The sequence below is a fragment of the Brevibacterium renqingii genome, assembly GCF_017808105.1.
In the GTDB taxonomy this organism is placed as follows: Bacteria; Actinomycetota; Actinomycetes; order Actinomycetales; family Brevibacteriaceae; genus Brevibacterium; species Brevibacterium renqingii.
Genome location: NZ_JADBHF010000006.1, coordinates 113,249 through 169,770, shown reverse-complemented (window position 1 = coordinate 169,770; position 56,522 = coordinate 113,249). Strand labels below are relative to the sequence as shown.

The window sequence follows — 56,522 nt, the reverse complement described above, 5'->3', positions numbered from 1 at the left end:
CGGAGTCTTGCCCCAGGACGGAGCGGCCTTGTGTGCGGCGTCGAGGGCGAGTTCGATGTCGGCGGAGGTGCTGGCAGGAACCTCGGTGAAGGCCTGTCCGGTGACCGGGGTGGGGTTCGCGAAATAGTTTCCGTCGACCGGCGGCACCCACTGCCCTCCGATGAAGTTCTCGTAGCGGGACTTGAAGGTGACGAGCGACCCGTCCTGACCTGGCTGTGCGTAGACAGTCATTGCAACTCCTTTGATGCGTCTGCTTCCACCGGATGTTCTCCGTGTGGTCACGACCCTACCGAGGGCAACGTTGCAAGTGGGTTGCATCACACCGGATCGTGAGCTCCCCGGGATCTCAGCACCCGAGGGCCTCCAGACGCACAACAGCCGCATGGCGCTCGACGGCCTCGGGAGGTGCCAAGCGCAGGACTGTCATGAGGACCTCGACATCGTCGCGGAAGCCGGGCAGATCGGCATAGCGCCACAGCTGCTGCCAGGTTCCTTCCTGGAGCAGCGTCTCCCGTATGAGCGCATCGAACTCTGCACTGATCTCGCGCACACCCGGAGCGTCCGAATCCGGCAGCACGAGCCCACGGTACTGTCCCAGCGCCGTATCCACGTCCCCCTGGGACAGCGCCTCACGGGCGCGTTCGAGATCGGAGCTGAGCTCACCGCGCAGCCGATAGGGACGGGCCTCGATCCGCAGATCGCCGAGACCCTCGATGGCTCTGCGCAGCCGGTTGATCTCGGCACGCACGGTGACCTCGCTGCCGCCGACCGGCCACAGCAGATCGACGAGACCGGATCCGCTGACACCATCGGGAAAACGGTGCAGCAGGAGCAGGATCTCAGCATGCCGCCTGGTCAGCGGCACAGTCGTGCCGTCGGGAGCCTGCAGAGCGGGGCTGGGACCGAAGACGGCGAGCTCGCTCCCGGCCGCCTCGGTGTCCGCACACAGCGCCCGCTGCGGGGTGTAGAGCTGGGACAGCCGTGCACCTGCGGCCTTCGCCGTCGAGGCGAGCAGCGGCAGCACGATCGACGACACCGCATCGTCGCCGCCGGTGACGTCGATGATGCCGATGACACGACCGGTCAGCGGATGGGTCACGGGAACGGCGCTGCAGCTCCAGGAGTGGACGTCGGGGGCGAAGTGCTCGGCCCGACTGATCTGCACCGCCTTCTTGGACTGCAGAGCCAAGCCCGGCGCCGAGGTGCCCATGACCTCTTCGGACCAGTCCGTGCCCGGAAGGAACCCCATGGCCTCGGCGCGGTCCCGCACCGTGCGCTCCCCCTCGACCCACAGCAGCCGTCCCTGCTCGTCACCGAGCGCCGCCAACAGCCCCGCATCCTTGGCAGGTTCGATGAGGTGCGAACGCAGCAGCGGCATGATCGAGTGGAAGGGGTGACGTCTCCGCACTTCGGCGAGACGGTCGGCCTCATAGGCCACGCGCACCCGGGCTCCGGCAGGATCGCGCAGTCGGTCGAGGGAGCGCCCCCACGATTCCAGCACCGAGGCGCGCACCCCGTCGGAGTGCCCGTCCGGATTCCGCTCGGGCTCGCCGAGCATCGACGACGGTGTCTGCAGGCGATCATGTGCTCGCCGCACGGTTCGCTGATAGGCGTCTTCGAGCAGAAGCGTCGAATGCATGACGGACGGTCCACCTCCATCGGCGGGTGTCGGAAGAGAGCCTCGATTGCTCATAATCTAATCGCGAAGCCTTCCCCGGGCAAGGGCGGCAACGACAGAGGGCGGGAAGCGAATTGCTCGCTTCCCGCCCTCTGTCAGGCTGCGCCGACGCGCTGATCAGTCGATCAAACGCGCAGGCCCGAGTGGTCGACCGGAACGGCGGGGCCGTTCGAGGTCGTGATCGTCGCCTTGCTGATGTAGCGGCCCTTCGAGGAGGACGGCTTCAGACGCAGGATCTCGTCGATGGCGGCCTCGAAGTTCGCCTGCAGCGCATCCTCGGAGAAGGAGACCTTTCCGATGATGAAGTGCAGGTTCGAGTGCTTGTCGACGCGGAATTCGATCTTTCCGCCCTTGATGTCGGTCACGGCCTTGGCGACGTCCATGGTCACGGTGCCGGTCTTCGGGTTCGGCATCAGGCCACGGGGGCCGAGCACCTTGCCGAGCCGGCCGACCTTGCCCATCATGTCGGGGGTCGCGACGGCGGCATCGAAGTCGGTGAACCCTCCGGCCACCTTCTCCAGCAGGTCATCGGAGCCGACGAAGTCAGCACCTGCTTCACGGGCAGCTTCTGCACGGTCGCCGGCGGCGAACACCAGGACCCGGGCGGTCTTGCCGGTACCATGCGGAAGGTTGACGGTGCCGCGCACCATCTGATCCGCCTTGCGGGGGTCAACACCCAGGCGGAGGGCGACCTCGACGGTGGCGTCGTACTTCGCCACGCTGGTCTCTTTGGCCAGGGCGATCGCCTGGGCCGGTTCGTAGTTCACATCTGCGGCGATCTTCTCAGCCGCGGCCTGGTAGGCCTTCGAACGCTTTGCCATCTGCTTTGCTCCTTGCAGTCGTGGTGTGGGCTGCGTGGGCCCTGCCACTGTGTGAGGTGAGGTCTCAGACCTCGATGTCGGTGGTGATGCCCATGGAACGTGCGGTTCCGGCGACGATGCGGTCGGCCTGCTCCGGGGTGTTGGCGTTGAGGTCGGGCATCTTCGTGTTGGCGATCTCACGCACCTGGTCGGCGCTCAGGTGGGCGACCTTGACGGTATGCGGCGTGGCCGAACCCGACTTCACTCCGGCAGCCTTCTTGATCAGCTCAGCCGCCGGCGGGGTCTTGAGAACGAAGGTGAACGAACGGTCTTCGTACACAGTGATCTCGACGGGAACGATGTTTCCGCGCTGGGATTCTGTAGCGGCATTGTAGGCCTTGCAGAATTCCATGATGTTGACGCCGTGCTGGGCAAGCGCCGGACCGATCGGAGGCGCCGGGTTGGCGGCACCTGCCTGAATCTGGAGCTTGACGAGGCCGGCTACCTTTTTCTTGGGAGGCATGTACGGTCCTTAATCTTGAAGTTTCGATGTGCCAGACGAATACAGCACATCGTTCGACGACGGCCTCCGATGAGGGCCGCAATCAAACCACACCAGTATTCCATGCGCGCCTGCCCGTGAGCAAATGCTCGTGAGCCGGATCACGCCGCCGCCCGGCGCCGATCGAGCCGGGGCAGGGAGAACGACGAAGGGGCCCGGAATCCTCCGGGCCCCTTCGCTGCCGACCGCCTTGGCGATCAGCTCTCAGTTCTCACAGCTTCGAGACCTGGTCGAAGCCGAGTTCGACGGGGACATCGCGTTCGAAGATCGACAGAAGCACGGTGAGCTTCTGCGATTCGGGGCGGATCTCCTGAATGGTGGCCGGATGACCCTCGAAGGAGCCCTCCTTGACGAGGACGGATTCGCCGACCTCGAACTCCACCTCGGTGATGGGAGCCGACTTGGCGGCGGCCTCGGCGGCCGGTCCCTCGGCAGCGGCGGCCTCGGCCTGGCGCTCTTCGAAGATCGGGGCGAGCATCGAGAAGACCTCGTCGATCGACAGCGGGGTCGGATCATAGGCATTGCCGACGAACCCGGTCACACCCGGGGTGTGGCGCACGGCGCCCCAGGACTCATCAGTCAGTTCCATGCGGACGAGCACGTAGCCGGGGATGCGCACGCGGCGCACCTGCTTGCGCTGGCCGTTCTTGATCTCGACGACGTCTTCCATCGGCACCTGGGACTCGAAGATGTACTCTTCGAGGTTGAGGCTGATGGTGCGGTTCTCGAGATTCTGCTTGACGCGGTTCTCGTAGCCCGCGTAGGAGTGGATGACATACCAGTCACCCTCCTGCATGCGCAGCTCGGCCTTGAACTCCTCGGCCGGGTCCTCCTCGGCAGCGGTCTCGGCAGCATCGCCCTCAGCGGCGGATTCGGAATCTGCCGACTCCACGTCCGCTGCCTCGGTCTCGCTCGCCTCGGCGTCGACGGCCGGAGCTTCGGATTCGGTTTCGGGCACCACTGCGGCACCCGATTCCTCGGGAGTGACGTCCTGGGTCTCAGGGGTCTCCTGCTCAGGTGAACTGGTATCCGACACCGATCAATTCCTCGCTTCGCGTGTTGTGATTCCCGGATGGGAGTGAAGATTCAGCATAAAGTGTGTCACTGCGGAGGGCGTGTCACCATAGGGGCCACAGCGGCGTTCCGCCGAAGACGAATCCGACGAGCTTGCCGAACACCAGGTCCAGGACCGTGACGAGAAGCATCATGAACAGAATGAAGCCCAGAACCACCAGAGTGTAATTGACCAGCTGCTTGCGCGTCGGCGTGACGACCTTCTTGAGCTCCGCCACAACCTCGCGGAAGAACTGCAGGATTCGTCCGAAGAATCCGAGCTTCTTGGGACCGGAGGCACTGCTGGGTGCGCTGCCAGTCTTCTTTGCCGGTGTGTCGCTCACACATCCTCACTCGGTCGGTTTCGTTTGGGGCTTCACAATTGTTCGTGCCAGTCGAGGACGGCGCCTAGCCGATGGGACTTCGGCAGAGTCAACTGCGCAGGGGTGACAGGACTCGAACCTGCAACCTACGGTTTTGGAGACCGTTGCGCTACCAATTGCGCCACACCCCTTCGATCGAACGGCTCGGACCCTGCGGATCCGGATGCTGTCCAACCACGAGAAACGAGCATACCGTGCCCGACCGCCGTTCGTCGAACCGGTGGCCCCGGCGGACACGGAAGCGTGTCGCCGCTCACTCATTCGGCCGGCTCTTCCTCCGGTGGCTGCGACACCAGCGGCAGCGGCTCAGGGAAGCGCACCCACGGTTCGATGCGCACTTCCTGGTCGGGGGTGACGGTGACGATCTGCACATCGATCGGCCGCTTCGTAGCATTGTCGACGCGGATGATGCTCAGCTCCGCGTTCATCTTCAGCGGGCCGGGCGTCAGCGCATTCGCGAGCGCTCCGCCTGTCGTCGAGCTGAGGTAGCGGACTCCGCTGCCGAAGGTCTCGGGGCCGACTCTGCGATGCCAGTGTCCGCTCAGAGCGTAGTCGGCGCATCCGGCGCGCAGCGTCGGAGCAGCCACGGCGGCATCGTGGATGAGCATGATGTCGAAGTCCGTCTCGCAGGCTTCGTCGCGCAGGCGCTGCGCGTACTGATCGGCGGTGAGGTCGGTCTCGAGCTGCGGACCGGAGCCGAAGACGGTGCGGCGGGGGTCCGGGGAGCCGAAGAAGGTCACCCCGGCCATCTCGGCCGTCGAATCCTCGAGCACCTCCCATCCGCGGCTCCTGGCGTGCCGTGTCGTCTCCTGCGAATCGTGGTTGCCCTTGACGATCATGCGCGGCAGCTTCTCGGGCAGCTCATCGTCGAGGACGTCGAGGCAGTAGTTCTCGGCGGAGGTACCGGTCATCGTGATGTCGCCGCCGTCGATGTAGGCGTCGGCACCGCTCAGTTCGGAGACCGCACCGACGACTCGTGCCATACCGATATTGCAGTGGATGTCGGAGCCGAAGACGAAGGTCGTCACTGCCTCGTCCGAGTCTCCCGAGCCCTTCGCACTCCCCTGTCTGCCGGTCTCGGCGGGCGGGACCATTCCACGATCGCTCCAGTTGCCCGTGATCGGGCGGTCGTTCCACTGGGTCCGCAGAGTGGTGAGGACCTGGTCGTAGAACGCATCGTTGTCGTCGGCGAAGTCCCGCACCGCGGTGAACGCGGTGTCGATGATACCGCCGAGGCGGCCGGTGACCTGGGAGCCGGCCAAAGGGGTTCCTTCGAAGGCGGGATCGGCCACGATCGGGTGCGGACGCTTGAGCACGACAGTGCCGAGGCCGGCCAGCACGAGCACGATGACGAGGGCGATGCCGATGAGCTCCTTGCCGGCGAAGGCCCGCATAAGGCCGTCGAGGCGCTGCGGGCCGAGCACGATTCCGACCCCGACGAGTCCTCCGGTGATCAGACACACGGCCAGAGCCCAACGAATGAGGATCTCCCGGGTGAGCCCCTCGACGACCTGATCGATCTGCGCCTGCGGGGACGAGAACAGGGCTGCGTACGAGGCGATGTCACCGCCGAGGGCATCGACGGCTCCCCCGCCGGGGTCCTTCACCTTCGCAGGGTCGGCAGCGGGCCGCTCCTCATCCCGATCGTCGCCGGACACGGGGATCTCCCCGATGTCGACGTGCAGTCCGAGACCGAGAGGGATCGAGTCGTCGGCCGGCACGAGCAGCCGGCCCAAGGGGCCGAAGTCCACGGTCAGCCGGGAGTCCGCGGTGATTCGGTACTGCGCCTCGTGCGGACCGAAGGTGAGGTCGGCTCGGGAGGTGAAGACCGCCCACGGCAGGGTCATCAGAGCGATGACCGCCAGGGCGATGAGAAGAGTGAAGGTTCTGCGACGAGGTGACACGTCCAAGGAAGTCCTCAGCCGTCCAAGGCACAGCCGATGAAGGTCGGCTCGGGTTCGAGCGTGATTCCGAAGGCGTCTTCGACGCCGGTGACGACGGTGCGGGCCAGATCGATCACATCCGAGGTGCTCGCGTGTCCCCGATTCGTCAGCGCCAGGGTGTGCTTGTCGGACAGCGCAGCGCGACCGGCTCCGATGCTGAAGCCCTTGGAGAATCCGGCGTGCTCGATCAGCCAAGCCGCTGAGGTCTTCGTCTTCCCCGCGATCTTCGCCCCGCTGAGCGGATCATTCACCGGGTAGCGGGGAGCTTCGGCCGGCAAGGCGTCGGCGTCGTCGACGATGGGATTGGTGAAGAAGGAGCCCGCAGACCAGGAGTCATGGTCATCGGGGTCGAGCACCATTCCCTTCGAACGGCGCAGAGCGATGACGTGCTCACGCACGAGCATCGCCGATACGCGTGTGCCGATCTCGACGTCCAGGGCGGAGGCGAGTTGGGCATAGCGGACGGGCAGGGACTGCTCGCTGCGCTTGAGGTCGAAGGTCACGGACAGGACCACGAACTGCGGGGTCCCGGCCGCGATCTGCGCGCGCTTGAGCGCAGAGGTGCGGTAGCCGAACTCGAGTTCGACGGCGCTGAGGTGCCGCACCTGACCGGCGACGCGATCGAAGACCTCGACCGAGGTGATGAGCTCACCGACCTCTGTGCCGTAAGCCCCGACGTTCTGGATCGGCGTGGCCCCGACGGACCCGGGGATGCCGGACAGCGCCTCGAGGCCGGAGAGCCCGAGCTCGAGCGTGTGGGCGACGAAATCGTCCCAGTCCTCCCCCGCCTCGGCGGTCACCCGGGTGTCGGTGGTCGTGATCTCGGTCGTCGTCACACCGGTGGTCCGTACGACGCACACCGCACCGTCGAAGCCGTCATCGGAGACCAGCAGGTTCGATCCGCCTCCGATGAAGAGGACACCGGCCGGCTCCTCACCGGTCAGGCCCAGCTGATGGGCGCAGCAGAATCCGATCAGCTCATCGCGCGTCTCGGCGACGGTCACATCCGTTGCCGGGCCGCCGAGGCGGAAAGTGGTGAATGTCGACAGAACCTCACTCACGGCTTCGGTCACCGGCTGATCCGAACCTGCGTGCGGCTGAGCACATCGGTGTCACCGGACTTCACGGTGATGTCGATGCGGGCCGTGCCCACAGCGGCATCGACGGCGCCGACCGTGGCGGTCAGCTTCAGCGAAGTCGTCGGTGTCGTGGGGGCTCCGGTGTCTGCGTCGGGGACGAGGACCGGTGCGGAGAACCGTGTCCGATAGTCGACGACCGCGCCCGGATCGCCGAGCCATTCGACGACCGGGGCGATGACCGCGCCCATTGAGAGCATGCCGTGGGCGATGACGCCGTCGAGGCCGACTTCGCGGGCGAAGCGTTCGTTCCAGTGGATCGGGTTGTGATCGCCCGAGGCGGCGGCGTAGTCGATCAGCGAGGCCCGGGAGAGAGGAATCTCCGTCTCGACGACGGTGTCTCCGATGGTCAGCTGGGAGAAGTCGATGGGATTCATTCTCCAACTCCTCTCACGACGAGGGTCGAGGTCACGGTGACGACCGGCTGCTCGGCGGCATCGGTGAGCTCGGTGCGGGTGGTGATCATGGCGTTGTCGCCCGCGGCGCGGATGCCGTCGACGTGGGTGACGGCCGAGAGGAGGTCACCGGCGACGATGGGACGAGTGAAGGAGAACTGCTCGGAGCCGTGGACGACCTTCGAGAAATCGATGCCCGAGTCCGGGTCGGAGACATAGGCGGCCTCCGACTTCTGCGCGATGATCACGGGGAACGTGGTCGGTGCGACGACGTCGCGGTAGCCCAGCGCGGCGGCCGCCTCGGCGTCGAAATGGTAATCGGCCTGCGCTCCGGTGGCGCGCGCGAACTCCGCGATCGCCTCTCGGGAGACTTCGTAGGGCTGAGGCAAGGGGAACGAAGCTCCCTGCCTCTCGGTATTCACCGGCATATCCGTTCTCTTTTCAACTGTGGTCGATTTCGACTCCAGCCTAAAGCACGGTCCTCCCGAGCGGCATCTCCGGACCGTCCGCCTGCGCCCGGGCGTCCGCCTGCGCCTGGGCGGTCACACAATTCCTGCACCATCGGGGCCGCGACTTCGAAAGTGGTATATGTTGTCCACATCACATTTGCGAAGGAGTAGTGCGATGATGAACGAATCCCCGGTTGCCGACCCAGCGCTCCCCGAAGTGCAGACGCGAGAGGACCCGGCTCCGCCGCAGGTCGAGGTCGCTGTCGCCACCGATGCAGCCTACGCCGGTGAGGAGGCCGATCGAGTGCAGATCAAGCGCCCCCTGCGCAACGTCTCCGAGGTCCGACACTTCTTCCGGACGAATCAGACGCCGATCTACTTCGTCGGAGCCACCCCATTCAACCTGCTCGGCCTCGACCGCTGGGTGCGGAACTTCTCCTACATCACCTACTACGACGGTTGGGACGGCGCGCATCCTCGCGTGTTCTCACCGCGCTACAAACCCTATGTCGAGTTCGAGTCGGGCGAAGCGATCAACAACTGGCTGCTGCTCAACGCCGAGGTGCGCGCCCATATGACGCGCAATGTCCCCCACGGCGAACGGGTCAAGGTCGCCATGGTCTTCTTCGACGAGGAGACCGAACGGATCTGCCGGGAGCTCGGCTATGACCTCATCCTGCCCTCGGCCGCGCTGCGCAACCAGCTCGACTCGAAGATCGAGACCACGAAGCTCGGCAACGAGGCCGGAGCGTTCTCCGTGCCCAATGTGCTCACGACGGCCGACACCTATGCCGCTCTCAGTGAGCAGGCCGCCGAGGCGGGGCTCGGCAGCGACCTCGTCGTCCAAACGCCCTACGGCGATTCGGGGAAGACGACTTTCTTCATCTCTTCGTCGTCCGATTGGGAGGCGCACAAGGACGACATCATCGGCGAGCAGCTGAAGGTGATGAAGCGGATCAACAACACCCCGGTCGCGGTCGAGGCGGTCATCACCTCCAGCGGTGTCGTCGTCGGCCCCTACCTCACCGAGTTGGCGGGATTCGCCGAGCTCACCCCGTACAAGGGCGGGTGGTGCGGCAATGAGATGAAGCCCGATGTCCTCACCGTCGAGCAGCGGGCACAGACCCGCGACCTCGTGCGCAGAATGGGCGAAGGACTGCGCAGACGCGGGTATCGGGGGTTCTTCGAGGTCGATGTTCTCGTCGACCTCGACAGCGATGACGTCTATCTCGGCGAACTCAATCCGCGGATCTCCGGCGCCTCGGCGATCACGAACGTCACCGCCGGCGCCTATGCGGACGTTCCGCTGTTCCTCTTCCATCTGCTCGAATACCTCGATGTCGAATTCGACCTCGATATCGATGAGATCAATGAGCGGTGGGAGGAGCTCTCCGGTGCCGACGAGTGGAGCCAGATGATCATCAAGGAGACGGCTCCGATCACCGAATACATCACTCATTCGCCGCTGACCGGTCAGTACTATCTCGACCAGTACGGGACGCTGACGTACAAGCGGGCGGCGCTGGACTGGCACCCGCTGCAGAATGGAAATGAGGTGTTCTTCCTGCGCATCTTCGGGGCCGGCGACTACCGTTGGAAGGGCGCGGACCTCGGTGTGCTCGTGACGAAGAATCCTCTGCAGACCAAGGCCGGCGGGCCCGATGCGCTGAGCATCAGAGCCAAGCACTTCATCGATTCGATCCGGGCCATGTACGCCGGTGTCCCGGTGGTGGAGGAGGATCCGTCCCCGGCGCTGGGCGGACCGGGAGCCAAGAGCGACTGACTCCGGGAGGCGGGGCCGCCTCGGTGGTACTCTCATCACGATTCGAGGCGCCGCCGTGATCCATCTGCACCGATCCATCGGCGTCCGGCGCCGAACCATCTGCACCGAACCGTCGGCGCCGACCGACTTGAGAACAAGAGGTGAAGCGTGACAGAACCGTCACCGGACCAGACCGTGCCCGCTCCCCCGGCGAATGCCGCCGTGACCCCGGCAGGCACACCCGCCGGTGCCGTCGCCGGCATCAACAGGGACAATTGGCAGGCTCCCGACAACGTCCGGTGGTCGTTCCAGAACGTCGCACGGGTCCTGCCGACGACCCCGATCCCGCGTGGGACCGGACCGGTGGCCGAACTGCCGGTCGATCTGCAGGACCTCGGCGCGGTCGTCATCCCCGCGACTGAGCACTCCGCGGCACGCACTGTCCGCAGCGTCATCGAGACCACCGACACGGACGGGTGGATGCTGCTCCACAACGGCACGGTCCTCACCGAGGAGTACTTCGGTGAGATGACTCCGACGACCGAACATCTGCTCATGTCGGTGAGCAAATCACTCGTCGGCACGGTCGCCGGCGTGCTCATCGGCACCGGTGACCTCGAGCCCGACCGCGTGATCACCGACTATGTGCCCGAACTCGCCGGTTCCGGATATTCCGGCGCCATGGTCCGGCACATCCTCGACATGCGTTCGGGGATCCGGTTCTCCGAGGACTACCTCGACCCGAAGTCCGAGGTCAGGCAGATCGAGGAGTCGATCGGCTGGTCCGAGGCCAAGCGGGAGAGCCCGGGCATCGGCATGTACGAGTTCCTGACCACGCTGCAGGCGAAGTCGGAGCACGGCGGGGTCTTCGAGTACCGTTCGTGCGAGACCGATGTGCTCGGGTGGGTGTGCGAGAAGATCGCCGGGGAGAGCATGCAGACGCTGATGTCACGGGTGCTGTGGTCCCGCCTCGGCGCGGAGCAGGACGCGCTCATCGCCACCGACCAGTACGGTGTCGGCATGTTCGACGGCGGTATCAACACCACCCTGCGCGACCTCGCCCGCTTCGGATTCGTCTACGCCAACCGCGGCCAGTCGCTGACGGGGCAGCAGGTCGCTCCGACTGCGTGGATCGGGGATACGCTCACGACCTCGGAGGGCGTGCGGCAGGCCTTCGCTGACGGGCCCGGTGACAACCGGATGCCCGGCGGTGCGTATCACAACCAGTTCTGGTTCCCGTTCCCCGACTCCCACGCGTTCCTCGCCCTGGGCATCCACGGACAGATGATCTACATCAACCCCGGAGCGAATGTCGTCGGGGTCAAGCTCTCCAGTTGGGGGCTGCCGCAGGACGCCGCGAAGCTGTTCCCGACGATCCGGGCGTTCGAAGCCCTGGCCGCAGCCGTGAACTCGCCCGCGAAGTAGCGCTGGGGCTCCAGCACCATCACACCCCGCAGCGTCGCAGCGCCCTAGCGACACCATCACGCCCCATCAGCGTCACACCGCCCCTGAGGTGACAGCTCCTACAGTTGCTGAGCCATCACGCCCCGGTAGTGACACACCCTCCTGGTGCAACGCGCGGTTATGCGACTGGCGAGGAGTGACGGTCTGCGGGCGAGGGCACTTCGCGGCGGCACCCGACAGCACCCGACTGGGCCGCCGGGCCGCCTCGTGTGCCCGGATCGCCACATCTGTTGCCGGACCCGCACACACAACTGCTGTCGGGGGCAATCGGCCATGGCAGAATCGTCATGTATCGACAACGTCTGTGATCGCAAGATTGCGAAGGAGAGAGACCATGACACCGATTCGCCGATTCACCTGGATGCCCCGGCTGCTCACGGCGACCGCCGGAACGGCTCTGGCACTGTCGCTGACCGGCTGCGGTCTGCTCGGCGGCGGCGATCCGGCCGAGGGCCAGCAGTCGGAGGCCGCGCAGCCCAGTGAGGGCGCGTCGGACGAGGACGCGAGCTCCGAGGGCGAAGGCTTCATGAGTCAGACCACTCCGAGCGAAACTGCCGCTTCGGAGCCCGCCGAGGCGGAGCCGAGCGATACGAAGTCGACCGACCCGTATGCGGACGCCGCAAAGACCACCAACTGGGCCAGTGACGATGCGATGGACGTCGACAAGAAGGGCAATGGAATCGTGCCCGCCAGATCGATCGAGGCCGACCTCATCGACCTGTTCGAGAACAAGCTCGAGATGAAGGTCAAGAAAGCCGAATGCGCGGACGACATGGAGCTCCGCGAGTGGTACGGATTCAAGACCTGTGATGTCACGGTCAAGGACAAAGAGAGATCCACGGGAGAGAAGACCTATTACGGAACGGTGAAGATCGTCGACCACAAAGACTCGATGATCAAATACGAGCTCATGTTCCCCGGCATCGATCAGGAGGACTTCGACTTCAAGGACTGACGTCGGCAGTCCTCAGAGCCGAGGGCCGCCTCAGTCCCGCAGCGAGCGCTGCCAGGCAAGGGTCGCCAGAGCCGCAGCCTGATCCGGCAGGTGGCCATCGTCGAAGAGGACCTCCGGGGAATGATTCGTCGCCGCCGTCGCCGGGTCGACGCCCTCCGGGGAGACGAAGAGGAACAGGAATGTCCCCGGCACCTCGTTGAGCACATAGGAGAAGTCCTCCGAGCCCATGACCGGGTCGGGCGCGGTGACGACCCGTCCCGGTCCGAAGGATTCGGTCAGCGTCGCCGAGGCGAATGCGGCCTCGGCGGCATCGTTGACCGTCACGGGGTACTGTTCGGTCCACTCGACCTCGGCGGAGCAGCGGTGGGCAGCGGCGATCGACTCGGCCAGACGGGTGGCGAGCTCGGGAAACCTCTTCGTCGTGTCGTTCGACAGCGTCCGCACGGACGCTCCGATGCTCGCGGTCGAGGGGATGACGTTGACGGCGTCGCCCGCACTCAGCTGGGTCACCTCGGCGACAATCGGGTCGAAGACGCTGAACGAGCCGGAGATCATCGCGTAGAGGGCCTGCCCGAACTCGAGCACGGGCCGGACGGGGTCGATCGAATCCTGGGGGCGCGAGCTGTGTCCGCCCTTGCCGTGCATCGTCACGTGCAGGGTGTTCGCCCCGGCCATGATCGTTCCCGGACGGGTGACGAATGTGCCCGGCGCCCCCGGCGCGACGTGGATGGCGTAGGCCGCATCGGGGATGCCGCCGATCGCATCGAACATGCCCTCGTCGATCATGATCTTCGCTCCGCCCATTCCCTCTTCGCCGGGTTGGAACATGAAGGCCACGGTTCCCGCGAGCTCGGCCTGATGGGCCGCCAGGAGCCGAGCCGCCCCGACGAGACCCGAAACATGGAGATCATGTCCGCAGGCGTGCATGCTCCCGTTCTGGGAGGCGAACTCGAGTCCGGTGTTCTCGACGACGGGCAGAGCGTCCATGTCGCCGCGCAGCAATGTGATCGGCCCCGGCCGCCCACCACGCAGCACCGCGACCACGGAGCTCAGCTCCCGGCCGAGCGTGATCTCCAGCGGCAGGCCCTCCAGAGCCTGCAGAATCCGCTTCTGCGTATACGGCAGGTCGAGCCCGAGTTCAGGGTTCCGATGCAGGTCCCGCCGCAGTTCGCTGAGGTCGGCGGCCAGCGCCGCAGCTTCGGTGGTGAAATCAACTGTCATGGTCACATCCTTTTCTGGTTCGAATCGGGACGAGAGTCTACTGCCTTATTGCTCTCTCGTCCGGTGCGATTCGACAAGGTCGGCACGTGACCCGATTCCTCCGATCACGCAGAGTTCAGCTGATCTCGCTCACAACGATCCGGGCACAGACCCGGGAGAGGAACAGCGGAACAGCTGTGTGGAAATAAGAAAACTCCCCCATCGGATCGAGCATCCTGATGAGGGAGTTGATCGGTAGCGGGAGGGGGACTCGATCCCCCGACCTCACGATTATGAGTCGTGCGCTCTAACCAGCTGAGCTACCCCGCCCCAGCACCGCATTTGTGGCGGCACGAGAGCCCCGAAAGGGAATCGAACCCTTGACCTTCTCCTTACCATGGAGATGCTCTGCCGACTGAGCTATCGGGGCAACAGGTAAGAATTTACACGGGTTGCAGCGAGGAGGGCAAATCGGGGTCGCGTGACCTCACTCACAAGTCTGAAACCGGCGCCGAGGCGGTTATGCCACCGGATCGAACCGACCCGCCAGGAACCCCTGCAGTCGGCCGGGATGATTCGTGATGATTCCGTCCACCTCGGCGTCGAGGAGCTCCCTCCATTCGTTCATCTCATCGACCGTCCAGACGAAGACGCCGAGGTCGTTGTCACGAATCTCGGACACGACGGACCTGCGCAGCGTGAAGCCCTTGTAGGAGGGGTTGATTGCGACGGCCCCGAGCTCGCGAGCCATCTCGATGTCTTCGGGCCTGGGCACCATGCGCAGCAGGAACCGGACCACCATCGGCAGCATGTCCCGGCAGGTCTCCAACGTTTCGACGTTGAATGACTGCACCACCATCCGGTCGGCGATGCCGGTCTCGACGACGAGCTCGGAGACCCTGGCCACTGCACCCGCCGACCACTCCCCCTTGAACTCGAGGATCAATTCACCGCCGCGGCGCTGGATGTCGCGCATCACTGCCGCCAGCGTCGGAATCCGCACACCCGTGAATCCGGGGCCCATCCAGGAGCCGGCGTCGACGAATGACAGCTCCTCGGCAGTGAGGTTGACCACCGGGCCCTTCCGGTTCGTCGTGCGATCGAGATCGGGATCGTGGAGGATGACGGGCACACCATCGGCGCTGGTCGACGTGTCGACCTCGATGAAGTCCACCCCGAGCGCCCGAGCCGCGTCGACCGCAGCCAGGCTGTTCTCCGGAACCACTGCCGAATAGCCTCGGTGGGCGATCACCAGCGGACGAGTCGCGGACCCGGGTCGCTCGGACATTCCACGCTCGCGCAGGAACTGCAGAAAACTCATACGCCCAGACTATGCCCTGACGCAGCGACTGTCGCACGCGGAGGCGGCAGCTCTTCTCGAATATCGGGAAGTCGCGGAGAAACCCACACAGACGCCTGATCTCGTACTATCTTGTGACCTGGGCCACCTCCCCGACTCGAAGGGCCAACCATGGAAGCCATCTACGCTGCCGCCGTCGTCCTCGCGTTCATCGCATTCGGCGAACTCATCTCGATCTGGTCAAAGGCTCGGATACCCAGCCTGCTGGTGGCCATGCTCGGCATCTTCGTCTTCGCGAAGCTCGGAATCGTTCCGGAGTCCGTCGTCGACGATTCGATGCTCGTCCAGATCTATACGATCCTCGTCGCGCCCCTCCTGTTCCACATGGGCACACTCATTCCCCTGCGTGTGATGCTCAAGCAGTGGCGTTCGGTGATCATCGCGATCTCCGGCATGCTCGTCGCCGTCCTCCTCATCCTCGCCATCGTCGCTCCGCTGTTCGGATTCGACACCTTCGTCGCCGGGTCCGGTCCGCTCGCCGGCGGCATCGTCGCCACCAGCCTGACGACGGAAGGGCTGACGGCCCACGGGGCCGCCTCGTCGATCATCGTCCTGCCCGCCCTTGTGCTCATGCTGCAGTCGCTGCCGTCGATGCCGCTGACGAATTTCCTGCTGCGCCGGTACGCCACGAAGCTGCGCGACAGCGGTGAACTGCAGGAGCTCGCCGAAGCCCACCAGGCCGAAGAGGAGGAGGCAGAGCAGAAGAGGAAGCTCGTCACCCTGCCCGGCTTCCTCGTGGACAATCAGCTGTTCATGCTCTTCCTCATCCTCGTCGGCGGCTCGGCTGCGACCCTGCTCGCCGTTCCCACGCACATCCCCTCCTCCATCCTCGCGCTGATCCTCGGCATCCTCGCGGCCGCGGTCGGACTCGCCCCGGACAAGGCCATGGAACGCTCGAACTCCTTCGGCATCGCCATGGCCGGCGTCATCGCCATCGTCATGGCGCCGCTGGTGACAGCATCCGTGCAGGATGTCATCAATGCGTTTCTGCCCACGCTGACGATCCTCGTCGTCGGCGGCAGCGGCATCGTCCTCGGCGGGTTCATCGCCACGAAGCTGCTGCGTTGGAAGTCGGGGCTGGGAATGTCGGTGGCGCTGACCGCCATGTACGGCTTCCCCGCCGACTACCTGCTGACCAACGAGGTCGCCCGCTCCATCGCCCGTGATGAGGATGAGAAGGAGGCCCTGCTCAACGCGATGCTTCCGCCGATGCTCGTCGGCGGGTTCACCTCGGTCAGCGCCGGGTCGGTCGTCATCGCCAGCGTCCTCGTCAGTCTGCTCTGATCCACCGCACGAAAGGACCGCCCCATGCACTCCCTCATCGCTGAGGCGAACGACCTCCTCCCGCAGCTGCAGGAGCTGCGCCGGGCGCTGCATGCCGACCCCGAGGTGGGACTCGAGCTGCCTCGCACCCAGGCCGCAGTCCTCACCGCCTTGGACGGCCTCGACCTCGAGGTGAGCACAGGTACGGCCGCCACCTCGGTGGTCGCGGTCCTGCGCGGCAGCCACCCGGACCGGTCGGCCGATGCCCCGGCGGTGCTGCTGCGCGGGGACATGGATGCGCTGCCCCTGCGCGAGGAGACTGACGAACCGTTCGCATCGAGCAACGGGAACATGCACGCCTGCGGCCATGACCTGCACACCGCCGGGCTCGTCGGCGCGGCCCGACTCCTGCGCGCCCATCGTGACGAGCTTCGCGGGGATGTCGTGTTCATGTTCCAACCCGGCGAAGAAGGGTACAACGGCGCCTCCGTGATGATCGACGAAGGCGTGCTCGACGCGGCCGGCAGCCGAGCCGTCGCGGCGTTCGGAGCACATGTGAATACGAGTGCACGCGGCGTCATCTCCACGCGGCCGGGGACTCTCCAAGCCGGGTCGAACGTCCTCGAGATCACGATCCACGGGCGCGGCGGCCACGGTTCCCAACCGCAGGCGGCCGTCGATCCGGTCCCGGCCCTGGCAGAGCTCGTCACCGCGCTGCAGAACATGGTCAGCCGCCGCATCGACACCTTCGACCCCGTCATCCTCAGCGTCACCCAGCTGCGGGCAGGCGATGCCGTCAACGTCATCCCCGCCTCGGCTAGCCTGGGTGCGACCGTCCGCACTCTGTCCGATTCCTCGCTCGCGGCAGTCCGCGAGCGGTCGAAGCAGTTGGCCGAGGGCATCGCCGCGGCCCACGGCTGCACCGCCGAGGTCGATTTCGCCGTCCAGTACCCAGTGACGGTCAACGACGAGTCTGAGACCGCATGGGCGCTCGAACAGATCGAGGACCTGCTCGGTCAGGACCGGGTGAACGTCCTGCCGCAGCCGATCATGCCCAGTGAGGGCTTCTCGTTCGTGCTCCGGAACGTCCCGGGCACTTACCTCATGCTCGGCGCCGAACGCACCGACGTTCCCCGCGAGCGTCAGGGAGACAACCACTCCCCCTTCGTCATCTTCGATGACTCCGTCCTGGCCGATCAGGCTGCGATACTCAGCCATCTGGCGATCGAGCGGCTGAAGACTGCGCTCTGAACGCCCTCAGCGTCGTCTGCGCTGCCACCATCGCCGAGGTGGAGCGGTATCCTCTGCCGCGGTCCGCCCCGCGCCCTCGGTCCTCGCCGGTTCCGCAGCGCTTGTCTTGCCGTCTTCTGAGCGCTCGTCTCTGCTCGGTACGGACCTCGCTCTGCGCTCCCGCCAGGCGGCGACCTCATGTTCGACATTGCGCGGCGGGGTGAAGATCGGCGGTCCTTCGCGGAGGTCCATCACGGCCGCACGCACTCTGCCGTTGAAACCGGCGAGGTAGTCGCGAACGTCGTCCTCTCGGACGAATGCGTCGAGAGTGGCCTCCATCTCCGCGTTCTCCTTGCGCAGCTGGAATGCGGCCGGAGCGACGCCGCTGATTCCTTCGGCGTCCAGCTTCTGTTTGATCCACCAGTCCGGGTCGTCGGCGCGGTGCAGACCGGTCAGCGGCTTTCCCAGCCCGGGAAGGTCGTCGAAGTCGCCGCGCTTGATGGCTCTGTCGAGGGCGGATTCGACCACGGCATTGCGATCTTCGAGCGAATTCAGCCGCCGAGGCGGCTCGTCGTCCGAGTCGTGAGGGTCCTGATTCATCGTCTCGCCTCCCTCGGCGGGTGCGTCACCGCAGTGCCTCTTACGCTAGGCGGGCGTGCTGGGCGTGGCAAGAGGAAAGTCCCGTGACCGATTCGGTCACGGGACTTTCCGTTCTGCGTGGCAGATGAAGGATTCGAACCTTCGAAGGCAATGCCGGCTGATTTACAGTCAGCTCCCTTTGGCCGCTCGGGCAATCTGCCGCAGTCAGCGCTCGATGAGCACCTGAAAAGAATACAAGGCACGGGCCGGATTCACCAACTCGGTTGACGCAGATCACATCCAGGCCCCTGGACTAGACTCGGAGACAGAAGCCAAGCCCGCTTCCTGCGGGCACGAATCACCGAGTACGAAGGAGCATCAATGGCCAGCGAATCCTCATTCGACGTCGTCAGCAAGGTCGACCGCCAGGAAGCCGACAATGCGCTCAACCAGGCGGCTAAAGAGATCAACTCGCGCTACGACTTCCGCGGCACCGACGCCTCGATCGCCTGGAGCGGTGAGGCCATTCAGATGAAAGCCAACAGCGAAGACCGCGTCAAGGCCATCCTCGACGTCTTCCAGTCGAAGCTGGTCAAGCGCGGAATCTCCCTGAAGTCCCTCGAAGACGGGGAGCCCTACCCGTCGGGCAAGGAGCACCGCATCGACGCGTCCATCAAGGAAGGCATCGACAAGGACAACGCGAAGAAGATCTCGAAGATCATCCGCGACGAAGGCCCCAAGGGCGTCAAGGCTCAGATCCAAGGCGACGAGCTGCGTGTGAGCTCGAAGAAGCGCGACGATCTGCAGAGCGTCATCGCCCTGCTCAAGGGCCAGGATCTCGACGTCGACCTCCAGTTCGTCAACTACCGGTAAGACCGGCGGCCCTCCCCTCGTCAAGTCCCCATCGACCGCCCCGTCAGGTCTCGATGACGGAACATGTCCCCATCTGGCGTCGGCGAACGTCCTATGACCCGTTCATGACGGGCTGTGACGCCGATCGTCGTTCGGCATCGAACGATCCCGGGCCCGCTGTCAGCATGAAGGCATGTCATCGACCCACACCGCCCCCAGGGCCTCCGCATCGGCGCCCAGGCTCTCGGCGTCGGCGCCCGAGACCGTGCCCGAGAGCCTGCCCGCCGCCCGGCACCGGCTGCGGCGAGCGCTGTCGTTCGAGGTCATCCCTCCCCGTTCAGCCGCCCAGGCCGCGCGAATGCCGCAGCTGCTGAGGTTCCTCGATTCCCTCAGCCCCGACTATCTGGCCGTGACCTCCTCCGCCAAGAGCGATTGGCTCAAGGGCACGGCGGACTTCATCGCCGAAGTCACGTCCACGACCTCGCTCAGACCTTTGGCCCACCTCGCCTGCACTGCCGGAACCGAGCCCGAGCTGTTGGCCTGGGTCGATCATCTCCTGCAGGTCGGCGTGCGCGGTTTCCTCGCCATCCGCGGGGACGTCCCTGCCGGTGAGACCAGCGTCCCGCCCGAGCACCTGCCGCACGCCGATGCCTTGGTCAGTCTCCTGCGACGCGTCGAATCGGACAACGTCGCCTGCCTGGCCGCCGGCCGGCTCGGCATCGGGGTCGCGGCCTATCCATCCGGCCACCCGGAATCGACGGGGCCCGAAGAGGACCTCGACGTGCTCGCGGCCAAACAGCGCAATGGTGCCGATTTCGCGATCACCCAGCTCTTCTTCGACCCCATCGCCTACTCCAGGCTGAGACGACGGGCCGAGCACGCGGGCATCACCATCCCGATCATCCCCGGCATCCTTCCCATCACCGATGCCCGCCGGCTGCACACGATGTCGCGCCTCTCGGGGCAGCCGGTCCCGGAGCACCTGCTCGCCCGCTTCGACGGAGTCTCCGACCCCGCCTCGGCACGACGGATAGGACTCGACATCACGGCAGAACACACGGCCGCGATCCTCGACCAGGAAGCCGACGGGCTGCACTTCTACACCTTCAACGACCAGAACACGACCGAGGACCTGCTCACCGCCCTCGGCGACCGAGGGGTGTCCGTGTCCTCATTCCCACCGCCACCGCCTCCTCGGCGCTGGCCGCCATCATCCGCAACAGAAACAACGACAGAGAAGGAAACCCGTTCATGACCGCACCATTTCCGACCGCGACCATCACCGGCTACCCCCGCATCGGAGCCCGCCGCGAGCAGAAGAAGGCGCTCGAGAGCTTCTGGGCCGGTCGCATCGGTGCCGAGGACTTCGCCCGGTCCGTGCACACGCTGCGCATCGGCACGTATCACCGCTTGGCGCAGTTGGGGCTGCGCGAGGACTATGCGATCCCGGCCTCCTACAGCCATTACGACCACGTTCTCGACACCGCGCTCACAGTCGGTCTCATCCCCTCGGTCACGACCGGCACCGATTTCGATCTCGACGAGTATTTCGCTCTCGCCCGCGGCACCGCGCAGCGCTCTCCCCTCGAGATGACGAAGTGGTTCGACACGAACTACCACTACCTCGTACCCGAGCTCTCCGATGACACGAGGTTCACCGCGCGTCCCCAACATCTGCTGTCGCTGGTCAGCGAGGCCAAGACCGCGGGGCACCTCGTCCGTCCCGTACTCGTCGGACCGCTGACCCTGCTCGCCCTGACCAAACCCGCACCGGGCACGCCCACGCGTCCCCTCGACCGGCTCGCCGAGCTCACCGACGTCTACCTCGACATCATCGGAGTTCTGGCCGCCGCCGGTGTCGAATGGGTTCAGTTCGACGAGCCGGCGCTGGTCGCCGACATCGCCGGAACGAGCGACCACGAACTCGCCGAGGCCGCCCACCGCACGTATTCGACCCTGGCCTCTGCCCGCACCCGCCCGCAGCTGTTCGTCGCCACCCCATACGGCAGCCTCCGCGAGGGCTTGGACGAGCTGGCCGGTTCCGGCATCGACGCCCTCGGCGTCGATCTCGCGGCCGCGACCCGAGCCTCCGATCCCGAGTACGCGAACCGTCTGGCCGCGGCTGTGCCCCAGCAGGTCCGCCTCGTCGCCGGTGTCGTCGAAGGCCGCAACATCTGGGCCGATGATCTTCGGACCAGCCTCGAGGTGCTGCAGGGTCTGGAGCGCGAGTCGTTGAGTGTATCGACCTCGACGTCACTGCTGCATGTGCCCTACACCGTGGAGCAGGAGAGCTCTCTGCCGGTCGATGTCGCTTCCTGGCTGTCCTTCGCCGAGGAGAAGGTCACCGAGGTCGAGGCTCTGGCCACGGCCGTCACCGCCGGACCGGATGCTCGTGTCGAAGCGTTCAACCGCGCTGATCGGGCCCGCCGCACTCGGGCCGAATCCGTCCGGGTCCACAGCCCCGAGGTGAGAAAGCGCACCGCCGCCACGGCAGGTCAGGACGGGTTCCGGACCGACTTCGCGCAAAGGCGACAGGCCCAGGACGCACTGGTCATCCCCGCTCTGCCGACGACGACCATCGGTTCCTTCCCGCAGACGGCCGAGGTCCGTCGCGCGCGCGCCGATCACCGGGCCGGTCGCCTCGACGACGACACCTACGCGCAGACGATGAGGACGGAGATCGATCGTGTGATCGAGCTGCAGGAGGACCTGGGCCTCGACCTCATCGTCCACGGTGAACCCGAACGCAATGACATGGACCAGTACTTCGCCGAGAACCTCGACGGATTCGCCACCACCGAACACGGCTGGGTGCAGTCCTATGGTTCGCGGTGTACCCGTCCCCCGATCCTCTTCGGCGATGTGTCCCGCCCGAATCCGATCACCGTCGGCTGGTCGGCCTACACCGCGCAGCAGACGCAGAAGACGGTCAAGGGCATGCTCACCGGACCGGTCACCATCCTCGCGTGGTCATTCGTCCGCGATGATTTGCCGCTGCGCGAATCGGCCGATCAGATCGCCTTGGCCCTGGCCGATGAGGTCGCCGACCTCGAGGCGGCCGGCATCGACGTCATCCAGGTCGACGAACCGGCTCTGCGCGAACTGCTGCCGCTGCGCGAATCCGACCGCGCCGAGTACCTCGACTGGTCGGTGCGCTCGTTCCGGCTGGTCAATGCCCAGGTCAGTCCCCGCACTCAGATCCACACCCATCTGTGCTACTCGGAGTTCGGGGAGATCATCGACGCGATCAATGCCCTCGACGCCGATGTCACCAGCATTGAGGCGGCCCGGTCCCGGATGGGGGTCCTCGACGACATCGCCGATTTCGGGTTCGAACGCGGAATCGGTCCCGGCGTCTACGACATCCATTCCCCGCGGGTGCCCACGGTGCCCGAACTCGTCGAACTCATCGAGGCCGCACTCAAGCATGTTGCGCCCCACCAGCTGTGGATCAATCCGGACTGCGGTCTGAAGACGCGCAGCTATGCCGAGGTGCGCGCCTCTCTGGCCAATCTCGTCGCCGCTCGCAACCAGGTGGTGGCCGCCGGCATCCCGAGCGGCGCCCGGTCCGAGACCCCGGCCGCGGCTGTGGGAGTGTCCGTCTGAGTCCGGAGCCGAGACGCTGTCTGGGATCAGTGTCGGGGCAGTTCGAGGGGAATGTAGTACAGACCCTTCGAGTCCTCCTCGACGCTGACTCGCAGACGGTCGTCGAGGTGGATGTAGTCGTTGACCTTGATGGTTCCCTTCGTCCCGCTCAGACGTCGGATCGCGAAGGCCGGAACGAGGCCCTGCCGCCCGAACCCGTCGACGGCGAGCGCATATTTGGGGCCGGTCGCGCGGACCCTGACTTCGGTGCCGTTCTCCTTCTCCCGCAGTTCATCGAGCCCGAGCTCGGGTTCGGGATCGGTGAGGGCGGTGAGCTCGACGGCGAGCGTATCGGCCATGTCGTCGACGGTGGCGAGCATATTCGCCATGGCACGGGCGAACTCGCCGTGCAGCTTGCTCGGCTTCATCGCCGCACCGGGTTTGTACATGTCCTCGTGGGTCAGTTCGCTCCAGGCGTCCTGGAGTCGCGTCTTGACCTGGATCTCGGCGAAGACCGGCGCACCTTGGTCCGAGGGGATGCGGAGGGTGACGTGGCAGGCTCGGTAGCCGCTGGCCTTCGGCGGCTTCGTGTAGTCCTTCTGTTCGATGAGTTCGAAGGCGCCCAGCTGCTCGGGATCGCACAGGGCGGCGAACATCATGCGCTGGTCGCGCGGTGATTTGCACAGCACCTTGACCCCGACGATGTCGCGGATCTGGTCCTCGACGTCAGCGGTGCCGTGGACACTCAGCTGCGGGTCCTCGTCGGCCTTCTCGGTGAGCTTCGCCAGGGTTCTCGCCGCGTCCTTGATCCGGTGCCCGTCGACGTCGAGGCGGGAGATGTCCTTATCCTTGAGCAGGCCCTTCTGCTGCTCCTTGAGCCAGTGCTTGATCCGCACGGCCGCCGTCTGCCAGGCGTCGATCCGCTCGACGTAGGCGCGTTCGACGATCGTCTTCAGCGACGATTCGCTCTTCACGTGTCCTCCCTGCCTGCCGACGGTCCGCGCTCTGGGGCGCTCTGTTCCGTTCCGACTCTACGCGGTGGAGCCATCACGGTCCGTCAGCGACTCGTCACCGCGGTGCAACGGGGTGACGAACGACTGCGGGTGCGCAGTGGGTGACGGGGCGTAGGCAGTGCTGCTGCCGGTGCGGGTTGTTGGCAACGGTGCAGGCTGCCACTGCCGGTGGGGGATGCCAGATCCAACCGCGCGGCACCAGGTCGCCCGGTCCAGGCGAGTCCCCGGACCGGGCTTCCGTTCGTAGTGATCAGTGCCCGGAGGCAGGTTGTCCCACGGATTCAGCCGTGACGTGCCCGCGCGCCTCGGCGAGCATCGCCTCACGGGTGGCGAGCTTGACCCGTTCGCGCCCCTCGGCCTCTCCGGCCGCCTTCTCGGCGGCTTCGACACGGTGGTAACCCTCCCAATCGACGTAGTCGACGCCCTTGGAGACGAGCAGGTCGACGATGGCCGATTCGTCAGGGTAGACGGGATCCGTGAGCACTCCGGCGGCCCGGTCGTCGAGGATGTGGCCGATGGTCTCCAGGGCATCGCCCTTGGTGTGGCCGATGAGCCCGACGGGCCCTCGCTTGATCCACCCGGTGGCATAGACGCCCTGCACGACGTCGGCCTCGGCGGCCGTAGCCTGGTCGTCGGAATCGACGACCCGGCCTTCATGGTTGGGGATGACGCGCTTGCGGCCGTCGAAGGGCAGCTGAGGCAGTTCGGTGCCCGCATAGCCGACCGCACGGTAGACGGCGTCGAGTTCCCAGTCGTGGAAGCTGCCGGTGCCATTGACCCCGCCGGAGCCGTCGAGCTCCATGCGTTCGGTGCGCAGACCGGTCACCCGATCCTCGCCGAGGATGGCCACGGGAGCGTGCAGGAAGTGCAGGTGGAGGCGTCGCTTCGCCCCGGTGGGTTCGCGCATCGTGAAGTCCGTGAGCGTCTTCGCCACCTGCTTGGTCTGATTGCTCGACTCGATGGCCTCCATCGAGCCTTCGTCGAACTCGAAGTCCTCGGGGTAGACGATGATGTCGACATCCTTGACATGGCCGAGTTCCCGCAGCTCCAGCGGGGTGAACTTCGCCTGTGCCGGTCCACGCCGGCCGAAGATGTGCACATCAGTGACGCGCGAGGCCTTGAGACCTTCGTACACATGGTCGGGGATCTCGGTGGTGTGCATGTCATCGGCCTGCTTCGACAGCACTCGGGCGACGTCGAGGGCGACATTGCCGTTGCCGATGACGGCGACCCGTTCAGCATCCAGCGGCCAGCTCTGGCCCACATCAGGATGTGAGTCGTACCAGTTGACGAAGTCCGCGGCACCATAGGAGCCGGGAAGATCGACACCGGGCAGGTCGAGCGCGGCGTCGACGAAACAGCCGGTGGAGAAGATCACGGCGTCATAGCGGTCAGTGAGTTCCTCGAGATGGAGGTCGACTCCGTATTCGACGTTCGTGAACAGGCGGATGTCGCCGCGGTCGAGAACCTTGATCAGCGCATTGATGATGCCTTTGATCCGCGGGTGGTCGGGGGCGACTCCGTAGCGGACGAGGCCGAAGGGAGTCGGCAGACGATCGAAGAGATCGATGCTCAGATCGAAATCACGCTCTGCCTTCGTCATGAGATCAGCAGCGTAGATCCCGGCAGGACCGGCGCCGACGATGGCCACCCGGAAGGGACGAGTCATTCTCACACCTCTCTATTCAGTCGCCCCCGAGTCTATCGCCAATGTAGGTCATCCTTACAACGACGTGATCAAACTCGCATTCGCATCGACCGTCTCAGCCGCCGACCCGACTCCGTGTCGCCCATCGCGGTCTCATTAGACTGAAGTCCGTGAGCATGAACCCTGCCCCTGATGAGAACGCGATTCGCCGCGCCGGCCTGATCAACGGATTCTCCGCATATCTGCTGTGGGGCATCATGCCGTTGCTCTTCGCCGCCGCTGTGCCCACGGGCGCCCTCGAACTCGTGTCCCACCGTGTCATCTGGTCGCTGGCCTTCTGCACAGTCCTCCTCGTCTTCACCGGAGGATTCTCCCGCACTCTGCAGATTCTGCGGTCGCCGCGGACCTTCGGTCTCCTCGTGCTCGCCTCGGTGCTCATCGCGATCAATTGGACGACCTTCATCTACGGTGTCGAGACCAATCAGCTCGTCGAGGTCTCCCTCGGCTACTACCTCAATCCGCTGATCTCGATCGGTCTGGGTGTGCTCTTCCTCGGAGAGAAGCTGCGCCCCCTGCAGTGGACGGCTGTGGGCTTCGGCCTCCTGGCCGTGATCATCGTCGGCGTCGGGCTCGGCCGCATGCCCTATCTCTCCTTCACCGTGGCTCTGTCGTTCGGCCTCTACGGCCTCGTGAAGAACAAGGTCGGCGGCCGCGTCGGAGCGCTCGAGGGCATGACCGTCGAAAGCCTCGTACTCGCCGTGCCCTCAGCGATCTACCTCATCGCCCTCGGCTCCCAGGGGCTGCAGACATTCACCGGCTTCGGTGCCTGGCATGTCGTCGTCATCATCGTCACCGGTCCCGCCACGGCCATCCCGCTCATCCTCTTCAGTGCCGCGGCACGGCGCATACCCCTGTCCTGGGTGGGCATGCTCCAATACATCACCCCGACCCTCCAGTTCATCCTCGGCATCACCGTCCTCGGCGAGGCGATGTCGACGCCGAGGTGGATCGGGTTCTTCATCATCTGGATCGCCGTGGTCCTGCTCTGCGCGGACATGCTCCGCCACAGCCGTCGACGCTGACGGACCCGCCCTGCCGAACCCCGGCTCACCCTGGCACCCGAAGAATCTCGCCTGGGATCTTGACACCGCCTTTGGCACCATGGTTCATTAGTTAGGTAATTAACCAACTCACATGGAGTCGAATGTGATCGACGACGGCACACCCCTGTTCACCCAAATAGCCGAGAAGGTCGAGGACTCGATCCTCAACGGAACCCTCCCCGAACTCTCCCGGGCTCCGTCGACGAACGAACTCGCCGGCTTCTATTCCATCAACCCGGCCACCGCGGCCAAAGGCATCAACCAGCTCGTGTCCAAAGGCGTTCTGGAGAAGCGACGCGGCGTCGGGATGTTCGTCACCGAAGGTGCTCGTGCGCTGCTGATCAACGAACACCGCACCGCATTCTCCGAGAGCTTCATCACTCCCTTGCTCAACGAGGCCAACCGCCTCGGACTGGGGGCGAAGGACGTGATCGCGCTCATCGAAGAGCGCTCCCGAGAACTCCGCCTGACCACCGCTGCCGATCCGACCGCTTCGAAAGGATGACCCATGAATTCAGTCGTCGAGCTCCGCCACCTCACCAAGGTATACAAGAGCATGATCGCCCTCAACGATGTCAGCCTGAGCATCGAGCAGGACTCGATCTACGGCCTCCTAGGACGCAACGGCGCAGGAAAGACGACGCTGATGTCGATACTGACCGCCCAGAACTTCGCCACCAGCGGTGAGGTCGAGGTCTTCGGGGAGAACCCCTACGAGAACGCCCGCGTACTCAAACGAATGTGCTTCGTCCGCGAGAGCCAGAAGTACCCTGAGGACTCCAAAGCCAAGCACGCGTTCGCCAACGCACGGCGGTTCTTCCCCCACTGGGACCAAGTTTTCGCCGAGGAGCTCATCGAGGAGTTCCGCCTGCCCCTGAATACGACGGTCAAGAAGCTCTCCCGCGGCCAGCAGTCGGCCATCGGCGTCATCATCGGTCTGGCCTCACGCGCCGAGATCACGTTCTTCGACGAGCCCTACCTCGGTTTCGACGCGGTTGCGCGGCAGACGTTCTACGACCGTCTCATCGCCGACTATGCAGAACACCCCCGCACAGTCGTGCTCTCGAGCCACCTCATCGACGAGGTGGCCGATCTCATCGAGAACGTCATCGTCATCGACCGCGGCAGCATCATCATCGACGATTCCGCCGAAGAGGTCCGGAAGCGCGCAGTCAACATCGTCGGGGACGCCGATGCGATCGCCCGCCTCGTCGCCGGTCGGGAAGTCATCCATCGCGAGTCACTGGGTCGGGTCGCCTCAGTGACCATGCTCGGTCGGCTCAGCTCGGTCGATCACGAATACATCGCCGATGCCAACCTCGACCTCGCTCCGGTCTCCCTGCAGCAGCTCATCGTACGCACCACCCAGGAAGGCCCCGTCGATCCGTCCGCAGCCGCCACCGAAGTCAGGAGTGTTCAGACATGACCACAATCGTCGAGCAACCGTCCGGAGGCATGACCTCCCGCCCGAAGAGCCGGACCTGGGGAGTCGTCCGCCTCCAATTCACCAACAAGCAGACTTTCGTCTGGGTCCCAGTCGTCGTCCTCGGTGGGGTCTGGCTGATCACCCTGATCATCTACTGGATCGTTTCGCCCTCGGGTGCGAACTCCCCGATGTACAGCGGGGGATCGCAGGCACCACTGTGGTACTTCGCCGTCGTCGGCGCCCAGGCGATGAATCTCACCTTCTACTTCTCGCAGGCCATGAGTCTCACTCGCCGGGAGTTCTACCTCGGCTCCCTGCTCGCCGCGGGCATCAGCGCCGTCGGCATCTCCCTCGTCTTCGTCGCCCTCGGCCTCATCGAACAGGCCACCGACGGCTATGGCATCAACGGCTATTTCGCCTACCTGCCCTGGATATGGGAGGGGGGCCCGCTGGCTGCCGGCACGATCTACTTCGTGCTGACGATGCTGTGGTTCGTCCTCGGCTTCTGGTTCGCCATCGTCAAGAACCGCTTCGGCTCGCTCATCGTCGCGGTTTCGCTCATCGGCATCGCCCTGGTCCTCGTGGCCGGTGCTGCGTGGGTCAGCTTCAATCGGGCCTGGCCAGAAGTCTGGATGCGACTGGTCGATGCTCAGGCGATCGGACTGGCCTGCTGGGCGCTGGGGCTTACTGTGGTCTTCGCTCTCGGGTCGTACCTGACCCTGCGTCGCCTGACCTCCTGACCCGGCCGGATCAGCCGACTCCGCCGTCGCCGATCAGCTCAGCAGCGCCAGCGCTCCCCCGGTATGCTGCACAAGTCTTGCACGGCAGCCAGTCGGCGGCACCGACCCGGCGCGGCACCCGGTCCGGCACCTGTCGGGTGGTCACGAACTGCGGGCGACGACCGAATCGGCGAAGGCGAACAGGGAGTCCTTGACGCGACCGGCGGGCACCGGCTCCAGCGCCGCCTTCGCCTCCTCAGCCCAATGCAGCGCCTCGGCCCGCGCCCGTTCGGTCACGGGGTGGGCGGCCAGCGCGGCTCGGGCTGCTTCCAGGGCCTCATCGGAGGTGAGGTCGGCGTCGAGGAGTCGGACCACCTCGGCTGCGGCTTCGTCACCGCGGGCGGCGGCGGCCCGCACATAGAGCACGGGCAGGGTCGGGACGCGTTCGCGCAGATCCGTGCCCGGTGTCTTGCCCGACTCCGAGGATGCCGTCGTGAGATCGATGATGTCGTCGGCGAGCTGGAAGGCGACGCCGACGCGTTCGCCGAAGATGCGGACGGGTTCGGCCAAGGCCTGATCGGCGCCTGAGAACATGATCCCGAACCGCGCCGAGGTGGCGATGAGCGATCCGGTCTTGTCCGCGAGCACCTGGAGGTAGTGCTCGATCTCGTCAGCGCCCTCGGGCGGGCCGGCGAATTCGTTGAGCTGCCCGAGGACGAGGCGTTCGAAGGTCTCGGCCTGGATGCGCACGGCCTCGGGGCCGAGCTTCGCGGTGACTCCGGAGGCCTTGGAGAAGAGGAGATCGCCGGTGAGGATGGCCACCGAGTTGCCCCACACCTCATGAGCGGCAGGTGCCCCACGGCGCACGGGCGCGTCGTCCATCACATCGTCGTGGTAGAGAGAGGCGAGGTGGATGAGTTCGACGGCCACGGCCGCGTCGATGATGTCATCCTGCTCGGCCTCACCGAGGCGGGCGGTGAGCAGCACCAGGTTCGGGCGGGCGCGTTTGCCGCCGGCGGCCAGCAGATGCTTCGAGGTCGTGTCCGGCAGTTTGCGGGTCTGCTCGGTCACCTCGTAGAGCCTGGCCTCGACGGCCTCCAGCTGAGTCGAGATCTCCGCCGCGAGCTGGGCGTCGGCACCGGTGAAAGTGGCCGGAGAGGCTAAATGGCTCATGTCCTCGTCATTCATCGTAGTCGGTGTCTGTCCTCGCCCGAGCGCTCAGACATTGCTGGTGGCCGGGACGATTCGGGTCAGGGCTGAGATCACCCTGTCGATGAGATCGGCCTCGGAGGCCTTCGGATCGCGGTAGAGGTTCGCCAACAATTTGACGACGAACTCCATCACAACGTCAACACCCATACCGTACTTGATTCCGAACTGCATGAGGGCAGGGTGGCCGATGATCTCAGCGAAAACCCGCCCCAGGGTGAAGTAGCCGCCCAGGGAATCCCCGAGCAGCGCGGGGTACTCCTGCAGACGACGGCGCATCACCTGCTGTGGGTAACGGGAGTACGTGGAGATCACCTCGGCGGCGATGCGGGCGGACTCGAGCGCATAGTCGATGCCCTCCCCGTTGAAGGGATTGACCATCCCCCCGGAGTCACCGATGAGCAGCAGCCCGCGGTGGAAATGCGGCGTCCGGTTGAAGGCCATGGGCAGGGCAGCGGACTTGATCGGCCCCAGCGAGGTCGTCTCGTCGATGCCCCATTCGTGGCCCATGTCCGCGATCCACTGCCCCATCACCGAGCGCAGGTCGACGGATCTGAACTGCGGGGAGGAGTCGAGGAGGCCGGCCCCGATATTCACCGTCCCGTCGCCGAGGGGGAAGATCCACCCGTAGCCGGGCAGGGACTCGGAGGTGCCGGACGAGTTCGATGACCGCATCTCGACCCAGCTCTCGATGTAGTCGTCGGTGTGCCGCGGCGAGGTGTGGTACGCCCGAGCGGCGATGCCCATGGGACGGTCGTCGCGCTTCTCCAGCCCCATGGCCACCGCCAGCCGGGACGACACCCCGTCAGCGGCGATGACGATGGGCGCACGGAAGTGGGCCTCGGGACCGACCCTGCGGCCGCGGTGATCGGTGCCGGAGGCGTGCACCCCCTGGATCCAGCCGTCCTCGCCGATGTCCGGCGACATCGCTCTGACCTGCTCGAACAGTCTCGCCCCGCAGCGCTGCGCATGCCGGGCAAAGGCCTCGTCCATACCCATGCGCGGGCGTGTGAGACCGAAGTTCGGGGTGCCGTCGATATCGGGCCAGTCGAGCTCGAGGCGGTGACCGCCGCCGATCAGCCGCAGCCCCCTGTTCGGATGCCAGCCGTCGGAGGCCGGAAGGTCCATACCGAGGAACCCAGCTTCCTTGACCGCACGTGGAGTCAGCGCGTCGCCGCAGATCTTGTCGCGCGGGAACCCAGACTTCTCGAGGATGATCACTTCGTGCCCGGCCTGGGCGAGGTAGGCGCCGATCGCCGATCCCGCCGGTCCGGCGCCGACGACGACGACCTCGGCCTCGAACTCGTTCAGCTTCGCGTTCAAGACTCGTGCGACTCCGCTGCCTCGGCATGCGCGTTCGGCTCGCCGCTCGTCTCCGTGGGCTTGAGTGCGTGGTGGACGGCAACGATCCCGCCGGTGAGGTTGCGGTACTTCACCTGGTCGAAACCGGCGTCGAGGATCTGGTGGGCGAACGCGTCCTGGTTCGGCCAGGCGCGGATCGACTCCGCCAGATAGACATAGGCCTCGGGATTCGAGGACACGGCGCGGGCCACGGCGGGCAGGGCCCGCATGAGGTACTCCTTGTAGACGAGGCTGAAGGCGTCGAGTGTGGGTGTGGAGAATTCGCAGATGATGAGCCGTCCGCCGGGCTTGAGCACGCGCAGCATCTCAGCCAGTGCCGTGTCGACGTCGTGGACGTTGCGGATGCCGAAAGAGATCGTGACGACGTCGAAGCTGGCATCGGCGAAGGGCAGGTCCATCGCATCGGCGTAGATGAAGTCGATCTTCGGGTGGCGACGACGGCCCTCGGCGAGCATCCCGGTGGAGATGTCGCCGGCGACCACCTCGGCGCCGTGGCGAGTGAACGTCATCGACGAGGTTCCGGTCCCAGCCGCCAGGTCGAGGACCCGCTCACCGGGGCCGGCGGCCACGGAGTACGCGACGGTGCGTCGCCAGGCGCGGGCGAGGCCGAAGGTGAGGACATCGTTCGTGAGGTCGTATCGGGAGGCGACATCATCGAACATCGACGCGACGTCGTCGGGCTGCTTGTCCAGCTGGGCACGATTCATGCCCTCATTGTCTCAACACCTCAACGCAGACTGCGAATCCAACCGCGCGCAACCGGGCCGCAGCGGATGTGGAAATGACCACATTCCTCGATCGGCCGACCTCAGCGGCGATCCGCGAAGAGGATGCGGCCCCGGGTTCTCGTCTAGAGTTGGACCGACATGACTACGACTTTCGGCACCTCCGACATCATCACCGCTCCCCCGCGCCTGCACGTGCGCTCCCGTTTCGTCGACGACGTCGACCCGGGCCCGGGGTTCCCCTTCGAATCCGGGCTGCCGACCACCGTCGAGCAGACCCTCGAGCTGCTGCCCACCTCCGGTTTCTCCTGCTGGGTCCGCGACACCTCCGGTCTGATCGGGTTCGGCAGGACGCTGCGCATCCGCGCCCGCGGCCCGGAACGCTTCACACAGCTCTCGGCCGCGTGGAAGGCGATCACGGCCGAGGCCAGCGTCGAGGACGAGGTCGAGCTGCTGGGCTCGGGTCTGATGTGCTTCACGACGGTCGCCTATTCGGGCGAATCGAGTGTCGACTCGATCATCCACGTGCCCGAGTTCGTTCTCGGTCGCCGAGGCGGTCGCGTCTGGCTGACATCGATCTCGACCGATCCGACTCCGCCCACTCCCCCGGTTCTGCAGGCCGAACCCCTGCGCCGGGTCGCCTCGGCGCGGTCTGCGGACGGGGATCTCGACCCGGCGAAGTGGGCGGAACTGGTCGCGGAGGTCTCCGGCATGCTCACTCCCATCGACACGTCCGCAGAGGTGGATGCCTTCAGCGACGATCCGACCCTGCGCAAGATCGTGCTCGCCCGCGACGAAGTGGTCACCACCGACGACGACATCGACGTCCGGTCGGTGCTCGGCGCGCTCAATCGCAGCTACCCCAGCTGCTGGACCTTCGATGTCGCCGGTCTCATCGGCTCGACGCCCGAACTGCTCATCGGCGTCGAGAACGGCCGGGTGACCTCCCGTGTCCTGGCTGGGACCTACCGCGTCGAGCAGGACCCGATGGAGGAGATGCCCGCGGCCAGGAAGCTGCTCAGCGCGCACAAGGACAGCACCGAGCACGCCTTCGCCATCGCCTCCCTGCAGCGCAGCCTCGGTTCGATCGCCGAGGACGTCAGCGTCGATGAGCGTCCGCATCTGCTCCCGCTGGCCAACGTCATCCATTCGGCTTCGGACGCGCAGGCGAACCTTCCGACCGGCTCCGCTCTCAACGCCCTCGACGTCGCCGCAGCGGTCCATCCGACGGCCGCCGTCGGCGGCTACCCGCAGGCGAGCGCCGTGGCGCACGTCGATTCGCTCGAACCCCTCGACCGCGGACGCTACTCGGGTCCGGTGGGGTGGATGGACGGCCGCGGCAACGGTCAGTTCGGCATCGCTCTGCGCTGCGGTCAGCTCGAGGACCGCAATCGGATCAGACTCTACGCCGGGGCCGGGATCATGCCCGATTCGGATCCCACCGCCGAGGTGGCCGAAACGGATGCGAAACTCGCTCCGATGCGCCGGGCCCTGGGCCTCGACTGAGAGGCAACCGTCTTCGTCGGTGACGACGGGATCGCCCTACCGGGCCGGTGCCACTTCGATGATCCGACGGCCCCCCGCGCCTGCGCCCCGGCGACGCTCTCCGACAGTGCCGAAGGCCGCCGCGAACTCCTCCGCGCTGCGCACTCGGGTGTGCTCCCACCCATAGGCTGCGGCGAGTTCGGCGAAGCCTCGGCCGTGCGGGACCGTGAAATAGCGGTTGAGGTAGCCCGCCAGGTGGGACTGCGAGTGCTCGAGTCCGGCGAAGATCGCTCCGCCGTCGTCGTTGAGGACCACGATCGTCAGGTCCCCGGTCTCTTCGGCGCTCGGGGTGAGCAGACCGCCTGCATCGTGGAGCATCGCGATATCGCCGATGAGGAGGACGACCGGCTCCTCCAGCCCCAGTGACAGGCCGGTGGCAGTGGAGACGAGTCCGTCGATTCCGGCCAGACCCCGCGAGGCGTGGATGCGGGCACGGACATCGGTGGCGTCGCTGAGGTAGCGCACCGAGTTCGAACTCGCCACGAACAGCGTATGATCCTGGGCGGCCAGGCTCTCGGTGATCTCCCGGGCGATGGCTTCGAAGACCATCGCAGGGCTCGTGAGCACATCGATGCTCTCGCCCCTCGTCGAGGCGGTCTCCGACGCCGCCGCGCGTTCGGCGCGCGCGGCGGCGACAGCGGCTTCGCCGGCACTCACCCAGGCTCGGACCCAATCGGGGCCCGAGAGCGTCTCATCACTCGTCTCGTCGGTGACGATCAGGTCGCGGGCATCGACGTCGTCGGGCAGACGACGGACATGCACTGCCGCGTCGGCGAGCAGCGCGGCGACAGGACGGGTCAGGGTCGGTTTTCCGTGCACGATGACGGTGCGGATCGCATCTGTCAGCTCCGCACGCTCTCCGAGCACCCGAGCGTGGGCGGGAACGGGCGGCATTGCCCCTCCGATGCTCCGGGCCAAGGGGTTCGAGGGTTCGGCCAGCACCGGCAGGTGATGACCGGCGGCGAGATCCCGCAGGGTCTCCGCCGGGTGCCCTCCGGCGTCTCCGGCCACGATGACCGTGCCATCGGTGACAGTCACCCTCACTTCGCGCTGTGCGCGTTCGTTGTCGAGGCCCGGTCCGTGCGCGACCGCGGATGCGCTGCCGGCTGAGTCGGCAGGTGCGGTCGTGTCGGCTCCGGCAGGGGCCGCTGCCCATCCGCGGATCTCGTCCGTCCACGCCTCCAACTCGACCGGGGTGGGCACGAGCGGGGTGTCGAACTGTACGTTCAGCTGGACCGGTCCGGCCGCCTCGGCGCCGGTTGCCTCACTCTGCCCCAGCGCGGCCGAAACGGCCTCGGACATCGCTGCCTCGACTGCGGTCGGGGCCTCACTCGCGGGCAGGTCGAAACGGCCGCGGACGTCGCTGAGTACGTGCGCCTGGTCATCGATCGTCTGATTAGCGCCGGTCCCGCGCAGCCTGGCGGGCCGGTCGGCGGTCAGAGCCAGCAGCGGCAGGTGCCCGTACGAGGCTTCGAGGACAGCCGGGTGAAGATTGGCCACGGCCGAGCCCGAGGTCGTCACGATCGCCACCACACGGTCCTCGCCGCGCGCACGCCGGCCCCGTGCCAATCCCAAGGCGAGGAACCCGGCATCGCGCTCATCGATGCGCACATGCGTACGGATCAGGCCCGCCTCGGCGAGGGGCGCCAGGGCATAGACCAAGGGAGCGGACCGGGATCCGGGGGCGATGACCACGTCCGTCACTGCCGATCGGACCAGGTCTCTGGCAATCTGCTGCGCCACCGCGCTCGAGTTCGACATCACCTGATATTCAACCACTAACCCACCTGCCGTTCATCTCCGCACCCTAGCCTCGACGCATGCGCCGCTCGTTGATCATCGCGCTGGGGGCGCGCGCCGTCCGCACTCTGACTGCGGCTCGCTCCCATCGCGGACGGTATCCCACCTGCGACCAGAACAGCTCATTCCTCGGGCCCGAGCCTCGCGGCAAAGCGGCACGGAAGTGGCACATCCGGGACAAACGCAAACTGTCTGCGCGTCTGCGCGAATTCTTCATCTACTCTCCCGCGCTCGGGCGAACCGTCGGTGTGCGCGTGCTCCTGCCGGGCATACCTGCCGAGGTCAGCCCCGTCATCCACCTCTTCCATGGAGGAGGCGACGACTTCCGGTCGTGGACGGACTTCGGGTCCGCCGAAGCCCTCACCCTGGACACGCCCTATCTCGTCGTCATGCCAGACGGCGGCGCCGGCACGTATTCCCGGATGCCCGTCGGCAGCGAGGTCCACGACTGGCCTCGCTTCCACACCGAGGAGATCCCCGAATTCCTCGACGCGACCTTCTCCGTCGACTTCGCCCCCGGCAGTCAGCTGCTCGCCGGCTTGTCCATGGGCGGGTACGGGGCGATGAAATATGCCGCCTGGCACCCTGACAGATACGGTGCCGCAGCCGCGTTCTCCTCCCCACTGGACCCGCTGGCGACGGTGCCGGCCTTCGACATCATCGCCATGCGCGAAGGCGCGAGGTCGATGACGCTCTTCGGTGACCCCGTGGCCGATCGCAGCGAGTGGCTGGCGAACTCCCCCTACGCCCTGGCCGAGAACCTCCGCGGCCTCGACCTGTGGTTCAGCGCTGGTTCCGGCAGCCTCGAGGAGTCGAAGGACCGCGATCTGCTCGAGACGATGATCAACAGTCAGGGCGAGCGCTTCTCCGCCCGACTCAACGCCCTGGGCATCCGCCATTCATGGTTTCCCCGCACGAGCGGACTGCACAACTGGCTCAGCTGGGAACGCGAACTCGGCGCCTGGCTGAAGACACTGGCCCGCCGCCGAAACTATGTGAGCTCGGATCGGTTCGGGCCCGGTGCAGGTGCAGGTGCAGCGTCCTTCCGTCGCCGAGGCGGGGCCCGGGTCGCCGACGGCGGGGAGTTCTCGTACCTCACCGGCCATGCCCTCTTCGACATCCACGGCTGGAGGGTGGAGATCTCCCGCCGCCGAGCTCAGATCGTGCGCTTCGACGCCGTCAGCGCCGGAGGGTTCTCCCTCAGCGGCACCGGCAGCTTCCGGGTGCGCACCCCAGGGCTGTTCGAACCCGGACGCCGCTATGACATCAGCGTCTCCGGCCCCAGCGGCGACAACGCCTATCAGCAGCGGGCGGACAAGAAGGGACGGCTGACGTTCACCGGGCGGCTGGCCGCGGCCATGCACGACCCCATCATCCCCGGCAGACGAACACAGCACTTCACCACGCTGGGTCAGGAGGAGGTGACGACAGTGCGGATCGCCTCGGCGCCGGAGGATGCGAACGCGAGCGGCGGCCAGGCTGCGGGCAGAGCGAACGTCGCCGGCGAGCCGGCCGCGGAGGTCGATGTTTCGGAGCCGCCACAGACGAAGACTGCAAACGACACGCAGGACGCATATATTGATAGCGGTCGCGGTTCTGCGGCTGCCGATTCTCCTTCCGAACGCTGACTCGAGAGGCCCATCATGAAACGCACACTCCCAGCCATCGCGCTCATCGCCGGTCTGACCCTTGCAGGATGTTCGGGTGGCCAGGACAGCGGCCAGGCACAGGATCGGTCCGGCGGCGATGCCGCACCGGCCGCGACCGAGGACGCCCCGCAGGCGACTCAGCTCGACGAAGCGACGCTCAAGGAGATCCTCGAATCCACCGACGCGGAGGGACAGGCCTTCAAAGCCATCGACACCACCGCGGCTTCGGGCAGTGAGGCCATGAAAGCTCTCGAAAAGGCCGAGTTCGAGCCCAGCGCATGCAAGGACCTGTCGATGGCGGCACTCAATGCCGCCGAGGCCAGTGACAAGGTCACCGGCGTCTCGAGCGACAACACGCTGTCCGTCGCGCTCGTCAGCCTCGCCGACGAGGACGCCGCCGGTTCCCAGCTGGCGGCATCGACCAAGGTGACCGAGAAATGCAGTGACGTGACCGTCAAGTCCCAAGGCATCGAGATGGCGATGAGCTTCGAACCCTTCGACGCCGAGGTCGCCGGTGCCGATGAGACCGTCGGAGTCAAAGCCACGATCGATGCCGGCGGGCAGACGATCCTCAACACGCACTCCATCAGCGCACGTATCGGCAACAACGTGGTCACCGCGGCCAATGTCGTCGACATCGAGGAGTCCACCGTCGCGAAGACCGCCGAGGCGTTCGTCGACGCGGTCGCCAACGCAGGCTGACTCAGACCGACCGGTCCCCGCTGCGCAGCCGGGACCAGCACTGCTGGAGGCGCTGGGCCCACCAGTCGTACCGCCCCTGGCCTACCGCCAGAGACTGCAGGCGGTCGCGGTCCGGGACGATCCGCGTCACGGGAACAGCTCCGTCGACCGGGCGCATCCCCGCACTGTCGGCGACGACATCGGTCGCGAAGAGCCGGACGGTGCCCAGTCCGCAGGCCGGGTTCTCACCGAGAAGGGCGCGGCTGCGGACGGTGCGCGGCAGCTGGGCTGCGAGCCTCGCCCCGGCAGCCAGACCGACCGATGATTCCAGGGCCGAGGACACCACGGCCGGCAGCCCGCAGGCGTCGATGACCGCACGTGCCGCGGCGATCCCGCCCAAAGGCTGGACCTTGACGATGATGACCTCGGCGGCTCCGAGAGCGGCCACCCGCAGCGGGTCCTCGGCCTTGCGGATCGATTCGTCTGCGGCGAGCACGATCGGCAGATCCCTGCCGACCAGCTCCTCGCGCAGTCGGGCCATGTCCTCGACGCCGGGGACAGGCTGCTCGAAGTACTGGAGGTCGAAGTCCGCGAACCGCTCACAGGCTCGCAGTCCGTCGTCGAGAGAGTAACCGGCATTGGCGTCCAGGCGGAGGTCGGTGCGGGGGAAGAGACGACGGAACTCCCGCAGCCTCTCGATGTCCTCGTCCAGGGAGTCGAGACCGTGTTCGGCGACCTTCGCCTTCACCGTGCCGACATGGCCGTACCGTGCCAATACCGGCTCGACCTCATCGGGCGAGCAGGCCGGGAGTGTGGCGTTGACGGCGACCGTCCGGGGCTCTGCATCTGCGGCGGCGCTGGCAGATGGCTGGCCTGCGCGATCACCGGGCAGCAGCCCCGCGCATTCGAGGGCGGCATGCAGCCACCGGCTCGCCTCCTCGGTGCCGTACTCGGTGAACGGGGAGAACTCGGCCCAGCCGGCGGGCCCGGAGAAGAGCGCGACCTCACGTTCGGTGATGCCTCGGAACCGGGTGACCATGGGCAGACGGAGCACATGCAGGTCCTCGATGACGTCCTCGAAGTGTTCGGGCAGATCGAGCGGTTCCTTCGTTCCCGGCGGCCCGGCCGGTGTGTGCGATCCCGAGAGGGACTGCGAGGGTGCGGACAGAGATGAATCGGCCATGGGCCCAGACTATCCCCACGTCTCGAGGAGCCTCCGAGTGCCATGAGCTGCACAGAGGCTTGAGCTGTTCAGAGGCCGGCGAGGAACGAATGCACCCGCTCGAGCAGCAGAGCGGCCGCGTCTTCATCGAAGGCGCCGAGCGAGGAGTCGGTGAAGAGGTGCCGGTCGCCGGGATAGACGTACAGTTCGGCCGCAGGGGCGGATCCGGCGAGCTCCCGCGCAGCCGGGAGGTCCTCGTCGAAGAATTCGTCGTCGCGCATCCCATGGATCTGCACCGGGACGTCGGGCGGCCACGATTGGCCGAACTCGGCGACCGGGATGCACGAATGCATGAGCAGAGCACCGCGAGCACCGGGTTTCGTCTGCGCGAGCTGTTGGGCGATCATCACTCCGAAGGACAGCCCGGCATAGACGAGGTCGGAGCTCAGACCGTCGGCCGCGGCCGTGCCGCGCACCCGGAGCTCATCGATGCCTGCCGCCTCGGCGAAGGCGAACCCCTCGTCGATGGAGGCGAACGTCCTGCCGTCGAACAGGTCGGGGGTGTGGACGGTGTGGCCGGCCCGGCGCAGGTCCTCGGCGAAGGCTCTCACCCCGTCGGTCAGGCCCTGGATGTGGTGGTAGAGCAGCACTTCCGCCATTGCAGTCCCCCATCGACTGTCGCTCCGCCTGTCGGAGCCGATGCCCGAGTGTAGTCCGATGTGATACGAGCCACAAGGCGCCGACCGGACTCTGCATGCCCAGGCGATAGGCTGGGGACTATGACGGTCTCAGAAATCTTCGATCCCTCTCTGTGGCGTGAGGTCTCCGGCTTCGACTTCACCGATATCACCTACCACCGGGCGATCGACCCCGCCGACGGCAACGACCTCGGCTGCGTGCGCATCGCCTTCGACCGCCCCGAGGTCCGCAACGCCTTCCGGCCGCACACCGTCGACGAGCTCTACCGTGCCCTCGATCATGCCCGCCAGACCTCGGACGTCGGAGCGGTGCTGCTGACCGGCAACGGCCCGAGTGAGAAGGACGGCGGGTGGGCGTTCTGCTCCGGCGGCGATCAGCGCATCCGCGGCCGCTCCGGCTATCAGTACGCCGCCGGCGAGACCCGTGAGAGTGTGGATCCGGCCCGGGCGGGTCGTCTGCACATCCTCGAGGTCCAGCGTCTCATCCGCACCATGCCCAAGGTCGTCATCGCCGTCGTCCCGGGGTGGGCGGCCGGAGGCGGTCACAGCCTCCATGTCGTGTGCGATATGACCATCGCCTCGGCCCAGCATGCGAAGTTCAAGCAGACCGACGCCGATGTCGGCTCCTATGATGCCGGCTACGGCTCCGCCTATCTGGCGAAGATGGTCGGACAGAAGAAGGCCCGTGAGATCTTCTTCCTCGGCCGCACCTATTCGGCTCAGGACATGGCCGCCATGGGAGCGGTGAACGAGGTCGTCGACCACGCCGAACTCGAAACGGCCGCCCTGACGATGGCGAAGGAGATCCTCGGCAAGTCCCCGAACGCGCAGCGGATGCTCAAATTCGCCTTCAACCTCGTCGATGACGGTCTCATGGGCCAGCAGGTCTTCGCCGGTGAGGCCACTCGCTTGGGCTATATGACCGACGAGGCCGTCGAAGGCCGTGATGCCTTCCTCGACAAGCGCGACCCCGACTGGTCGCCGTTCCCCTGGTACTACTGAGCAGCCGGCCCGAGACCACCGTGACCGCACGCGAACTCAGCGCCGACGAACTGCCCGAGGCCATCGACCGGGCGCTTCGGGGAGATTCGATCCTCATCCTGCCCGCCGCCCGCACGGGCGCCGTCACCGAGGCGGCTCCCAGTTCGTGGACCGGGCCCGGACCGGCGCCGGCGCTCATCCTCTTCACCTCGGGGTCGACCGGGCAGGCGAAGGCCGTGGCGTTGTCCGCACACGCGCTGACCACCTCGGCGCGGGCGACGGAACGGTCGCTGTCGGGCGCCGGCGCCTGGCATCTGTGCCTGCCGGTCAATCACATCGCCGGTTTCCAGGTGGAGCTGCGCGCTCGGCTGGCGGGGCGACCTCCGGTGCGTACCGCCTCGGCGAGGTTCACAGCGGCCTCCTTCGCCGCCGAGGTCGACGAGCTGCTGCACAGGGCGGGGTCCCGCCCCACCTACACCTCGCTCGTACCCACTCAGCTGCATCGCATCCTCGCCGACGATCACGCCACCGCCCTGGCGTCGAGGATCGATCACATCCTCCTCGGCGGGGCGGCGATCTCACCGGCCCTGCTCGACAGCGCCGCCGAGGCGGGACTGTCGCTGGTGCGCACCTACGGGATGAGCGAGACCGCCGGCGGCTGCGTATACAACGGGGTGCCCTTCGACGGGGTCGACATCACCATCACCGAGGCGGGCACAATCGATCTGGCGGGCCCCGTCGTCGCCGACGCCTACGTCGAAGTCACCGCAGACGGCACCATCGCTGCCGTGGACTCCCCCGGCCTCGAGGCGGACGGCAGCGGCCGGCGCATCGTGCACACGAGTGATCTCGGGCGCCTCGATCATGGTGTGCTCACGGTGCTCGGCCGCGCCGATGACATCATCGTCTCCGGAGGCACGAACGTGTCCCCGCACGCGCTGGAGACCGGGCTGCTGCCGAGCTGGCAGCGCGCGGGCGTCGCCGAGGTGCTCGTGACCTGGGTGCCCGACGCTGAGTGGGGGAAGCAGGTCGTCGCCCTCGTCAGGCTCGCAGACGGCGACGAGGGGACTGCCGATGCCACACCGGTCTCCGCCGCAGAGTCTCCGCGCGAACTCGCCCGCCGGCTGACCGGTCTCGATCACGGGATGAGCGGGCAGCTGCTGCCGCAGCTGGTCTTCCCCGTCGACGAGATCCCGAGCCGGTCGATCGGCAAACCCGACCGCAAGGCCGCAGCGAAGATCGCGGCCGATCTCAACGCCCGCAGAACCGAATACCCTTGCCGGTGAACAATCGGTAATATGAGACGGTTCCACAACTGATGAGGAAGGTGAGCGAGACCTATGGCTGATGCCGCCCAGTGGATTTCGGGAGCTCGACTGCGAACTCTCCCCCTGGCTCTCGCACCCGTGCTCATCGGAACCGGTGCCGCGATCGGATCGCTCGGCGGATTCACCGCCTTCATCCTCGACGACATCTCGGGCGGCTCCGACCATGTCGGACTGCCGCAGATCCTGCTGCGCGGCTTCCTCGCCCTCCTCGTGGCCCTCTGCCTGCAGATCGGCTCGAACTACGCCAACGACTACTCCGATGGCATTCGCGGCACCGACGACGACCGAGTCGGCCCGGTCCGTCTCACGGCGACCGGGCTGGCCGAGGCGCACGAGGTCAAACGTGCGGCCTTCCTCTTCTTCGGCATCGCCGGCGTCGCCGGCCTCGTCCTCATCCTCATCTCGCAGGCCTGGTGGTTCCTCGTCGTCGGAGCCGCCGCGGTGGCCGCGGCATGGTTCTACACAGGAGGGAAGCGGCCCTACGGATACATGGGCCTCGGCGAGCTCTTCGTCTTCGTCTTCTTCGGCCTCGTCGCGACCTTGGGGACGATGTGGATGCAGGTCGGACACCTCAGCCTCAGCGGCTGGGCCGGGGCCGTGTCGATCGGGTCGCTCGCCTCGGCGGTCCTCATGGTCAACAACCTCCGTGACATCCCCACCGATACCGAGGCAGGCAAGATCACGCTCGCCGTGCGGCTGGGCGACAATGCCGCCCGCATCGCCTATGCGGTGCTGGTGCTGCTGCCATTCGCGCTCCTGGCCCTGGCGATCCTCGACGGGCACCCGGCTGTCGCTCTGGCGATCCTCGCCCTGGTGCCGGCGCTCAGCCCGCTCAAGACGGTTCTCAGCGGGACTGCGGGGCACGGGCTCATTCCGCCGATCAAGACGACAGGACTGACCGGATTGGCCTTCTCAGCGCTGATGGGACTGGGCCTGGCCCTCTGATCGGATCCGGTTCGTCTGCTCGGGACCGACCTGCGGGCACGGCGGGCTATTTGTTCTGATCTCCGTCTTCGCTGACGTGGTCGTCTTCGCCGATGCGTTCGTCGACGATGCGATCCTCGGCCGCTTCGTCGGCGCTTCGCTTCTTCGGTTCGGCGGCGCGTTTGGCCACACGGGCTTCGATATCGGCCGCCACCCGTGCACGCATATTGCCGAGGAACAGGTAGCTCAGCAGTGCGCCGATGACGATTGCAGAGACGGCCATGAGCATGTTGAGGCCGAGGAAGGGAAACAGGACGAGGCCCACGGCGACGATGATGCCGAGGCGAGCGAGTGAGTAGAGCCAGAAGGTGCGCATTGAGCCCATTTTAGCCCTCGATCGTGACCGTCTCGTCACCAGATGCTTGAGTCGGTGCTCAGGTTCGTGGACTATCCTGGATGCATGGCTCGATTTCTCATTGCCGCGATCGTCTTGGCGGCTGCGGTGACACTGTACGGACTCTTCGATTGCCTGTTGCGCGATCGGGGTCTGATTCGAGTCCTGCCCAAACCTGCCTGGGCCCTCATCATCCTCTTCATCCCCGTGCTCGGGTTCGTCCTCTGGTATCTCTTCGGTCGCGGCTCCGAGGGCAAGTCCGCTTCGCCGAGCCGACCGCGCGGGCAGGTCGCGCCCGATGACGACGAGGACTACCTCCGCCAGGTCGACCGGGAAGTCCAGCTCGGCAAACATGCTCCGCGGGCCCGTGAGAACGACGAGGCCTCCTCAACGAACGATGGCTCCGCCGAAACCGACGAGGACAGCGATTCCGCTGCCGACTCCTCAGCCGACTCCGATGAGCACGGCACCAAGGGCGAAGGCCGCGGCCGCTCGAACTGAGTTTCGCAGCGTTTCAAGCCAGCACAGTCCGGCTTCCTGACGTCCACTGAAACAGCACAGTCTGCTCTGACCTGCCTGATGCGGCCGACGGCTCGCTCTGCGATTCAGAGCTCTGTATGCAAACAGAGCTTTCAGTCGCAGGTCGAGCCGTCGCCGTTTCAGGAGCGCGACGACACGCCGTTCAAGCGGCCCTTGTCCCCTGAGGCAGTCGCAGGTCGAGCCGTCGCCGTTTCAGGAGCGCGACGACACGCCGTTCGAGCGGCCCTTGTCCCCTGAGGCAGTCGCAGACCGAGCCGCCGCACGGCAGAGGCCCTACTCGGCCGCAGGTATCCGACCCCCCTCAGCCGAAGTCGGAGTGTCCGACTCCCCTCAGTCGAGACCGGAGTAGGAGTGCAGACCGTTGAAGTAGACGTTGACGACGGTGAAGTTGAAGATCACCGAGGCGATGCCGATGAGATTGAGCACCGCGACCTTCGTCGGACCCCAACCGCGGGTGGCCCGGGCATGCAGGTAGGCGGCGTAGATGACCCACACGACGAAGGTCCAGATCTCCTTCGAGTCCCAGCCCCAGTAGCGGCTCCAGGCCACCTCGGCCCAGATGGCACCGGCGATGAGGGTGAACGTCCAGGTGATGAAGCCGACTGCCGCAATCGTGTAGGAAGTCCGCTCGAGATCGGTGCTGGCGGGCAGTCGGTGCATGAACCGCAGCCACTTCGGGTCCTTGGTCTCATGGACGCTCTTGAGGATCTGGAAGACGGCGAGGATCGCCGAGATGTAGAGCAGCGCAGTCGAGAGGATCGCGATCGGCACGTGGATGGCGATCCAGTACGAGTCCAGCGCCGGGATGAGCTTGGCCGCCGGAGTGTAGAAGACGGTGATCGCCAGCCCCAAGCACAGCAGCACTCCACCGGACACGAAGGTGCCGAGATAGCGTACGTCCTTCTTGATCAGCACGACGAGATAGACGATGACGGTGATCGTGGTGGCCGTGAGGACGTATTCCATCATGTTGCCCCACGGCACCCGAGCCACGGACAGTGCGCGTGTGAGGACTGCCGCCGCATGCAGCAGGACGGCGAGCACGAGCAGGGAGGTCCCGATCCGGGCTCCCCTGCGCCGATTCTTCCGAGTGGAAGGGGCAGGAGCGGCAGAATCGTCGTCACCGGGACGGTCGAGGACCGCAGTGCTCGCGGTCTTACGATTCGTCCGCCGCACAGAGCTCGGCCTGGCTGTGCTGCCCACGGCGGTCTGAGAGGCCTTGAGCTCCCGGGAGCCGAACAGGTCGAAGGCATAGAAGATCATGGCGAAGGCGTAGACGATCATCGCCGAGATGATCAGCTGGTTGGACCACATTGCGAGGTCAGTGTTGACGTCCATTCATCCTCCGCACCTCAGGTGCTCTCATATCGCGTGCTGTCGGGTGTCGCTGTCAATGTGCTCGAAGCCCTCTGCGGGAGCTCCGGTTCTCTCGCACTCCGCGGCTATTCTACTCCGCGTAGTAGCTCGGACTCATCTTTCCGCGTCGCTCTCTTCCCCATCGTCGTCGGGTTCGGGATCGCGCAAGCCCCTGACCAGGTCGGCGACTGCGCGTTCGACCATCGGATCCTCGCCACGGGCCAGTGCGGCCACCTCGGCGTCGCCGTCCTTGATCCGGACCCATACGCGTCGGCGCGGGATGAACAGGGACAGCCCGAGTCCCGCCAGGACGAGGATCGCGCTGATGAGCATGAGCGCCTGTGTCGGGTCCTGTGAGATGTCGACGGCGATGTACTTCTTGACTCCGTCGAACGTCACCGAACCGCCTCCCGGCAGCTTCTGGGTCTCCCCTTCAGCCAGCTGGATGATGAGCGGGTTGCCGGACTCGTCGCTCATCTCCGTCATGTTCTCGGCATCGAGGGAGTACACCGACTGCGGGACTCCCGAGTCGAGTCCGAGGTCGCCGGTGTACCCGCTCATCACGAGGTAGGGGTTGCGCAGCTCGGCGAAGCTCGAGACGAGCTCGCCGTCCTGATTCTGGGTGGCGGTGGGCAGGAATACCCCGACGAAGCCCATCTGGGTGCCGGCCGAGTCCGGCACCTTGATGACCCCCTCGGAGGTGTAGCCCGGGTCGCCGCCGTCGGGGATGAACACCTGCGGTCCGGACTGGACGATGTTGCCCTGCGCATCGCGGACGGTCACTTCTGGGGCATAGCCGTTGCCGGTGAGGTAGACGCCGACGCCATTGACGCGGACCGGTTCGTTGACCTTGAGCGTGTGCTTCTCGTTCTTCCCGTCGACCGTGGTCGTGACGTTCGCGTCGAAGCTGCGCGGCTGGCCGAACTGGTTGCCCGCCGCCTGGTCGTCGAAGGTCGAGGTGAAGCTGTCGAGCTTCAGCCGGAAGGCCGGCAGATTGTCGGCGTCGTAGTAGGAGCCGGGTTCGAACGAATCATAGGAGACCAGCGAGTTCGTGAACGTCTCCCCCTCGACGAGGATGCGCTGGCCTTCGTAGCCGAACAGCGAGCCGATGGCCATCGTGAGAGTCGCCATGAGCAGAGCGATGTGGAAGACGAGATTGCCGGTCTCCCGCAGATAGCCGCGTTCGGCGGCGACATGGTCCGCCTGCCGGTTGATGCGGTAGCCGGACTTCTTCAGCCGTGCCTCGGCGCTGTCGAGGAACGCCTGATCCGCGATCTCTCGCGACTCGGCTTCCCCCTGCGCCGAGGCGAAGCTCGCGTAGCCTGGCATCCGGCGCAGCCGCCTCGGCGCTTTGGGCGGAGCCGACCGCATCGCCTTCCAGTGCTGTTTGGTGCGGGGGATGATGCAGCCGACGAGGGAGACCATCAGCAGCAGGTAGATCGCGGAGAACCAGACGGAGGAATAGACGTCGAACATCTGGATGGCATCGAGGAACCGGCCCCAGGCACCGTTGTTCTCCAGGAACTTGTTCACCCGTCCCGGGTCCTGGATGCGCTGCGGCAGCAGAGATCCGGGGATCGCAGCGAGAGCGAGGACGAGCAGCAGGATCAGCGCCACGCGCATCGTCGTCAGCTGCGTCCAGGCCCATCGGCACATGCCGAGGAAGCCCAGCTGCGGCTGCGTCACGGTCGCCTTCGCGCCCGACTTCGCCGGCTTCTTCTCCGCGCCTTCGGTCTTGCCCTCCACTAGATCACCACTTCGAATCCATTGATCAGACCTTGCAGTGAGGTCATCCACATATTCCAAACGCCGCTGGCCATGAGCACCCCGAGGATGATGAGCATGATGCCGCCGGCGCGCACGATCGCGCTCTGGTGCCTGCGCACCCACTCGAGTCGTCCCGCACCCTTGTGGATGGCCAGCGCCAGGAGGATGAACGGGATGCCCAGTCCGAGGCAGTAGACGAAGGCGAGCAGGGCACCGCGCCAGATCATCCCGTCGCCGCCGAAGCTCACCGACATGCTCAGCACGGCCGACAGGGTCGGACCCACGCAGGGAGCCCAGCCGAGTGCGAAGCTCGCCCCGAGGACCGGGGCGCCCCAGAGGCCCGCCTTCGGCCTCGCGCGGATCCGGTGTTCGCTCTGCAGCAGACCGAACCCGCCCATGAACACGAAACCGGCGAGGATGACGAGGACACCGAGGATGCGGATGATGATGTCCTGCCATTGCGAGAACAGCGCCCCGAGCGCAGAGAAACTGGTTCCCAGGAGGACGAAGACGACGGTGAAGCCGAGCACGAACAGGCTGATGCCGACTGCGACGCGCCAGGTCTGCTTGTCCTTGAGCGAGGACCCGGACAGGCCGGTGACGTATCCGACGTAGCCGGGCACCAGAGGCAGCACGCACGGGGAGAGGAAGGACACCAGACCCGCCAGTGCTGCAGCGCCGGCGGCCAACAGCAGTGGACCGGAGAGAACCGTCTGGGCGAACTCCGCCCCGATCCCACTCACTCGGCCCGCACGTCCTCGATGAGTCCCTTGAGCGTTGACGCGTCGACCTCGCCGACCACCCGGGCGGCGGCTCGCCCCTGAGAGTCGAGCACCACCGTCGAGGGTGTGGCCTGCGGGGGCAGGACGCCAGAGAGGAGGGAGACCATCTCACCGTTCGAGTCGAGCATGTTCGGGTACGGGACCTGGTAGCTGCTGATGAACGCGTTGGCCGCGGCAGCCTGGTCGCGGACGTTGACGCCGATGAATTGCGCCTTGTCGCCGAAGCTCTCCGATACGGATTTCAGTTCCGGCGCTTCCTTCCGACACGGCGGGCAGGCCGCGTACCAGAGGTTGATGACCACGGGGGTCGGGCGCAGGTCGGCCAGGGACATCTTCTCGCCGTCGAGGGTCTCGAAGCTCAGCTCGAGGGGCTCACCGCGATCTTCGGCGGCCACCTGCGAGACCACTCCCGATCCGGAGACGTACCCCTGATCGGATCCGGCCTGATCGGCCAGTTCGTCGTTCTCGCTGCAGGCGCTGAGCGCCAGGGCCGTGCCGGCGGCGATAGCTGAGGTGAAGAGGGTGCGACGGCTGAGTGGGCTGCGGCCGAAACTCATGCTCCGGCCACCGCGGTTCCCGGCTGCAGATCAGCACAGATGCTCTCATAACTCACGGACACCAGTGTGGACGATGCGAATGTGAAACTGGTGATAGAAGCCAGGTCACATTCCCGTCGACGCGGGTCGTGGACGAGCGGACGCTCCTCCGCCGCCAGCCGCGTCATCCAGATCGGCAGCTGGTGCGAGACGATGACTCCCTCGGCCTCGGGACCGTGTTGGGCCAGCTTGGCGCGCAGGCTGGCCATCGCCGCGCGCATGCGCAGCACGATCTGCCGGTACGGCTCGCCCCAAGAGGGGGTGAGCGGGTTGTACAGACGCAGGAGGTTCTTCGGTTCCGCCAGCCGACGGGCATTGACCTTCTGCCCTTCGAAGGAGTTCGCGGCCTCGATCACCCGGTCATCGGTGAACACCGGCAGGTCCAGGGCCTGCGCCAGCGGTCCGATCGTCTGCTGAGTGCGCAGCAGCGGCGAGGCGACGAGCGCGGCCGGAGCGGTCGTCGCAGTCGAGAAGTGCTTCGCGACGCGCTCGGCCATCTCATGGCCGCGGTCGGTCAGTCCGAAATGCGGCAGCCGACCGTAGAGGATCCCTTCGGGATTGTCGACCTCCCCGTGCCGGACCAGGTGGATGGTGGTCATGCCTGCGCCTTCCCCGCCTCCGGCACGGCGGCCGCGGCCTTCGCCGCTGCGGGCAGGGCGGTCACGATCCTGTCGAGGATCTCATCCGTGTGGGCGTAGGACAGGAACCAGGCCTCGAAGGCGCTCGGCGGCATGTGGATGCCCTGGTCGAGCATGGCGTTGAAGAACGCCGAGTAGCGCTCGACGTTCTGTCCGCGCGCCTGTTCGTAGTTCGTCACCTCCGAGTCGGTGAAGAAGACCGAGAACATCGAGTTCGCGGACTGGATGACGTGGGCGACGCCTTCGGCCTCCAGGCTCGCAGCGACGGCCGGTCGCAGAATGTCCGCAGCGCGTCCGATGTGCGAGTACACGTCGAGCTCGGTGGTGAGCTTGAGCGTGGTCAGTCCCGCAGCCGTGGCCACCGGGTTGCCCGAGAGCGTTCCGGCCTGATAGACGGGGCCGGCCGGGGCGAGATGGGCCATGACTTCGGCGCGACCGCCGAAGGCCGCTGCGGGGAATCCCCCGCCCATGACCTTGCCGAAGGTGAACAGATCGGCGGGGCCCTCGGGGTAGCCGAGTGCCTCGGACTCGTAGCCGTACCAGCCGGCGGCCGAGACGCGGAATCCGGTCATCACCTCGTCGCTGATCATCAGTGCCCCGTGGGCGCGGGTGAGGCGGCGGATGGTGTTCGTGAAGCCCTCGCGCGGGGGCACCACGCCCATGTTGCCGGGGCTGGCCTCGGTGATGACGCAGGCGATGTCCTCGCCGTGTTCGGCGAAGACCGCTTCGAGGCCGGCGGCGTCGTTGTAGTCGACGACGATGGTGTCCTGAGCCTGCGCCCCGGTCACTCCCGGTGTGTCCGGCAGTGAGAAGGTGGCCAGGCCGGAACCGGCCTGAGCGAGCAGAGAGTCGACGTGGCCGTGGTAGCAGCCGGCGAACTTCACGACCTTCGACCGTCCCGTGTACCCGCGAGCCAACCGGATCGCGGACATGGTCGCCTCGGTGCCCGAGGACACGAGCCGCACCTGGTCGACGGGTTCGACGCGGGCCACGATCTCCTCGGCGAGCTCGACTTCACCGGTCGACGGGGTGCCGAAGGAGAAGCCCTTGGCCGCGGCCTCCTGGACGGCGGCGAGCACCTCGGGGCGGGAATGGCCCATGATCATCGGCCCCCAGGAGCCGATGAGGTCGATGTAGTCGTTCCCGTCGACGTCGCGCAGCCAGGCACCGGTGGCCGAAGTGATGAAACGGGGGGTGCCGCCGACGGCCTTGAACGCGCGCACCGGGGAGTTGACTCCGCCGGGGATGACCGCCTCGGCGCGGGTGAAGAGTCCGGCGGACTGTTCGGTGGTTCGGCCCTGCGTCGGTTCTGTCGTCATGGGGTCTCCTCTGATTCTTCGCGGGATCGTGGTCGAAAACGTGGCGGGGCGCCTCAGGCGCCGTCGAGGTCGCGCATATGGTCGTTCACCTTCGTGAAGATGCGTCCCAGGGTCGCCATCTCCTCGGGGTCGAGCAGGTCGACGAGGTGGTCGCGGACGCCGACCACATGGTCGGGGGCGGCGTTGCGCAGCAGCTCCCAGCCGGCGGCGGTCATCACGCAGTTGACTCCGCGTCCGTCCTCCGCGATGGCCGAGCGCTCGAGCAGTCCTCGCTTCTCCATCCGGGCCACGCTGTGGGTCAGACGCGAACGCGACATGGTCGTGTCCGCGGCCAGCAGCGCCATCCGCATGGTCCGGTCCTCATGCTCGGAGAGGCGGACGAGGATCTCGTACTCGGGCAGCCCGATGCCGTGGCTCTCGCGCAGCTCCTTGTCCAGCTGCGCCGTCAGCAGCTGGGAGCCGTTGAGGTAGCTTCGCCACGCCTTCTGATCCGCAGCGGACAGCCAGCGGGGCTCGCCCATCATCGGCCCCCGGCTGCTGCGGAGGCACCGGTGCGATGGTCTGCGGCTTCTGCCTGGAGCCTCTGAGCCACCTCGGTGGCCCAGTAGGTGAGGATCGCGTCGGTGCCGGCTCGTTTGAAGGCGATGAGGGACTCCTCGATGGCCCGTTCGCGGTCGATCGCTCCGGCGGCGGCCGCGAATTCGATCATCGCGTACTCGCCCGACACCTGGTAGGTCCACACGGGCACGATGGATTCGCGGGCCACCTCGGCGAGGACGTCGAGGTAGGGCAGTCCGGGTTTGACCATGACGATGTCGGCACCCTCGGCGAGGTCGAGGCCGAGTTCGCGCAGGGCCTCGCGGCCGTTGGCGGGATCCTGCTGGTAGGTCTTGCGGTCGCCCTGGAGCTCGGAGTCCACGGCCTCGCGGAACGGGCCGTAGAAGGCCGAAGCGTATTTCGCGGTGTAGCCCATGATGACGGTGTCGGTGAACCCGGCGGCGTCGAGTGCCTCGCGGCAGTAGGCGACCTGGCCGTCCATCATGCCCGAGAGCCCGAGGACCTGGGCTCCGGCGCGGGCCTGTGCCAGCGCCATCGAGGCGTAGCGGTCGAGTGTGGCGTCGTTGTCGACTCCTCCGGCCGAGTCGAGGACTCCGCAGTGGCCGTGGGAGGTGAATTCGTCGAGGCACAGATCGGCCATGACGACCGTCTCCTCGCCGAGATGTTCGCTCAGCAGCGCCAGTGCCCGGTTGAGGATGCCGTCGGGGTCGTCGGCCTGGGAGCCGATCTCGTCCTTGTGTTCGGGGATGCCGAAGAGCATGACGCCGCCGACTCCGGCCGCGACGGCTTCCTGCGCGGCGGCCAGCAGCGAGTCGAGCGTGTGCTGGACGACACCGGGCATCGCCTCCAAGGGCACCGGTTCGCTCAGTCCCTCCTTGACGAACATCGGCAGGATCAGCTCGGACGGATGCAGCCGCACCTCGGACACGAGGCGACGCAGCGCCTTCGTCGAACGCAGGCGGCGAGGGCGAACGGATCCGGGTACCAATGACATGTCAGGCCTTCCTTCTGCGGCGCTTCTGGCTCGGACGCTGCGGGGAGATCCCGGCGTCCACGTCTTCGGCCCGCTTGGTGAGTGCGAATTCGACGAGTCCGTCGATGAGCGAGGTGAGGTTGGCTTCCTCGGCGAGCACATCCACGCGCAGTCCGTGCTCGGCGGCCGTGTTCGCGGTCGCCGGGCCGATGCAGCAGATCACCGAGGTGGGGGCGGGTTTGCCGGCGATGCCGACGAGGTTGCGCACCGTCGACGAGGAGGTGAAGAGGAAGGCGTCGAAGTCGCCGGCCTTGATCGACTCGCGGATCGGCGCCGGCGGCGGCGACGCCCGCACGGTCCGGTAGGCGGTGACGTCGTCGGGGTCCCAGCCCTTCTCGAGCAGCCCGGCCACGAGCACCTCCGTGGCGATGTCCGCACGCGGCAGGAGCACGGTGTTCATCGGATCGATGTCGTCGACGTAGTCCGGCCAGGCGGCGGCCAGGCCCCTGGCCGAGTGCTCACCGTCGGGGACGAGGTCGGGAGTGATGCCCCAGTCGACGAGCGCGGCCGCGGTGCGACCGCCCACGGCCGCGACCTTGACACCGGCCATCGACCGGGAGTCGAGCCCGAAGTCCTCGAACCACATGCGCACCGCGCGCACGGCGTTGACCGAGGTGAAGCCCACCCATTCGTAGGACCCGTCGACGAGTCCGCGGATGGCCTTCTCCATCTGGGTCGGAGTGCGCGGGGGCTGCACGGCGATGGTGGGAACGACGGTGCCGACAGCGCCGAGCTCGGCCAGCGCCTCGGCGGTGGAGGTCCCCTGCTCCTTCGTCCGCGGGATCAGCACCTGCCAGCCGAAGAGCGGTTTGGATTCGAACCAGCTGAGTTCGCCCCTGGATTCCACTCCCTGTCCCATGATGACCACCATACGATCCGATCCTGTCTGCGCCATGGAAAGGGCCTGCTTCAATGTCGTCTCCACGCTCGTCTGCTCGATCGTGGAGATCCCCCACCCGAGCAGCACCTTCGTGTCTTCGTCCCAGCCGTCGGCGAGCAGAGCGCTGATGGCCTGCTCGTGAGCGGCGGCGGTGCCGGTGAGCACATGGCTGGTGTTGCGGTGGCGGGAGACGTCGACGTGCGTCTGGGGCCCGGCCTCGATGAAGCGCACGGAGCGGACCCGGTTCGTCGTCAGTGCGGTGCCGGTGTAGGCCGCGGTCGAGGCGGACAGGCCGACGCCGGGCACGATCTCGACCTCGACGTCGGCTTTGCGGCACACGGCGGCCTCGGCCGTCGTGTTCGTGAAGATCAGACCGTCGTCGGAGCTCAGGCGCACCACGGTGTTGTCGGGCCGGGCGAGTTCGGCCAGCCGACGCCCGCGGGTCGAGGCGGCGACACCGAGGTCGGCGGCATCGATGAGCCGCGCCGTCTGCGGAACATAGGCGGTGACGATCTCCGAATGGACACCGGCGTCGTAGACGACGGTCTCCGCCGTCGCGAGGATCTCCGCTCCGCGCATCGTCATCAGTCCCGATTCGCCCGGACCGCTGCCGATGAAGACGACTCGCGGCGCGGCCGGCAGCAGTCGGCGCGGTTGGACCTGGCCCGTGGACGGTGTGCTGTTCATCCCTGCTCCTGAGCCCTGACGGGGGTGAGGTGATCGGCGCTTTCGGCAGGGTCGATGCCGAGCCGGCCGAGCAGATCCTCAGCGGCAGCGGTGCCGAGTTCGTCGGCGACGCGGGCCAGTTCCTTGCCGGTGACCGTCAGCTCCTGCTCCGTCGCGGTGGTCCAGTCGACGTCGGGCACGACGGGCAGCTCCGTGCTCTGCTGGGTACGGGCGAGCGTGCCGTCGTCGTCGGCCATCACGGCGTCGACGATGAACCGGTTCCCCTCGATCTTCGCCAGGGCGCCGATGGGCGCCGAGCATCCGGCCTCGGCGCGGGAGAGGATCGCACGCTCACAGGTCACGGCCAGATCCGTGGTCCGGTCGTGGATGCGGCGCAGAGCGGCACGCACCTCGGCGTCGGCGTTGAGGATGTCCTCGGACTGCGCATAGGCGCTGTCGGCGCTGCGCGTCTCAACGGCCAGTGCCCCTTGGCCGGGGGCCGGGAGCATGACGTCGAAGCCGAGGGAATCGGTGGCCTCGGCCAGTCGGCCGATCCTGCGCACCCCGGCTGCGGCGAGCACGACGGCGTCGAGTCGTCCGTCACGGACGTGGGCGATGCGGGTATCGACGTTTCCGCGCACTCCCCGGACCTCGATATCAGGGCGGGCGGCCCGCAGCTGCACGGCGCGCCGGGGCGAGCCGGTGCCGATGGCCGAGCCGGCGGGCAGCTCGGACAGGCTCAGGCCGTCACGGCCGATGAGCACATCGGCGGGGTCGACGCGGGGCGGGATCGCCGCCATCTGGATGCCCGCCTCGGGGGTGGTGGGCAGGTCCTTGAGCGAGTGGACGGCGAGATCGATCTTGCCCTGGTGCAGGGCCTGCCGGACCGCGGAGACGAAGACTCCGGTGCCGCCGAAGCCCGCCAGCGGGGACATGTTGACATCGCCCTCGGTCACGACCTCGACGATCTCAACTCGCCACCCGGTCAGGGCCGCGATCTGGTGGGCGATCGCCGTGGACTGGGACCGAGCCAGCTGGGACCGGCGGGTGCCGAGGCGCACGGTGCGTCCGCTGTAGTGTTCGGGTTCGACGATGTCGAGGGTGTGGTCGGCCACCGGGCGGATTCCGTCGGCCTCGACGTGGTGGGCGCTGGCGGCCGTCGCGACCTTCGTCTCCGGCGGGGTCATCGCATGGGCGACCTTGTTCACGGGCAGGTCGAACAGCTGCATGAGCGCCTGGGCGTAGTCGACCTCGGATTCGGTCACGGCCAGCTCCTTGACCTTCACGGTCGGTGTGTGGATGAGTTTCTCGGCCACTCGGTGCAGGGACTTGCGGATCTCGCCGAAGGCCTTGTCGTCGACGGCCGCACCGATCTTCTTCTCCAGGCGTTCGGTCTCGGCGGCGAGCACGTCCTTGGCGTGGGAACGCAGCGCGGTCACGGTCGGGGCGACCGAGCGCTCCTTGTTGCCGGTGGCGATGTTCTCCAGCTCGGAGGCGATGATCCCCCGCACGTCCTCGACGGTGCTCACGACCTTCGCATCGCGTTCCCTGTCGGAGCTCTTGAGCAGCTCGCGGATCTCGCCCAGGCCGAAGAGCGCGACGTGTTCGAACTCGCGCACGCTGGGGTCGATGTCGTGCGGCAGGGCGAGGTCGATGAAGGCCTTGTTGGCCGCGCCCTTGGGATTCTGGGACAGACCGGCGACGATGTCGTCGCGGGTCACGACCACGCCACGGGCTCCCGTGCTGGAGACGATGAGGTCGGCGTCGGCGATCTCCTCGGCCATCACCCGCGGGGTCAGCTCGCGCGCCCGTCCGCCCACCTCGGCGACGAGGCGCTCTGCCTTCTCGAGTGTGCGGTTGAGCACCGTGATGCGGCCCACCCCTTCCTTGTGCAGGCCGGAGACGACGAGACCGGACATGGCTCCGGCCCCGATGACCAGGGCGTTTGCGGCCCGCAGGGAACCGATGTGCGCGGCCGAGGCCTCGAGTGCGGCACCGAACAGCGACCGCGCGACCTCCCCGAGGTCGGTCTCCGAGTGCGCACGCTTGCCCACTCGCAGCGCCTGCTGGAGGGCTTGGGAGAGTTCCGAGGTCAGGGCCCTGTCCGTCTGCGATTCGGTGAAGGACGAACGCAGCTGGCCGAGGATCTGAGCCTCGCCGATGGCCATCGAATCGAGCCCGCAGGCGACTTTGAGCAGGTGCTCCATGGCCTGGGTGTCGTAGTGGGCGTAGAAGTGCCCGGCGATGTCCGACCATTCCTTGTCGATCGAGGACACGAGGGCATTGCCGAGGTCGGCCAGTCCGCCGTGGAAGGCAGTGACATCGGCAATGAGCTCGAGACGGTTGCACGTCGAGAGCACGGCCAGTCCTTCGATGTTCTCACCGGTCAGTGCGTCCTTGCGCAGGGAGCCGACCTCGCCTGCACCGAAAGCCAGCTTGTCGAGCATGTCGATCGGAGCCGACTGATGTGAAATGCCGAGAACCAAGAGAGTCAATTCCTGTGCTCCTCAAAACCAGGGTTGAGCGGTGCCGTGTCCAGCGCCGAATAGTATGCGAGTACTTGCAGCTCACTGGCCAGGTCGACTTGGTGGACACGGACGGTGTCCGGGGCGTCGAGCACGGTAGGTGAGAAGTTGAGAATGCCGCGCACACCCGCTTCGACGGCCGCGAGGGCCGCCGCGGGTGCCGCGGCTGCGGGGACGGCCATGACGACCAGGTCGAGGTCTTCGGACCAGTCGGGCAGATCGTCGAGGTCGGAGACGGTCAGCGTGCCGATCGCGGTGCCGATCTTCTCCTCATCGATGTCGAAGATGGCCGTCAGCCGCAGTCCCCGACGTCGGAACCCGGCGTAGTCGGCCAGGGCCGAGCCGAGGCGTCCCGCACCGATGATGGCGACTCGTCGGTCACGGTCGAGGCCGAGGAATGTGCGCAGCGTGGAGGCCAGCTCCGGACACGAATAGCCGACCCCGCGGGTGCCTGAGCGCCCCAGCTGGGACAGGTCCTTGCGCAGAATCGACGGGGACACTCCGCTGCGCGCGGCGAGGTCCTCCGAAGAGACGGTCTCCTTGCCTGTTGCGGCGATGGTCTCGACTGTCTGAAGGTAGATCGGGAGTCGGGAGATCACGCGTTCGGGTACGTCCTTGCGAACGACACCCTCAATCCTGTTGGCGGACAGAATCTCGCCCACGAATCCGTCTCACTCCTTCATTCGATCTCATGCGCCCAGTCCCGCCAGGGCTCTGGACAGCCGATCCTTGTCGACGCGATGAAAACTGTGCTGCCGGCCGTCGAGGAGCACCACCGGAACGTCCCAGCCGTACTGCGCGGCCAGGTCGTCGTCGGTGTCGATGTCGACCTCGGTCACTCTCACG

The 56,522-nt window shown here is 66.5% G+C and carries 53 protein-coding genes and 4 tRNA genes (2 of these 57 running past the window's edge); 19 read left to right on the top strand and 38 right to left on the bottom strand.

Going from position 1 to position 56,522, the window contains the following annotated elements; translation table 11 throughout:
- The 11 genes from exaC to IHE57_RS08070 all read right to left on the bottom strand — a co-directional run.
- On the bottom strand, positions 1-231 hold the start of the coding sequence (exaC, locus tag IHE57_RS08120) for an acetaldehyde dehydrogenase ExaC (RefSeq protein ID WP_209372333.1). The gene continues 1,293 nt to the left of window position 1, outside the view; the window shows 231 of its 1,524 coding nt (coding positions 1-231); its start codon is at positions 229-231; the stop codon falls past the left edge of the window.
- 115 nt (positions 232-346) lie between these two features.
- Positions 347-1,639, bottom strand: coding sequence for a GAF domain-containing protein (locus IHE57_RS08115; RefSeq protein ID WP_209372331.1), 1,293 nt, complete (start codon positions 1,637-1,639; stop codon positions 347-349).
- A 164-nt stretch (positions 1,640-1,803) separates the two neighbouring features.
- Positions 1,804-2,499: a 50S ribosomal protein L1 gene (rplA, locus tag IHE57_RS08110; protein ID WP_209372328.1), complete on the bottom strand. Its 696-nt coding sequence runs from the start codon at positions 2,497-2,499 to the stop codon at positions 1,804-1,806.
- 64 nt (positions 2,500-2,563) lie between these two features.
- On the bottom strand, positions 2,564-3,001 hold the full coding sequence (gene rplK / locus IHE57_RS08105) for a 50S ribosomal protein L11 (protein ID WP_209325792.1): 438 nt from the start codon (positions 2,999-3,001) through the stop codon (positions 2,564-2,566).
- 250 nt (positions 3,002-3,251) lie between these two features.
- Entirely contained in the window at positions 3,252-4,076 is an 825-nt protein-coding gene (gene nusG, locus IHE57_RS08100; RefSeq protein ID WP_209372326.1) for a transcription termination/antitermination protein NusG, read from the bottom strand.
- An 82-nt stretch (positions 4,077-4,158) separates the two neighbouring features.
- Entirely contained in the window at positions 4,159-4,437 is a 279-nt protein-coding gene (secE, locus tag IHE57_RS08095) for a preprotein translocase subunit SecE (RefSeq protein WP_135537149.1), read from the bottom strand.
- 97 nt (positions 4,438-4,534) lie between these two features.
- Positions 4,535-4,607: transfer RNA gene (locus IHE57_RS08090), tRNA-Trp, on the bottom strand.
- A gap of 126 nt (positions 4,608-4,733) precedes the next feature.
- Positions 4,734-6,380 (bottom strand): metallophosphoesterase family protein, encoded by a 1,647-nt coding sequence (locus IHE57_RS08085; RefSeq protein ID WP_366933906.1) that lies wholly within the window; start codon positions 6,378-6,380, stop codon positions 4,734-4,736.
- A gap of 14 nt (positions 6,381-6,394) precedes the next feature.
- The gene (locus IHE57_RS08080) at positions 6,395-7,492 is read right to left on the bottom strand and encodes a UDP-N-acetylmuramate dehydrogenase (protein ID WP_366933901.1); all 1,098 of its coding nucleotides are present in this window, start codon (positions 7,490-7,492) and stop codon (positions 6,395-6,397) included.
- The gene (locus tag IHE57_RS08075) at positions 7,489-7,932 is read right to left on the bottom strand and encodes a MaoC/PaaZ C-terminal domain-containing protein (protein ID WP_209372324.1); all 444 of its coding nucleotides are present in this window, start codon (positions 7,930-7,932) and stop codon (positions 7,489-7,491) included. Before IHE57_RS08075 ends, IHE57_RS08080 begins: the two co-directional genes overlap by 4 nt.
- On the bottom strand, positions 7,929-8,378 hold the full coding sequence (locus IHE57_RS08070) for an FAS1-like dehydratase domain-containing protein (protein ID WP_209372322.1): 450 nt from the start codon (positions 8,376-8,378) through the stop codon (positions 7,929-7,931). The genes IHE57_RS08075 and IHE57_RS08070 overlap by 4 nt, the downstream gene beginning before the upstream one ends.
- 196 nt (positions 8,379-8,574) lie before the next feature.
- Here IHE57_RS08070 and IHE57_RS08065 point away from each other — a divergent pair, with 196 nt between their 5' ends.
- From IHE57_RS08065 to IHE57_RS08055, 3 genes are all read left to right on the top strand, one after another.
- The gene (locus IHE57_RS08065) at positions 8,575-10,182 is read left to right on the top strand and encodes a biotin carboxylase (RefSeq protein ID WP_209372320.1); all 1,608 of its coding nucleotides are present in this window, start codon (positions 8,575-8,577) and stop codon (positions 10,180-10,182) included.
- Positions 10,183-10,329: 147 nt separating this feature from the next.
- The gene (locus IHE57_RS08060) at positions 10,330-11,586 is read left to right on the top strand and encodes a serine hydrolase domain-containing protein (RefSeq protein ID WP_366933899.1); all 1,257 of its coding nucleotides are present in this window, start codon (positions 10,330-10,332) and stop codon (positions 11,584-11,586) included.
- Positions 11,587-11,959: 373 nt separating this feature from the next.
- Complete coding sequence (locus IHE57_RS08055) at positions 11,960-12,580, top strand: hypothetical protein (RefSeq protein ID WP_209372318.1); 621 nt, start codon at positions 11,960-11,962, stop codon at positions 12,578-12,580.
- A gap of 30 nt (positions 12,581-12,610) precedes the next feature.
- On the opposite strand, the gene IHE57_RS08050 is transcribed toward IHE57_RS08055, so the two are convergent.
- The 4 genes from IHE57_RS08050 to IHE57_RS08035 form a co-directional block, all read right to left on the bottom strand.
- Positions 12,611-13,801, bottom strand: a complete 1,191-nt coding sequence (locus IHE57_RS08050; protein ID WP_209372316.1) for a M20 metallopeptidase family protein — start codon at positions 13,799-13,801, stop codon at positions 12,611-12,613.
- 235 nt (positions 13,802-14,036) lie between these two features.
- Positions 14,037-14,110, bottom strand: a tRNA-Met gene (locus IHE57_RS08045).
- 27 nt (positions 14,111-14,137) lie between these two features.
- Positions 14,138-14,210, bottom strand: a tRNA-Thr gene (locus IHE57_RS08040).
- A 90-nt stretch (positions 14,211-14,300) separates the two neighbouring features.
- The gene (locus IHE57_RS08035) at positions 14,301-15,101 is read right to left on the bottom strand and encodes a glycerophosphodiester phosphodiesterase (protein ID WP_209372314.1); all 801 of its coding nucleotides are present in this window, start codon (positions 15,099-15,101) and stop codon (positions 14,301-14,303) included.
- A 150-nt stretch (positions 15,102-15,251) separates the two neighbouring features.
- On the opposite strand from IHE57_RS08035, the gene IHE57_RS08030 reads away from it, so the two are divergent.
- Both IHE57_RS08030 and IHE57_RS08025 read left to right on the top strand, forming a co-directional pair.
- A complete protein-coding gene (locus IHE57_RS08030) occupies positions 15,252-16,424 on the top strand; it encodes a hypothetical protein (protein ID WP_209372312.1) in 1,173 nt (390 codons plus the stop codon).
- Between the two features lie 24 nt (positions 16,425-16,448).
- Complete coding sequence (locus tag IHE57_RS08025) at positions 16,449-17,654, top strand: M20 metallopeptidase family protein (RefSeq protein ID WP_209372310.1); 1,206 nt, start codon at positions 16,449-16,451, stop codon at positions 17,652-17,654.
- A gap of 6 nt (positions 17,655-17,660) precedes the next feature.
- On the opposite strand, the gene IHE57_RS08020 is transcribed toward IHE57_RS08025, so the two are convergent.
- Complete coding sequence (locus IHE57_RS08020; RefSeq protein ID WP_209372308.1) at positions 17,661-18,233, bottom strand: DnaJ family domain-containing protein; 573 nt, start codon at positions 18,231-18,233, stop codon at positions 17,661-17,663.
- 118 nt (positions 18,234-18,351) lie between these two features.
- Positions 18,352-18,433: transfer RNA gene (locus tag IHE57_RS08015), tRNA-Tyr, on the bottom strand.
- Between the two features lie 160 nt (positions 18,434-18,593).
- Here IHE57_RS08015 and IHE57_RS08010 point away from each other — a divergent pair.
- From IHE57_RS08010 to metE, 3 genes are all read left to right on the top strand, one after another.
- On the top strand, positions 18,594-19,085 hold the full coding sequence (locus IHE57_RS08010) for a YajQ family cyclic di-GMP-binding protein (RefSeq protein WP_209325803.1): 492 nt from the start codon (positions 18,594-18,596) through the stop codon (positions 19,083-19,085).
- Positions 19,086-19,257: 172 nt separating this feature from the next.
- Entirely contained in the window at positions 19,258-20,319 is a 1,062-nt protein-coding gene (locus IHE57_RS08005; RefSeq protein WP_209372305.1) for a methylenetetrahydrofolate reductase, read from the top strand.
- Positions 20,316-22,670, top strand: coding sequence for a 5-methyltetrahydropteroyltriglutamate--homocysteine S-methyltransferase (gene metE, locus IHE57_RS08000; RefSeq protein ID WP_209372303.1), 2,355 nt, complete (start codon positions 20,316-20,318; stop codon positions 22,668-22,670). The genes IHE57_RS08005 and metE overlap by 4 nt, the downstream gene beginning before the upstream one ends.
- Before the next feature lie 26 nt (positions 22,671-22,696).
- On the opposite strand, the gene IHE57_RS07995 is transcribed toward metE, so the two are convergent.
- Both IHE57_RS07995 and IHE57_RS07990 read right to left on the bottom strand, forming a co-directional pair.
- Positions 22,697-23,623 (bottom strand): GTP pyrophosphokinase, encoded by a 927-nt coding sequence (locus tag IHE57_RS07995; RefSeq protein WP_209325805.1) that lies wholly within the window; start codon positions 23,621-23,623, stop codon positions 22,697-22,699.
- A gap of 289 nt (positions 23,624-23,912) precedes the next feature.
- Positions 23,913-25,331 carry an FAD-dependent oxidoreductase gene (locus IHE57_RS07990; protein ID WP_209325806.1) on the bottom strand — a complete coding sequence of 473 codons (1,419 nt, stop codon included), beginning with the start codon at positions 25,329-25,331 and terminating at the stop codon, positions 23,913-23,915.
- A gap of 155 nt (positions 25,332-25,486) precedes the next feature.
- Between IHE57_RS07990 and rarD the strand changes: the two genes are divergently transcribed.
- From rarD to IHE57_RS07970, 4 genes are all read left to right on the top strand, one after another.
- Positions 25,487-26,392, top strand: coding sequence for an EamA family transporter RarD (rarD, locus tag IHE57_RS07985; protein WP_209325905.1), 906 nt, complete (start codon positions 25,487-25,489; stop codon positions 26,390-26,392).
- Between the two features lie 112 nt (positions 26,393-26,504).
- On the top strand, positions 26,505-26,918 hold the full coding sequence (locus IHE57_RS07980; protein ID WP_216629782.1) for a GntR family transcriptional regulator: 414 nt from the start codon (positions 26,505-26,507) through the stop codon (positions 26,916-26,918).
- Between the two features lie 3 nt (positions 26,919-26,921).
- The gene (locus tag IHE57_RS07975) at positions 26,922-27,839 is read left to right on the top strand and encodes an ABC transporter ATP-binding protein (protein ID WP_209372302.1); all 918 of its coding nucleotides are present in this window, start codon (positions 26,922-26,924) and stop codon (positions 27,837-27,839) included.
- Complete coding sequence (locus IHE57_RS07970) at positions 27,836-28,579, top strand: hypothetical protein (protein WP_209372300.1); 744 nt, start codon at positions 27,836-27,838, stop codon at positions 28,577-28,579. Before IHE57_RS07975 ends, IHE57_RS07970 begins: the two co-directional genes overlap by 4 nt.
- 141 nt (positions 28,580-28,720) lie before the next feature.
- Here IHE57_RS07970 and IHE57_RS07965 read toward each other — a convergent pair whose 3' ends face one another.
- From IHE57_RS07965 to IHE57_RS07955, 3 genes are read right to left on the bottom strand one after another with little or no spacing between them, the layout of a single operon-like run.
- Positions 28,721-29,731: a polyprenyl synthetase family protein gene (locus IHE57_RS07965; RefSeq protein WP_209372298.1), complete on the bottom strand. Its 1,011-nt coding sequence runs from the start codon at positions 29,729-29,731 to the stop codon at positions 28,721-28,723.
- Positions 29,732-29,776: 45 nt separating this feature from the next.
- Complete coding sequence (locus IHE57_RS07960; RefSeq protein WP_209372390.1) at positions 29,777-31,078, bottom strand: geranylgeranyl reductase family protein; 1,302 nt, start codon at positions 31,076-31,078, stop codon at positions 29,777-29,779.
- Positions 31,079-31,086: 8 nt separating this feature from the next.
- Entirely contained in the window at positions 31,087-31,836 is a 750-nt protein-coding gene (locus IHE57_RS07955) for a demethylmenaquinone methyltransferase (protein ID WP_209372296.1), read from the bottom strand.
- A 159-nt stretch (positions 31,837-31,995) separates the two neighbouring features.
- Between IHE57_RS07955 and IHE57_RS07950 the strand changes: the two genes are divergently transcribed.
- Positions 31,996-33,360 (top strand): isochorismate synthase, encoded by a 1,365-nt coding sequence (locus IHE57_RS07950; protein WP_209372294.1) that lies wholly within the window; start codon positions 31,996-31,998, stop codon positions 33,358-33,360.
- A 36-nt stretch (positions 33,361-33,396) separates the two neighbouring features.
- Here the strand turns inward: IHE57_RS07950 and menD are convergent, their stop codons facing one another.
- Complete coding sequence (menD, locus tag IHE57_RS07945) at positions 33,397-35,160, bottom strand: 2-succinyl-5-enolpyruvyl-6-hydroxy-3-cyclohexene-1-carboxylic-acid synthase (protein ID WP_216629965.1); 1,764 nt, start codon at positions 35,158-35,160, stop codon at positions 33,397-33,399.
- 59 nt (positions 35,161-35,219) lie between these two features.
- Here menD and IHE57_RS07940 point away from each other — a divergent pair, with 59 nt between their 5' ends.
- Both IHE57_RS07940 and IHE57_RS07935 read left to right on the top strand, forming a co-directional pair.
- On the top strand, positions 35,220-36,827 hold the full coding sequence (locus IHE57_RS07940; protein ID WP_209325812.1) for an alpha/beta hydrolase: 1,608 nt from the start codon (positions 35,220-35,222) through the stop codon (positions 36,825-36,827).
- A gap of 15 nt (positions 36,828-36,842) precedes the next feature.
- On the top strand, positions 36,843-37,550 hold the full coding sequence (locus tag IHE57_RS07935; protein WP_209372292.1) for a hypothetical protein: 708 nt from the start codon (positions 36,843-36,845) through the stop codon (positions 37,548-37,550).
- Position 37,551: 1 nt separating this feature from the next.
- On the opposite strand, the gene IHE57_RS07930 is transcribed toward IHE57_RS07935, so the two are convergent.
- Together IHE57_RS07930 and IHE57_RS07925 are read right to left on the bottom strand one after the other, a co-directional pair.
- Entirely contained in the window at positions 37,552-38,712 is a 1,161-nt protein-coding gene (locus IHE57_RS07930; protein ID WP_209372290.1) for an o-succinylbenzoate synthase, read from the bottom strand.
- A 68-nt stretch (positions 38,713-38,780) separates the two neighbouring features.
- Positions 38,781-39,350 carry a dienelactone hydrolase family protein gene (locus IHE57_RS07925; RefSeq protein WP_209372288.1) on the bottom strand — a complete coding sequence of 190 codons (570 nt, stop codon included), beginning with the start codon at positions 39,348-39,350 and terminating at the stop codon, positions 38,781-38,783.
- A gap of 120 nt (positions 39,351-39,470) precedes the next feature.
- Between IHE57_RS07925 and IHE57_RS07920 the strand changes: the two genes are divergently transcribed.
- The 3 genes from IHE57_RS07920 to IHE57_RS07910 are packed head-to-tail and all read left to right on the top strand — an operon-like array spanning position 39,471 to position 42,643.
- Positions 39,471-40,391, top strand: a complete 921-nt coding sequence (locus tag IHE57_RS07920; RefSeq protein WP_209325816.1) for a 1,4-dihydroxy-2-naphthoyl-CoA synthase — start codon at positions 39,471-39,473, stop codon at positions 40,389-40,391.
- Positions 40,392-40,411: 20 nt separating this feature from the next.
- Positions 40,412-41,656, top strand: a complete 1,245-nt coding sequence (locus IHE57_RS07915; RefSeq protein ID WP_366933896.1) for an AMP-binding protein — start codon at positions 40,412-40,414, stop codon at positions 41,654-41,656.
- A 54-nt stretch (positions 41,657-41,710) separates the two neighbouring features.
- Positions 41,711-42,643 carry a 1,4-dihydroxy-2-naphthoate polyprenyltransferase gene (locus IHE57_RS07910; protein WP_209372286.1) on the top strand — a complete coding sequence of 311 codons (933 nt, stop codon included), beginning with the start codon at positions 41,711-41,713 and terminating at the stop codon, positions 42,641-42,643.
- A gap of 46 nt (positions 42,644-42,689) precedes the next feature.
- Here the strand turns inward: IHE57_RS07910 and IHE57_RS07905 are convergent, their stop codons facing one another.
- On the bottom strand, positions 42,690-42,998 hold the full coding sequence (locus IHE57_RS07905) for a DUF4229 domain-containing protein (RefSeq protein WP_209325819.1): 309 nt from the start codon (positions 42,996-42,998) through the stop codon (positions 42,690-42,692).
- A gap of 84 nt (positions 42,999-43,082) precedes the next feature.
- Between IHE57_RS07905 and IHE57_RS07900 the strand changes: the two genes are divergently transcribed.
- Complete coding sequence (locus tag IHE57_RS07900) at positions 43,083-43,517, top strand: PLD nuclease N-terminal domain-containing protein (RefSeq protein ID WP_209325820.1); 435 nt, start codon at positions 43,083-43,085, stop codon at positions 43,515-43,517.
- A 369-nt stretch (positions 43,518-43,886) separates the two neighbouring features.
- On the opposite strand, the gene ccsB is transcribed toward IHE57_RS07900, so the two are convergent.
- The 12 genes from ccsB to IHE57_RS07840 all read right to left on the bottom strand — a co-directional run.
- Positions 43,887-44,894: a c-type cytochrome biogenesis protein CcsB gene (ccsB, locus tag IHE57_RS07895; RefSeq protein ID WP_209372284.1), complete on the bottom strand. Its 1,008-nt coding sequence runs from the start codon at positions 44,892-44,894 to the stop codon at positions 43,887-43,889.
- A 132-nt stretch (positions 44,895-45,026) separates the two neighbouring features.
- On the bottom strand, positions 45,027-46,658 hold the full coding sequence (resB, locus tag IHE57_RS07890; protein ID WP_366933895.1) for a cytochrome c biogenesis protein ResB: 1,632 nt from the start codon (positions 46,656-46,658) through the stop codon (positions 45,027-45,029).
- Positions 46,658-47,413, bottom strand: coding sequence for a cytochrome c biogenesis CcdA family protein (locus IHE57_RS07885; protein WP_209325910.1), 756 nt, complete (start codon positions 47,411-47,413; stop codon positions 46,658-46,660). The genes resB and IHE57_RS07885 overlap by 1 nt, the downstream gene beginning before the upstream one ends.
- Before the next feature lie 5 nt (positions 47,414-47,418).
- Positions 47,419-48,018 carry a TlpA family protein disulfide reductase gene (locus IHE57_RS07880; protein WP_209325822.1) on the bottom strand — a complete coding sequence of 200 codons (600 nt, stop codon included), beginning with the start codon at positions 48,016-48,018 and terminating at the stop codon, positions 47,419-47,421.
- Positions 48,015-48,656 (bottom strand): histidine phosphatase family protein, encoded by a 642-nt coding sequence (locus tag IHE57_RS07875; RefSeq protein ID WP_209372282.1) that lies wholly within the window; start codon positions 48,654-48,656, stop codon positions 48,015-48,017. The genes IHE57_RS07880 and IHE57_RS07875 overlap by 4 nt, the downstream gene beginning before the upstream one ends.
- Positions 48,653-50,014: a glutamate-1-semialdehyde 2,1-aminomutase gene (gene hemL, locus IHE57_RS07870; protein WP_209372280.1), complete on the bottom strand. Its 1,362-nt coding sequence runs from the start codon at positions 50,012-50,014 to the stop codon at positions 48,653-48,655. Before hemL ends, IHE57_RS07875 begins: the two co-directional genes overlap by 4 nt.
- A 53-nt stretch (positions 50,015-50,067) precedes the next feature.
- Entirely contained in the window at positions 50,068-50,538 is a 471-nt protein-coding gene (locus IHE57_RS07865; protein WP_343071905.1) for a MarR family winged helix-turn-helix transcriptional regulator, read from the bottom strand.
- Positions 50,535-51,566, bottom strand: a complete 1,032-nt coding sequence (gene hemB, locus IHE57_RS07860; RefSeq protein WP_209372278.1) for a porphobilinogen synthase — start codon at positions 51,564-51,566, stop codon at positions 50,535-50,537. The genes IHE57_RS07865 and hemB overlap by 4 nt, the downstream gene beginning before the upstream one ends.
- A gap of 1 nt (position 51,567) precedes the next feature.
- Positions 51,568-53,172, bottom strand: coding sequence for a bifunctional uroporphyrinogen-III C-methyltransferase/uroporphyrinogen-III synthase (locus IHE57_RS07855; RefSeq protein WP_209372277.1), 1,605 nt, complete (start codon positions 53,170-53,172; stop codon positions 51,568-51,570).
- On the bottom strand, positions 53,169-55,646 hold the full coding sequence (hemA, locus tag IHE57_RS07850; protein WP_209372276.1) for a glutamyl-tRNA reductase: 2,478 nt from the start codon (positions 55,644-55,646) through the stop codon (positions 53,169-53,171). Before hemA ends, IHE57_RS07855 begins: the two co-directional genes overlap by 4 nt.
- On the bottom strand, positions 55,643-56,338 hold the full coding sequence (locus IHE57_RS07845; RefSeq protein ID WP_209372274.1) for a redox-sensing transcriptional repressor Rex: 696 nt from the start codon (positions 56,336-56,338) through the stop codon (positions 55,643-55,645). Before IHE57_RS07845 ends, hemA begins: the two co-directional genes overlap by 4 nt.
- A gap of 27 nt (positions 56,339-56,365) precedes the next feature.
- Positions 56,366-56,522 carry the 3' portion of a glutaredoxin family protein gene (locus tag IHE57_RS07840; RefSeq protein ID WP_209372273.1) on the bottom strand. The gene runs 89 nt beyond the window's last position, so only the last 157 of its 246 coding nucleotides appear in the window; its start codon lies beyond the right edge, outside the window — the gene reads right to left on this strand; it ends in the stop codon at positions 56,366-56,368.

Excerpts from the sequence above, each read along its gene's own strand:
- IHE57_RS08115 (WP_209372331.1), bottom strand. The coding sequence starts at position 1,639 with ATGCATTCGACGCTTCTGCTCGAAGACGCCTATCAGCGAACCGTGCGG.
- rplA (WP_209372328.1), bottom strand. The coding sequence starts at position 2,499 with ATGGCAAAGCGTTCGAAGGCCTACCAGGCCGCGGCTGAGAAGATCGCC.
- rplK (WP_209325792.1), bottom strand. The coding sequence starts at position 3,001 with ATGCCTCCCAAGAAAAAGGTAGCCGGCCTCGTCAAGCTCCAGATTCAG.
- IHE57_RS08075 (WP_209372324.1), bottom strand. The coding sequence starts at position 7,932 with ATGAATCCCATCGACTTCTCCCAGCTGACCATCGGAGACACCGTCGTC.
- IHE57_RS08070 (WP_209372322.1), bottom strand. The coding sequence starts at position 8,378 with ATGCCGGTGAATACCGAGAGGCAGGGAGCTTCGTTCCCCTTGCCTCAG.
- IHE57_RS08065 (WP_209372320.1), top strand. The coding sequence starts at position 8,575 with ATGATGAACGAATCCCCGGTTGCCGACCCAGCGCTCCCCGAAGTGCAG.
- IHE57_RS08055 (WP_209372318.1), top strand. The coding sequence starts at position 11,960 with ATGACACCGATTCGCCGATTCACCTGGATGCCCCGGCTGCTCACGGCG.
- IHE57_RS08050 (WP_209372316.1), bottom strand. The coding sequence starts at position 13,801 with ATGACAGTTGATTTCACCACCGAAGCTGCGGCGCTGGCCGCCGACCTC.
- IHE57_RS08035 (WP_209372314.1), bottom strand. The coding sequence starts at position 15,101 with ATGAGTTTTCTGCAGTTCCTGCGCGAGCGTGGAATGTCCGAGCGACCC.
- IHE57_RS08030 (WP_209372312.1), top strand. The coding sequence starts at position 15,252 with ATGGAAGCCATCTACGCTGCCGCCGTCGTCCTCGCGTTCATCGCATTC.
- IHE57_RS08025 (WP_209372310.1), top strand. The coding sequence starts at position 16,449 with ATGCACTCCCTCATCGCTGAGGCGAACGACCTCCTCCCGCAGCTGCAG.
- IHE57_RS08020 (WP_209372308.1), bottom strand. The coding sequence starts at position 18,233 with ATGAATCAGGACCCTCACGACTCGGACGACGAGCCGCCTCGGCGGCTG.
- IHE57_RS08010 (WP_209325803.1), top strand. The coding sequence starts at position 18,594 with ATGGCCAGCGAATCCTCATTCGACGTCGTCAGCAAGGTCGACCGCCAG.
- IHE57_RS08005 (WP_209372305.1), top strand. The coding sequence starts at position 19,258 with ATGTCATCGACCCACACCGCCCCCAGGGCCTCCGCATCGGCGCCCAGG.
- metE (WP_209372303.1), top strand. The coding sequence starts at position 20,316 with ATGACCGCACCATTTCCGACCGCGACCATCACCGGCTACCCCCGCATC.
- IHE57_RS07990 (WP_209325806.1), bottom strand. The coding sequence starts at position 25,331 with ATGACTCGTCCCTTCCGGGTGGCCATCGTCGGCGCCGGTCCTGCCGGG.
- rarD (WP_209325905.1), top strand. The coding sequence starts at position 25,487 with ATGAACCCTGCCCCTGATGAGAACGCGATTCGCCGCGCCGGCCTGATC.
- IHE57_RS07980 (WP_216629782.1), top strand. The coding sequence starts at position 26,505 with ATGGAGTCGAATGTGATCGACGACGGCACACCCCTGTTCACCCAAATA.
- IHE57_RS07975 (WP_209372302.1), top strand. The coding sequence starts at position 26,922 with ATGAATTCAGTCGTCGAGCTCCGCCACCTCACCAAGGTATACAAGAGC.
- IHE57_RS07970 (WP_209372300.1), top strand. The coding sequence starts at position 27,836 with ATGACCACAATCGTCGAGCAACCGTCCGGAGGCATGACCTCCCGCCCG.
- IHE57_RS07965 (WP_209372298.1), bottom strand. The coding sequence starts at position 29,731 with ATGAGCCATTTAGCCTCTCCGGCCACTTTCACCGGTGCCGACGCCCAG.
- IHE57_RS07955 (WP_209372296.1), bottom strand. The coding sequence starts at position 31,836 with ATGAATCGTGCCCAGCTGGACAAGCAGCCCGACGACGTCGCGTCGATG.
- IHE57_RS07950 (WP_209372294.1), top strand. The coding sequence starts at position 31,996 with ATGACTACGACTTTCGGCACCTCCGACATCATCACCGCTCCCCCGCGC.
- menD (WP_216629965.1), bottom strand. The coding sequence starts at position 35,160 with ATGTCGAACTCGAGCGCGGTGGCGCAGCAGATTGCCAGAGACCTGGTC.
- IHE57_RS07940 (WP_209325812.1), top strand. The coding sequence starts at position 35,220 with ATGCGCCGCTCGTTGATCATCGCGCTGGGGGCGCGCGCCGTCCGCACT.
- IHE57_RS07935 (WP_209372292.1), top strand. The coding sequence starts at position 36,843 with ATGAAACGCACACTCCCAGCCATCGCGCTCATCGCCGGTCTGACCCTT.
- IHE57_RS07930 (WP_209372290.1), bottom strand. The coding sequence starts at position 38,712 with ATGGCCGATTCATCTCTGTCCGCACCCTCGCAGTCCCTCTCGGGATCG.
- IHE57_RS07925 (WP_209372288.1), bottom strand. The coding sequence starts at position 39,350 with ATGGCGGAAGTGCTGCTCTACCACCACATCCAGGGCCTGACCGACGGG.
- IHE57_RS07920 (WP_209325816.1), top strand. The coding sequence starts at position 39,471 with ATGACGGTCTCAGAAATCTTCGATCCCTCTCTGTGGCGTGAGGTCTCC.
- IHE57_RS07910 (WP_209372286.1), top strand. The coding sequence starts at position 41,711 with ATGGCTGATGCCGCCCAGTGGATTTCGGGAGCTCGACTGCGAACTCTC.
- IHE57_RS07905 (WP_209325819.1), bottom strand. The coding sequence starts at position 42,998 with ATGCGCACCTTCTGGCTCTACTCACTCGCTCGCCTCGGCATCATCGTC.
- IHE57_RS07900 (WP_209325820.1), top strand. The coding sequence starts at position 43,083 with ATGGCTCGATTTCTCATTGCCGCGATCGTCTTGGCGGCTGCGGTGACA.
- ccsB (WP_209372284.1), bottom strand. The coding sequence starts at position 44,894 with ATGGACGTCAACACTGACCTCGCAATGTGGTCCAACCAGCTGATCATC.
- IHE57_RS07880 (WP_209325822.1), bottom strand. The coding sequence starts at position 48,018 with ATGAGTTTCGGCCGCAGCCCACTCAGCCGTCGCACCCTCTTCACCTCA.
- IHE57_RS07875 (WP_209372282.1), bottom strand. The coding sequence starts at position 48,656 with ATGACCACCATCCACCTGGTCCGGCACGGGGAGGTCGACAATCCCGAA.
- hemL (WP_209372280.1), bottom strand. The coding sequence starts at position 50,014 with ATGACGACAGAACCGACGCAGGGCCGAACCACCGAACAGTCCGCCGGA.
- IHE57_RS07865 (WP_343071905.1), bottom strand. The coding sequence starts at position 50,538 with ATGATGGGCGAGCCCCGCTGGCTGTCCGCTGCGGATCAGAAGGCGTGG.
- hemB (WP_209372278.1), bottom strand. The coding sequence starts at position 51,566 with ATGTCATTGGTACCCGGATCCGTTCGCCCTCGCCGCCTGCGTTCGACG.
- IHE57_RS07855 (WP_209372277.1), bottom strand. The coding sequence starts at position 53,172 with ATGAACAGCACACCGTCCACGGGCCAGGTCCAACCGCGCCGACTGCTG.